Origin of the sequence: Neohoeflea coraliihabitans (genome assembly GCF_019334345.1) — a bacterium.
In the GTDB taxonomy this organism is placed as follows: domain Bacteria; phylum Pseudomonadota; class Alphaproteobacteria; order Rhizobiales; family Rhizobiaceae; genus Pseudohoeflea; species Pseudohoeflea coraliihabitans.
The window spans coordinates 742768-791377 of record NZ_JAHWQX010000003.1 but is presented as its reverse complement, the minus strand read 5'-3'; the positions used below and the strand labels follow the sequence as shown (position 1 = coordinate 791377).

Annotated in this window: 63 protein-coding genes and 1 tRNA gene (1 of these 64 cut by a window edge); 51 read left to right on the top strand and 13 right to left on the bottom strand. The window is 63.7% G+C overall.

Going from position 1 to position 48610, the window contains the following annotated elements:
• From KY465_RS14870 to KY465_RS14700, 35 genes are all read left to right on the top strand, one after another.
• On the top strand, window positions 1–426 hold a 426-nt coding region (locus KY465_RS14870), incomplete at its 5' end, for an EF-Tu C-terminal domain-related protein (RefSeq protein ID WP_219202673.1).
• A 75-nt stretch (window positions 427–501) separates the two neighbouring features.
• Window positions 502–810 carry a 30S ribosomal protein S10 gene (gene rpsJ / locus KY465_RS14865; RefSeq protein ID WP_026481640.1) on the top strand — a complete coding sequence of 103 codons (309 nt, stop codon included), beginning with the start codon at window positions 502–504 and terminating at the stop codon, window positions 808–810.
• A 78-nt stretch (window positions 811–888) separates the two neighbouring features.
• Complete coding sequence (gene rplC / locus KY465_RS14860; RefSeq protein WP_219202671.1) at window positions 889–1632, top strand: 50S ribosomal protein L3; 744 nt, start codon at window positions 889–891, stop codon at window positions 1630–1632.
• The gene (gene rplD, locus KY465_RS14855) at window positions 1632–2252 is read left to right on the top strand and encodes a 50S ribosomal protein L4 (protein WP_219202669.1); all 621 of its coding nucleotides are present in this window, start codon (window positions 1632–1634) and stop codon (window positions 2250–2252) included. The genes rplC and rplD overlap by 1 nt, the downstream gene beginning before the upstream one ends.
• Window positions 2249–2542 carry a 50S ribosomal protein L23 gene (locus KY465_RS14850; RefSeq protein WP_219202667.1) on the top strand — a complete coding sequence of 98 codons (294 nt, stop codon included), beginning with the start codon at window positions 2249–2251 and terminating at the stop codon, window positions 2540–2542. Before rplD ends, KY465_RS14850 begins: the two co-directional genes overlap by 4 nt.
• A 35-nt stretch (window positions 2543–2577) precedes the next feature.
• The gene (gene rplB, locus KY465_RS14845; RefSeq protein ID WP_219202664.1) at window positions 2578–3414 is read left to right on the top strand and encodes a 50S ribosomal protein L2; all 837 of its coding nucleotides are present in this window, start codon (window positions 2578–2580) and stop codon (window positions 3412–3414) included.
• A 15-nt stretch (window positions 3415–3429) separates the two neighbouring features.
• Window positions 3430–3708 (top strand): 30S ribosomal protein S19, encoded by a 279-nt coding sequence (rpsS, locus tag KY465_RS14840; RefSeq protein ID WP_219202662.1) that lies wholly within the window; start codon window positions 3430–3432, stop codon window positions 3706–3708.
• Between the two features lie 2 nt (window positions 3709–3710).
• Complete coding sequence (rplV, locus tag KY465_RS14835) at window positions 3711–4097, top strand: 50S ribosomal protein L22 (RefSeq protein ID WP_219202660.1); 387 nt, start codon at window positions 3711–3713, stop codon at window positions 4095–4097.
• Complete coding sequence (gene rpsC / locus KY465_RS14830) at window positions 4097–4801, top strand: 30S ribosomal protein S3 (protein ID WP_219202658.1); 705 nt, start codon at window positions 4097–4099, stop codon at window positions 4799–4801. The genes rplV and rpsC overlap by 1 nt, the downstream gene beginning before the upstream one ends.
• Before the next feature lie 32 nt (window positions 4802–4833).
• Entirely contained in the window at window positions 4834–5247 is a 414-nt protein-coding gene (gene rplP, locus KY465_RS14825) for a 50S ribosomal protein L16 (RefSeq protein ID WP_219202656.1), read from the top strand.
• A gap of 10 nt (window positions 5248–5257) precedes the next feature.
• Window positions 5258–5458, top strand: coding sequence for a 50S ribosomal protein L29 (gene rpmC / locus KY465_RS14820; RefSeq protein ID WP_219202655.1), 201 nt, complete (start codon window positions 5258–5260; stop codon window positions 5456–5458).
• A 13-nt stretch (window positions 5459–5471) separates the two neighbouring features.
• The gene (gene rpsQ, locus KY465_RS14815; RefSeq protein ID WP_219202653.1) at window positions 5472–5711 is read left to right on the top strand and encodes a 30S ribosomal protein S17; all 240 of its coding nucleotides are present in this window, start codon (window positions 5472–5474) and stop codon (window positions 5709–5711) included.
• Between the two features lie 58 nt (window positions 5712–5769).
• Window positions 5770–6138 (top strand): 50S ribosomal protein L14, encoded by a 369-nt coding sequence (gene rplN / locus KY465_RS14810; RefSeq protein ID WP_219202651.1) that lies wholly within the window; start codon window positions 5770–5772, stop codon window positions 6136–6138.
• 11 nt (window positions 6139–6149) lie between these two features.
• Window positions 6150–6461, top strand: coding sequence for a 50S ribosomal protein L24 (gene rplX / locus KY465_RS14805; RefSeq protein WP_219202649.1), 312 nt, complete (start codon window positions 6150–6152; stop codon window positions 6459–6461).
• Window positions 6454–7011 carry a 50S ribosomal protein L5 gene (rplE, locus tag KY465_RS14800; protein ID WP_219202647.1) on the top strand — a complete coding sequence of 186 codons (558 nt, stop codon included), beginning with the start codon at window positions 6454–6456 and terminating at the stop codon, window positions 7009–7011. The genes rplX and rplE overlap by 8 nt, the downstream gene beginning before the upstream one ends.
• Before the next feature lie 33 nt (window positions 7012–7044).
• Window positions 7045–7350 (top strand): 30S ribosomal protein S14, encoded by a 306-nt coding sequence (gene rpsN, locus KY465_RS14795; protein ID WP_219202645.1) that lies wholly within the window; start codon window positions 7045–7047, stop codon window positions 7348–7350.
• 12 nt (window positions 7351–7362) lie between these two features.
• On the top strand, window positions 7363–7761 hold the full coding sequence (gene rpsH, locus KY465_RS14790) for a 30S ribosomal protein S8 (RefSeq protein ID WP_219202643.1): 399 nt from the start codon (window positions 7363–7365) through the stop codon (window positions 7759–7761).
• 39 nt (window positions 7762–7800) lie between these two features.
• Window positions 7801–8334, top strand: coding sequence for a 50S ribosomal protein L6 (gene rplF, locus KY465_RS14785; protein WP_219202641.1), 534 nt, complete (start codon window positions 7801–7803; stop codon window positions 8332–8334).
• A 12-nt stretch (window positions 8335–8346) separates the two neighbouring features.
• Complete coding sequence (gene rplR / locus KY465_RS14780; protein WP_219202639.1) at window positions 8347–8709, top strand: 50S ribosomal protein L18; 363 nt, start codon at window positions 8347–8349, stop codon at window positions 8707–8709.
• A gap of 41 nt (window positions 8710–8750) precedes the next feature.
• The gene (gene rpsE / locus KY465_RS14775) at window positions 8751–9311 is read left to right on the top strand and encodes a 30S ribosomal protein S5 (RefSeq protein ID WP_219202637.1); all 561 of its coding nucleotides are present in this window, start codon (window positions 8751–8753) and stop codon (window positions 9309–9311) included.
• Between the two features lie 38 nt (window positions 9312–9349).
• Entirely contained in the window at window positions 9350–9550 is a 201-nt protein-coding gene (rpmD, locus tag KY465_RS14770) for a 50S ribosomal protein L30 (protein ID WP_219202635.1), read from the top strand.
• A 16-nt stretch (window positions 9551–9566) separates the two neighbouring features.
• Window positions 9567–10040, top strand: a complete 474-nt coding sequence (rplO, locus tag KY465_RS14765) for a 50S ribosomal protein L15 (RefSeq protein WP_219202634.1) — start codon at window positions 9567–9569, stop codon at window positions 10038–10040.
• Between the two features lie 190 nt (window positions 10041–10230).
• On the top strand, window positions 10231–11571 hold the full coding sequence (secY, locus tag KY465_RS14760; RefSeq protein ID WP_219202632.1) for a preprotein translocase subunit SecY: 1341 nt from the start codon (window positions 10231–10233) through the stop codon (window positions 11569–11571).
• Entirely contained in the window at window positions 11568–12158 is a 591-nt protein-coding gene (locus tag KY465_RS14755; RefSeq protein ID WP_219202631.1) for an adenylate kinase, read from the top strand. The genes secY and KY465_RS14755 overlap by 4 nt, the downstream gene beginning before the upstream one ends.
• Window positions 12159–12463: 305 nt before the next feature.
• Entirely contained in the window at window positions 12464–12832 is a 369-nt protein-coding gene (gene rpsM / locus KY465_RS14750) for a 30S ribosomal protein S13 (protein ID WP_219202629.1), read from the top strand.
• Between the two features lie 117 nt (window positions 12833–12949).
• The gene (gene rpsK, locus KY465_RS14745; RefSeq protein ID WP_219202628.1) at window positions 12950–13339 is read left to right on the top strand and encodes a 30S ribosomal protein S11; all 390 of its coding nucleotides are present in this window, start codon (window positions 12950–12952) and stop codon (window positions 13337–13339) included.
• Window positions 13340–13437: 98 nt separating this feature from the next.
• On the top strand, window positions 13438–14448 hold the full coding sequence (locus KY465_RS14740) for a DNA-directed RNA polymerase subunit alpha (RefSeq protein ID WP_219202626.1): 1011 nt from the start codon (window positions 13438–13440) through the stop codon (window positions 14446–14448).
• Window positions 14449–14498: 50 nt separating this feature from the next.
• Complete coding sequence (rplQ, locus tag KY465_RS14735; protein ID WP_219202624.1) at window positions 14499–14921, top strand: 50S ribosomal protein L17; 423 nt, start codon at window positions 14499–14501, stop codon at window positions 14919–14921.
• Window positions 14922–15189: 268 nt separating this feature from the next.
• Window positions 15190–16743 (top strand): DegQ family serine endoprotease, encoded by a 1554-nt coding sequence (locus tag KY465_RS14730; protein WP_219202623.1) that lies wholly within the window; start codon window positions 15190–15192, stop codon window positions 16741–16743.
• A 14-nt stretch (window positions 16744–16757) separates the two neighbouring features.
• Entirely contained in the window at window positions 16758–18071 is a 1314-nt protein-coding gene (locus KY465_RS14725) for a replication-associated recombination protein A (protein ID WP_219202621.1), read from the top strand.
• Window positions 18072–18171: 100 nt separating this feature from the next.
• Entirely contained in the window at window positions 18172–18567 is a 396-nt protein-coding gene (gene crcB, locus KY465_RS14720) for a fluoride efflux transporter CrcB (RefSeq protein WP_428983016.1), read from the top strand.
• Between the two features lie 12 nt (window positions 18568–18579).
• Window positions 18580–19572 carry an RluA family pseudouridine synthase gene (locus KY465_RS14715; protein WP_219202618.1) on the top strand — a complete coding sequence of 331 codons (993 nt, stop codon included), beginning with the start codon at window positions 18580–18582 and terminating at the stop codon, window positions 19570–19572.
• The gene (locus KY465_RS14710) at window positions 19569–20228 is read left to right on the top strand and encodes an HAD-IA family hydrolase (RefSeq protein ID WP_219202617.1); all 660 of its coding nucleotides are present in this window, start codon (window positions 19569–19571) and stop codon (window positions 20226–20228) included. The genes KY465_RS14715 and KY465_RS14710 overlap by 4 nt, the downstream gene beginning before the upstream one ends.
• A gap of 21 nt (window positions 20229–20249) precedes the next feature.
• Window positions 20250–21038 carry an ATP12 family chaperone protein gene (locus KY465_RS14705; RefSeq protein WP_219202614.1) on the top strand — a complete coding sequence of 263 codons (789 nt, stop codon included), beginning with the start codon at window positions 20250–20252 and terminating at the stop codon, window positions 21036–21038.
• 80 nt (window positions 21039–21118) lie between these two features.
• Window positions 21119–21928 (top strand): hypothetical protein, encoded by an 810-nt coding sequence (locus tag KY465_RS14700; protein WP_219202612.1) that lies wholly within the window; start codon window positions 21119–21121, stop codon window positions 21926–21928.
• Window positions 21929–21992: 64 nt separating this feature from the next.
• Here KY465_RS14700 and fghA read toward each other — a convergent pair whose 3' ends face one another.
• The 4 genes from fghA to lipB all read right to left on the bottom strand — a co-directional run bounded on the left by fghA (window position 21993) and on the right by lipB (window position 25326).
• On the bottom strand, window positions 21993–22844 hold the full coding sequence (gene fghA, locus KY465_RS14695) for an S-formylglutathione hydrolase (RefSeq protein WP_428983015.1): 852 nt from the start codon (window positions 22842–22844) through the stop codon (window positions 21993–21995).
• Window positions 22845–22846: 2 nt separating this feature from the next.
• Window positions 22847–23956: an S-(hydroxymethyl)glutathione dehydrogenase/class III alcohol dehydrogenase gene (locus tag KY465_RS14690; RefSeq protein WP_219202610.1), complete on the bottom strand. Its 1110-nt coding sequence runs from the start codon at window positions 23954–23956 to the stop codon at window positions 22847–22849.
• Window positions 23957–24049: 93 nt separating this feature from the next.
• Window positions 24050–24433: a helix-turn-helix domain-containing protein gene (locus KY465_RS14685; protein WP_219202608.1), complete on the bottom strand. Its 384-nt coding sequence runs from the start codon at window positions 24431–24433 to the stop codon at window positions 24050–24052.
• A 173-nt stretch (window positions 24434–24606) separates the two neighbouring features.
• Window positions 24607–25326, bottom strand: a complete 720-nt coding sequence (gene lipB, locus KY465_RS14680; protein ID WP_219202606.1) for a lipoyl(octanoyl) transferase LipB — start codon at window positions 25324–25326, stop codon at window positions 24607–24609.
• A gap of 270 nt (window positions 25327–25596) precedes the next feature.
• Here lipB and KY465_RS14675 point away from each other — a divergent pair.
• Window positions 25597–25681 (top strand) — tRNA-Leu (locus KY465_RS14675).
• Window positions 25682–25846: 165 nt separating this feature from the next.
• On the opposite strand, the gene KY465_RS14670 is transcribed toward KY465_RS14675, so the two are convergent.
• On the bottom strand, window positions 25847–26785 hold the full coding sequence (locus KY465_RS14670; protein ID WP_219202604.1) for a LysR family transcriptional regulator: 939 nt from the start codon (window positions 26783–26785) through the stop codon (window positions 25847–25849).
• 108 nt (window positions 26786–26893) lie between these two features.
• On the opposite strand from KY465_RS14670, the gene KY465_RS14665 reads away from it, so the two are divergent.
• From KY465_RS14665 to KY465_RS14650, 4 genes are all read left to right on the top strand, one after another.
• Window positions 26894–27370, top strand: a complete 477-nt coding sequence (locus KY465_RS14665) for a cupin domain-containing protein (RefSeq protein WP_219202602.1) — start codon at window positions 26894–26896, stop codon at window positions 27368–27370.
• Between the two features lie 2 nt (window positions 27371–27372).
• Window positions 27373–27783 carry a hypothetical protein gene (locus KY465_RS14660; protein WP_219202600.1) on the top strand — a complete coding sequence of 137 codons (411 nt, stop codon included), beginning with the start codon at window positions 27373–27375 and terminating at the stop codon, window positions 27781–27783.
• Between the two features lie 255 nt (window positions 27784–28038).
• Complete coding sequence (gene mgtE / locus KY465_RS14655) at window positions 28039–29553, top strand: magnesium transporter (RefSeq protein ID WP_219202598.1); 1515 nt, start codon at window positions 28039–28041, stop codon at window positions 29551–29553.
• 161 nt (window positions 29554–29714) lie between these two features.
• Window positions 29715–30101 carry a MerR family transcriptional regulator gene (locus tag KY465_RS14650; RefSeq protein ID WP_219202596.1) on the top strand — a complete coding sequence of 129 codons (387 nt, stop codon included), beginning with the start codon at window positions 29715–29717 and terminating at the stop codon, window positions 30099–30101.
• A 46-nt stretch (window positions 30102–30147) separates the two neighbouring features.
• Here KY465_RS14650 and KY465_RS14645 read toward each other — a convergent pair whose 3' ends face one another.
• The 3 genes from KY465_RS14645 to KY465_RS14635 all read right to left on the bottom strand — a co-directional run bounded on the left by KY465_RS14645 (window position 30148) and on the right by KY465_RS14635 (window position 32524).
• The gene (locus KY465_RS14645) at window positions 30148–30627 is read right to left on the bottom strand and encodes a methyltransferase family protein (RefSeq protein WP_255561686.1); all 480 of its coding nucleotides are present in this window, start codon (window positions 30625–30627) and stop codon (window positions 30148–30150) included.
• 73 nt (window positions 30628–30700) lie between these two features.
• The gene (locus KY465_RS14640) at window positions 30701–31687 is read right to left on the bottom strand and encodes an acetyltransferase domain-containing protein (RefSeq protein WP_219202594.1); all 987 of its coding nucleotides are present in this window, start codon (window positions 31685–31687) and stop codon (window positions 30701–30703) included.
• 129 nt (window positions 31688–31816) lie between these two features.
• Window positions 31817–32524: a DUF599 domain-containing protein gene (locus tag KY465_RS14635; RefSeq protein WP_219202593.1), complete on the bottom strand. Its 708-nt coding sequence runs from the start codon at window positions 32522–32524 to the stop codon at window positions 31817–31819.
• 667 nt (window positions 32525–33191) lie between these two features.
• Here KY465_RS14635 and KY465_RS14630 point away from each other — a divergent pair.
• From KY465_RS14630 to KY465_RS14615, 4 genes are all read left to right on the top strand, one after another.
• Entirely contained in the window at window positions 33192–34628 is a 1437-nt protein-coding gene (locus KY465_RS14630) for an L-serine ammonia-lyase (RefSeq protein WP_219202592.1), read from the top strand.
• Window positions 34629–34723: 95 nt separating this feature from the next.
• Entirely contained in the window at window positions 34724–35143 is a 420-nt protein-coding gene (locus KY465_RS14625) for a DUF1489 family protein (protein WP_219202591.1), read from the top strand.
• Window positions 35144–35329: 186 nt separating this feature from the next.
• Window positions 35330–36142: a VWA domain-containing protein gene (locus tag KY465_RS14620; RefSeq protein WP_255561685.1), complete on the top strand. Its 813-nt coding sequence runs from the start codon at window positions 35330–35332 to the stop codon at window positions 36140–36142.
• Window positions 36139–36834 (top strand): DnaJ domain-containing protein, encoded by a 696-nt coding sequence (locus KY465_RS14615; RefSeq protein ID WP_219202590.1) that lies wholly within the window; start codon window positions 36139–36141, stop codon window positions 36832–36834. The genes KY465_RS14620 and KY465_RS14615 overlap by 4 nt, the downstream gene beginning before the upstream one ends.
• Before the next feature lie 172 nt (window positions 36835–37006).
• On the opposite strand, the gene KY465_RS14610 is transcribed toward KY465_RS14615, so the two are convergent.
• Window positions 37007–38374, bottom strand: coding sequence for a serine hydrolase (locus KY465_RS14610; protein ID WP_219202817.1), 1368 nt, complete (start codon window positions 38372–38374; stop codon window positions 37007–37009).
• Window positions 38375–38764: 390 nt separating this feature from the next.
• On the opposite strand from KY465_RS14610, the gene KY465_RS14605 reads away from it, so the two are divergent.
• From KY465_RS14605 to KY465_RS14585, 5 genes are all read left to right on the top strand, one after another.
• Entirely contained in the window at window positions 38765–39091 is a 327-nt protein-coding gene (locus KY465_RS14605; protein ID WP_219202588.1) for a phasin family protein, read from the top strand.
• A 259-nt stretch (window positions 39092–39350) separates the two neighbouring features.
• Window positions 39351–39707, top strand: coding sequence for an ATP-dependent Clp protease adapter ClpS (clpS, locus tag KY465_RS14600; protein WP_428983025.1), 357 nt, complete (start codon window positions 39351–39353; stop codon window positions 39705–39707).
• 10 nt (window positions 39708–39717) lie between these two features.
• On the top strand, window positions 39718–42285 hold the full coding sequence (clpA, locus tag KY465_RS14595; protein ID WP_219202585.1) for an ATP-dependent Clp protease ATP-binding subunit ClpA: 2568 nt from the start codon (window positions 39718–39720) through the stop codon (window positions 42283–42285).
• Window positions 42286–42402: 117 nt separating this feature from the next.
• On the top strand, window positions 42403–43194 hold the full coding sequence (locus tag KY465_RS14590; protein ID WP_219202583.1) for an AzlC family ABC transporter permease: 792 nt from the start codon (window positions 42403–42405) through the stop codon (window positions 43192–43194).
• On the top strand, window positions 43191–43538 hold the full coding sequence (locus KY465_RS14585; RefSeq protein WP_219202581.1) for an AzlD domain-containing protein: 348 nt from the start codon (window positions 43191–43193) through the stop codon (window positions 43536–43538). The genes KY465_RS14590 and KY465_RS14585 overlap by 4 nt, the downstream gene beginning before the upstream one ends.
• Before the next feature lie 3 nt (window positions 43539–43541).
• Here the strand turns inward: KY465_RS14585 and KY465_RS14580 are convergent, their stop codons facing one another.
• The 4 genes from KY465_RS14580 to KY465_RS14565 all read right to left on the bottom strand — a co-directional run bounded on the left by KY465_RS14580 (window position 43542) and on the right by KY465_RS14565 (window position 46645).
• On the bottom strand, window positions 43542–43973 hold the full coding sequence (locus tag KY465_RS14580; protein WP_219202580.1) for an HIT family protein: 432 nt from the start codon (window positions 43971–43973) through the stop codon (window positions 43542–43544).
• Between the two features lie 54 nt (window positions 43974–44027).
• Window positions 44028–45239, bottom strand: a complete 1212-nt coding sequence (locus KY465_RS14575) for a GNAT family N-acetyltransferase (RefSeq protein ID WP_219202812.1) — start codon at window positions 45237–45239, stop codon at window positions 44028–44030.
• A 178-nt stretch (window positions 45240–45417) separates the two neighbouring features.
• The gene (locus KY465_RS14570; protein WP_219202577.1) at window positions 45418–46173 is read right to left on the bottom strand and encodes a glycerophosphodiester phosphodiesterase family protein; all 756 of its coding nucleotides are present in this window, start codon (window positions 46171–46173) and stop codon (window positions 45418–45420) included.
• A gap of 4 nt (window positions 46174–46177) precedes the next feature.
• Entirely contained in the window at window positions 46178–46645 is a 468-nt protein-coding gene (locus KY465_RS14565; protein WP_219202576.1) for a RidA family protein, read from the bottom strand.
• A 120-nt stretch (window positions 46646–46765) separates the two neighbouring features.
• Between KY465_RS14565 and KY465_RS14560 the strand changes: the two genes are divergently transcribed.
• Window positions 46766–47626, top strand: coding sequence for a cell envelope integrity EipB family protein (locus KY465_RS14560; RefSeq protein ID WP_255561683.1), 861 nt, complete (start codon window positions 46766–46768; stop codon window positions 47624–47626).
• A 183-nt stretch (window positions 47627–47809) separates the two neighbouring features.
• Window positions 47810–48610, top strand: the 5' portion of a protein-coding gene (gene rpsB / locus KY465_RS14555) for a 30S ribosomal protein S2 (RefSeq protein WP_219202574.1). It continues 45 nt past the right edge of the window; the window shows 801 of its 846 coding nt (coding positions 1–801); it begins with the start codon at window positions 47810–47812; its stop codon lies beyond the right edge, outside the window.

Below are 48610 nucleotides of genomic sequence, written 5' to 3'. Positions count from 1 at the left end.
ACGATCTGCACGGGCGTCGAGATGTTCCGCAAGCTGCTCGACCAGGGCCAGGCGGGCGACAATATCGGTGCGCTGCTGCGCGGTGTCGAGCGTGACGGTGTCGAGCGCGGCCAGGTTCTCTGCAAGCCCGGTTCGGTCAAGCCGCACACCAAGTTCAAGGCCGAGGCCTACATCCTGACCAAGGAAGAGGGTGGCCGTCATACGCCGTTCTTCACCAACTACCGTCCGCAGTTCTACTTCCGGACGACGGATGTGACGGGCATCGTGACGCTGCCGGAAGGCACCGAGATGGTGATGCCGGGCGACAATGTGACGGTCGATGTGGCGCTGATCGTGCCGATCGCCATGGAAGAGAAGCTGCGCTTCGCCATCCGTGAAGGCGGCCGTACCGTCGGTGCCGGCATCGTCGCTTCCATCATCGAGTAAGAAAAAAAGTGAAGGCCGTGCGGGGCCCGTCCATCGGGTCGCGCACGGCATCTCACACGAACAAGGACAAGTCGAATGAACGGCCAGAATATCCGCATCCGCCTCAAGGCGTTTGACCACCGGGTGCTCGATGCCTCGACGCGCGAAATCGTTTCGACCGCCAAGCGCACCGGTGCCGGTGTCCGCGGTCCGGTTCCGCTGCCGACCCGCATTGAAAAATTCACGGTCAACCGTTCGCCGCACATCGACAAGAAAAGCCGCGAACAGTTCGAGATGCGCACCCACAAGCGCTTGCTCGACATTGTGGACCCGACGCCGCAGACCGTCGACGCTTTGATGAAGCTCGACCTGGCTGCCGGCGTGGATGTGGAAATCAAGCTTTAAGGCCAGGGGCCGAGAGCTGAAAACCAAGAGGCTTGAGGGGCAGGGCGCCCCGACGGCCGCTTCGAGAGGAACGAACCGATGCGTTCAGGTGTGATTGCACAGAAGGTTGGGATGACCCGGGTCTACAACGACGCCGGCGAACACGTCCCCGTGACCGTCCTCAAGCTGGACAACTGCCAGGTTGTGGCCCAGCGGACCGACGAAAAGAACGGTTACACCGCCGTTCAGCTCGGTGCCGGCATGGCCAAGGTCAAGAACACGTCCAAGGCCCTGCGCGGCCATTTCTCGGTCGCCAAGGTCGAGCCGAAGAGCAAGGTCGTCGAGTTTCGCGTCTCCACCGACAATCTGATTGATGTCGGCGCGGAACTGACCGCCGAGCACTTCATTGCCGGCCAGCTTGTCGATGTCTCGGGGATCACCCAGGGCAAGGGCTTCGCCGGTGCCATGAAGCGGCACAATTTCGGCGGCCTGCGCGCCACCCACGGCGTCTCGGTCTCGCACCGTTCGCACGGCTCGACCGGTTCCAACCAGGATCCGGGAAAGGTCTGGAAGGGCAAGAAGATGGCCGGCCACATGGGTCAGACCAAGGTCACGACCCAGAACCTGCAGGTTGTCTCGACCGACGCTGATCGCGGTCTGATCCTTGTTCGCGGCGCCGTACCGGGTGCCAAGGGCTCCTGGATCGTCGTGCGTGACGCCATCAAGTCCGGCGTTCCGGCCGATGCACCCCGTCCTGCGGGTCTGCGCGCGGCTGCAGCAGCTGCCGAAGCATCAAATGACGCAGCGCCTGCTGCCGAGGCCTCGAATGAGGGAGCCGAATAATGGATCTCACCATCACCACCCTTGAAGGCAAGGACGCCGGGAAGATTTCGCTTTCCGACACCGTCTTCGGCCTCGATCCGCGCCAGGATCTTCTGCAGCGCGTCGTGCGCTGGCAGCTGGCCAAGCGCCAGCAGGGCACGCACAAGACCCTCGGCCGCTCGGAAGTCTCGCGCACCGGCGCCAAGATGTACAAGCAGAAGGGCACCGGCCGCGCCCGTCACCACTCGGCGCGTGCGCCGCAGTTCCGCGGCGGTGGCCGTGCCCACGGACCGGTCGTGCGCAGCCATGCCCATGATCTGCCCAAGAAGGTCCGCGCTCTCGGCCTGCGCCATGCGCTGTCGGTCAAGGCCAAGGGATCCGACCTGATCGTCATCGACGCTCTGACCGCGTCCGAAGCCAAGACCAAGGGTCTCGCGGCCTCGCTCGGCAAGCTCGGCATCACCAATGCCCTGGTCATCGGTGGCAACGAGCTCGACACCAATTTCCGCCTGGCGGCCAAGAACATCCCGAATGTCGATGTTCTGCCGGTTCAGGGGATCAATGTTTACGACATCCTGCGCCGCGGCAAGCTGGTCTTGTCGAAGGACGCCCTGGCGGCCCTGGAGGAACGCTTCAAATGACCGATCTTCGCCACTATGACGTGATCGTCTCGCCGTCGATCACCGAAAAGTCGACCCTGGCGTCGGAATCCAACCAGGTCGTCTTCAATGTCGCCCGCAGCGCCAGCAAGCCGGAAATCAAGGCCGCTGTCGAAGCGCTGTTCGGGGTCAAGGTCACCGCCGTCAACACGTTGCTGCGCAAGGGCAAGACCAAGCGCTTCCGCGGTCATGTCGGCAAGCAGAACGATGTGAAGAAAGCGTATGTGACGCTGGCTGACGGTCAGTCGATCGACGTCACCACCGGCCTGTAAGGTCGAGCGGAACAGCCCCCAAAGGGAACGGAAACATGGCACTCAAGACTTACAACCCGACGACACCGAGCCAGCGCCAGCTGGTCATCGTCGACCGTTCGGGTCTGCACAAGGGCAAGCCGGTCAAGAGCCTGACCGAAGGTCTGTCGCGCAAGGGCGGCCGCAACAACACCGGCCGCATCACGGCGCGCCGGATTGGTGGCGGACACAAGCGCACCTACCGGATCGTCGATTTCAAGCGTCGCAAGTTCAATGTCGAAGCGACGGTCGAGCGTCTGGAATATGACCCGAACCGCACCGCCTTCATCGCCCTGATCACCTATTCGGATGGCGAGCAGTCCTACATCCTGGCGCCGCAGCGTCTGGCGGTTGGTGACAAGGTCATCGCCTCCGACAAGGCAGTCGACGTCAAGCCGGGCAACACGATGCCGCTGCAGTTCATGCCGGTCGGCACGATCGTGCACAACATCGAGATGAAACCGCAAAAAGGCGGCCAGGTGGCCCGTTCGGCCGGCGCCTATGCGCAACTGGTCGGTCGTGACCAGGGCATGGCCATCCTGCGGCTCAATTCCGGTGAGCAGCGCCTCGTGCAGGGCCTGTGCCTGGCCACGGTCGGTGCCGTCTCCAACCCCGATCACCTCAACATCAATGACGGCAAGGCCGGTCGCACCCGCTGGCGCGGCAAGCGTCCTTCCGTTCGCGGTGTTGCCATGAACCCGGTCGATCACCCGCATGGCGGTGGTGAAGGCCGTACATCGGGTGGTCGCCACCCTGTCAGTCCCTGGGGCAAGCCGACCAAGGGCAAGCGCACCCGTTCGAACAAGTCGACGGATCGCTTCATCATGCGGTCGCGCCACCAGCGCAAGAAATAAGAGAGGACGTCGAGAATGGCTCGTTCGGTTTGGAAAGGTCCGTTTGTTGACGGTTATCTTCTCAAGAAAGCTGAGAAGGTCCGTGAAGGCGGCCGCAATGAAGTAATCAAGACGTGGAGCCGCCGCTCCACCATCCTGCCGCAGTTCGTCGGACTGACCTTCGGCGTCTACAACGGCAGCAAGCACATCCCGGTTTCGGTTTCCGAAGACATGGTGGGCCAGAAGCTTGGCGAATACGCTCCGACCCGGACCTATTACGGTCACGGCGCCGATAAGAAAGCGAAGAGGAAGTAACGATGGGCAAGGCAAAAACCCCGCGCCGGCTCAAGGACAATGAGGCTCAGGCCGTCGCCCGCACCATTCGCGTCAGCCCGCAGAAGCTCAATCTCGTTGCGGCAATGATCCGCGGCAAGAAGGTCGAGCAGGCTCTTGCCGATCTCGAATTTTCGCGCAAGCGGATTGCCGGGACGGTCCGCAAGACGCTGGAATCGGCGATTGCCAACGCGGAAAACAATCATGACCTCGACGTGGACGCTCTGGTCGTCGCCGAGGCCTTTGTCGGCAAGTCGATCGTCATGAAGCGTTTCCACGCCCGTGGCCGCGGCCGCGCATCGCGCATCGAGAAGCCGTTCTCGCACCTCACCATCGTCGTGCGTGCAGTCGAAGAGCAGGAGGCCGCATAATGGGTCAGAAAATCAATCCGATCGGTTTCCGCCTCGGCATCAACCGCACCTGGGACAGCCGTTGGTTCGCCGACAATGCCGAATATGGTCAGCTGTTGCATGAGGATCTCAAGATCCGCTCCTACCTGCAGAACGAACTCAAGCAGGCCGGCGTGTCCAAGATCGTCATCGAGCGTCCGCACAAGAAGTGCCGCGTCACGATCCATGCCGCCCGCCCGGGACTGATCATCGGCAAGAAGGGCGCCGACATCGAGAAGCTGCGCCGCAAGCTGCAGGAAATGACCCGCTCGGAAACGCATCTCAACATCGTCGAGGTGCGCAAGCCGGAAGTCGACGCCACGCTGGTGGCACAGTCGATCGCCCAGCAGCTTGAGCGCCGCATCGCCTTCCGGCGCGCCATGAAGCGCTCCGTCCAGTCGGCCATGCGTCTTGGTGCCGAAGGCATCCGCATCACCTGCGGCGGTCGTCTTGGCGGCGCCGAGATTGCCCGCACCGAGTGGTACCGCGAGGGCCGGGTGCCGCTGCACACGCTGCGCGCCGACATCGACTACGGCACCGCCGAAGCCCAGACCGCCTATGGCATCTGCGGCGTCAAGGTTTGGATCTTCAAGGGCGAGATCCTCGAGCACGACCCCATGGCCTCCGAGCGCCGCGCCACCGAAGGCGATGCATCGGGCGGCAACCGCCGGCGCGAAAACGCCTGAGCGCTGGTTACGTAATTCGGAGAATGTGAACAATGTTGCAGCCAAAGCGTACCAAGTACCGCAAGCAGTTCAAGGGCCGCATCAAGGGCGTTGCCAAGGGTGGCAGTGACCTGAATTTCGGTTCGTTCGGCTTGAAGGCGCAGGAGCCAGATCGCGTCAATGCACGTCAGATCGAAGCTGCCCGTCGCGCCATCACCCGTCACATGAAGCGTGCTGGTCGCGTCTGGATCCGCATCTTCCCGGACCTGCCTGTCACCTCCAAGCCGACGGAAGTCCGCATGGGTAAGGGCAAGGGCTCGGTCGATTATTGGGCCGCGCGTGTCAAGCCTGGCCGGATCATGTTCGAGATTGACGGCGTCAGCGAAGAGATTGCCCGCGAAGCACTGCGCCTCGGCGCCGCCAAGCTTTCGGTCAAGACCCGCTTCGTGCAACGCATCGCAGAGTAAGGAAACGACCATGAAAGCCGCAGATGTCCGCGCCATGAGCGTCGACGAGCTCAACGATGAGCTTGCCAAGCTGAAGAAAGAGCAGTTCAACCTGCGTTTCCAGACGGCCACCAGCCAGCTGGAAAAGACGTCGCGCGTGCGCCAGGTGCGCCGCGATATTGCCCGCATCAAGACGATCAGCCGCCAGAAGGCGGCGGACACCAAGGCCTGAGGACCAGAACAAAATGCCAAAACGCATCCTGCAGGGCGTCGTTGTAAGCGACAAGAACGACAAGACCGTCGTTGTCCGCGTCGAGCGCCGTTTCGCGCACCCGATGTTTCAGAAAACGGTCCGTCGCTCCAAGAAGTACAAGGCGCATGACGAGAGCAACGCGCACAAGGTGGGTGACAATGTGTTCATCCAGGAATGTGCGCCGATCTCCAAGGACAAGTGCTGGTCGGTCATTTCCGCCGACCAGGTATAACGACAGCAGTCAACGCCGCTGGTTCTGACCATCGGCCAATAGAAGAAGGCATCCCGTCATGATTCAGATGCAAACAAACCTCGAGGTCGCCGACAATTCCGGCGCCCGTCGTGTTCAGTGCATCAAGGTGCTGGGCGGTTCAAAGCGCAAATACGCTTCGGTCGGCGACATCATCGTGGTGTCGGTGAAGGAAGCGATCCCGCGCGGCCGCGTCAAGAAGGGCGACGTCATGAAGGCGGTCGTGGTTCGCACCGCCAAGGATATCCGCCGCGCCGATGGCACCGTCATCCGCTTCGACGGCAATGCCGCCGTCCTGGTCAACAACAACAAAGAGCCGGTTGGCACCCGCATCTTCGGCCCGGTGCCGCGTGAACTTCGTGGCAAGCGCCACATGAAGATCATCTCGCTGGCCCCCGAAGTGCTCTGAGGAGAAAAGCTGTGCAGAAGATCCGCAAAGGCGACAAGGTCGTCGTTCTCGCCGGCAAGGACAAGGGCCGCACCGGCGATGTCGTGGCCGTCATGCCGAAGGAAGACCGCGCCGTCGTTCAGGGCATCAATGTCGTCAAGCGCCACCAGCGCCAGACGCAGAGCCAGGAAGCCGGCATCATCAACAAGGAAGCGCCGATCCACCTGTCGAACCTCGCCATTGCCGATCCCAAGGACGGCAAGCCGACCCGCGTCGGTTTCAAGGTCGATGGTGACAAGAAGGTGCGCGTTGCCAAGCGTTCGGGAGAAGTCATCGATGGCTGACACCAAGTATGAGCCGCGGTTGAAGACGGAATACGTCAACACCATCCGCACCAAGCTGCGCGAAGAGTTCGGCTATGCCAACGAGATGCAGATCCCGCGCGTTGACAAGATTGTCATCAACATGGGCATCGGTGAATCGACGGCAGACTCCAAGAAGCCGGCTGTTGCCGCCGAGGACCTGGCGGCGATCGCCGGTCAGCGTCCGGTGATCACCCGCGCCCGCAATTCCATTGCCGGCTTCAAGCTGCGCGAAGACATGCCGATCGGCGCCAAGGTCACCTTGCGCAATGTCCGCATGTACGAATTCATGGATCGCCTGATCAACATCGCGCTGCCGCGCGTTCGCGATTTCCGCGGCCTGAACCCGAAGAGCTTCGATGGCCGCGGCAATTTTGCCATGGGCATCAAGGAACACATCGTGTTTCCGGAGATCAACTACGACAAGGTTGATCAGATCTGGGGCATGGACATCATCGTTTGTACGACGGCAAGCACCGACGACGAAGCCCGGGCGCTGTTGAAGGCGTTCAACTTCCCGTTCCGTCAGTAACCGTTACGGCATTCGTAAAAAAGGAAAACCGATATGGCGAAAGTCAGCGCTATCGAAAAGAACAAGCGCCGCCGCAAGCTGGTCGCCCGCGACGCTGAAAAGCGCGCCGCTCTGAAGGAGGTCGTCAGCAATCGTGAGCTGCCGATCGAAGAGCGGTTCCGCGCCACGCTGAAGCTGGCTGAAATGCCGCGCAACAGCTCCAAGACCCGCATTCGCAACCGCTGCGAAGTCACCGGCCGCCCGCGCGCCTACTACCGCAAGCTGCGGATGTCGCGTATCGCGCTGCGTGAACTCGGGTCGCTCGGCAAGGTGCCGGGTCTTGTCAAGTCGAGCTGGTAAGGAGCCGCAACCATGGCAATGTCTGATCCGCTGGGCGATATGCTCACCCGTATCCGTAACGGAATTTCCCGTCGGAAATCCTCCGTTTCCACCCCGGCTTCCAAGCTCCGGGCCCGCGTTCTCGATGTTCTCCAGGCCGAAGGATATATCCGCGGCTATTCGGAAACCTCGTTCGACAACGGCAAGTCGGAAATCAGCATCGAGCTGAAGTACCACGAAGGCGCTCCGGTCATTCGCGAAATCGCGCGCGTGTCCAAGCCCGGCCGTCGGGTCTACGTCTCGGTCAAGTCCATTCCGCAGGTCGCCAACGGTCTCGGCATCACCATCCTTTCGACCCCGAAGGGCGTGTTGGCCGATCACCAGGCGCGTGAGCAGAATGTTGGTGGCGAGGTTCTCTGCTCGATCTTCTGATCGCGCTGAACCCGAAACTCGAACAGACAGGTTTGAAAAATGTCTCGTATCGGCAAGAAACCCATTTCGGTTCCCGACGGCGTGACGGCCACCATTGACGGCCAGAAAGTCGTAGCCAAGGGCCCGAAGGGCGAGTTGACCTACGTCGCCAATGACGAAGTGTCGCTGAAGCTCGAAAACAACGAAGTCGTCGTCGCTCCTGTCGACGATTCCAAGGATGCCCGCTCCAAGTGGGGCATGTCGCGCACGATGATCGCCAATATCTTCACCGGCGTGAAGGATGGCTTCGAGCGCAAGCTCGAGATCAACGGCGTTGGCTACCGCGCCACCATGCAGGGAAAGAACCTGCAACTGGCGCTTGGCTTTAGCCACGATGTGGTCTATCAGCCGCCGGAAGGCATCTCGATTGCCTGCCCGAAGCCGACTGAGATCGTTCTCAACGGCGTCGACAAGCAGGTCCTTGGCCAGGCTGCCGCGGAAATCCGCAGCTACCGTCCGCCGGAGCCCTACAAGGGCAAGGGCGTCAAATATGCCGAGGAGCGGATTGTCCGCAAGGAAGGCAAGAAGAAGTAAGGAAGACGCGAAATGGCTACCAACAAACAAGCGCTTACGCGTCGCTCCGCCCGCGTGCGCCGTCAACTCAAGAAGGTTGCGAACGGTCGTCCGCGCCTGTCCGTGCATCGCTCGTCCAAGAACATCTATGTTCAGGTCATCGACGATGCCGCCGGGCGCACGCTTGCCGCAGCTTCAACGCTCGATGCGGGTCTGCGCGACAAGCTCAAGACCGGTGCCGATGTTGCCGCTGCCGAGGCGGTCGGCAAACTGATCGCCGAGCGGGCGACGGCTGCCGGCGTCAAGGAAGTGGTGTTCGACCGCGGCGCCTTCATCTTTCATGGCCGCGTCAAGGCCCTCGCCGATGCTGCCCGCGAGGGCGGTCTCTCATTCTAACAACAGCCGATTGATTCCGGAAAAGAAAAAGGAAAAGGACAATGGCAAGAGAAGGACGCCGCGACAATCGCGGTCGTGACGACGAGCGCGACAGCGAATTCGTCGACAAGCTGGTTCACATCAACCGCGTTGCCAAGGTCGTCAAGGGCGGCCGCCGTTTCGGTTTTGCCGCCCTCGTCGTGGTCGGTGACCAGAAGGGTCGCGTCGGTTTCGGTCATGGCAAGGCGCGCGAAGTGCCGGAAGCCATCCGCAAGGCGACCGAAGCTGCCAAGCGCGAACTGATCTTCGTGCCGCTGCGTTCGGGCCGCACCCTGCATCATGATGTGCATGGCCGCCACGGCGCCGGCAAGGTGCTCCTTCGTTCGGCCAAGGCCGGTACTGGCATCATCGCCGGTGGTCCGATGCGCGCCGTCTTCGAGACGCTCGGCGTCCATGACGTTGTTGCCAAGTCGACCGGTTCGTCCAACCCCTACAACATGGTGCGTGCCACCTTCGATGCTCTGAAGAACCAGATGCATCCGAAGGACATCGCGGCCCAGCGCGGCATGAAATACGCCACGCTGCAGTCGCGCCGCGCCTCGATTGTCGGCAACGAAGAATAATCCGGGCGTTCTGCCTGACTTTTTGAGGGAGCCGGAAAATGGCTGAATCCAAAAAAGGAAAGACGATCACTGTCGAACAGACCGGCAGTCCGATCCGTCGCCCGGGTTCGCAGCGTCAGACGCTGATCGGACTGGGATTGAACAAGATGCATCGCCGCCGCACGCTCGAGGATACGCCTTCCGTGCGCGGCATGATTCGCACCGTCAGCCACCTCGTCCGCGTTGTGGACGAGAAGTGATTTGGGAGCAGCGAACATGAAACTCAACGAAATTCGCGACAACGAAGGCGCCACCCACTCGCGCAAGCGCGTCGGTCGCGGCATCGGCTCGGGCACCGGCAAGACCGGTGGTCGCGGCGTCAAGGGTCAGAAGTCGCGCAGCGGCGTTGCCATCAAGGGCTACGAGGGCGGCCAGATGCCGATCTACCGGCGTCTGCCCAAGCGCGGCTTCACCAACATCTTTGCCAAGGACTTCACGGTCGTCTCGCTCGGTCGTATCCAGACGGCGATCGATGCCGGCAAGCTCGATGCCAAGAAGGACATCGATGCCGACGCCCTGAAGGCTGCCGGTGTCATTCGCCGCGTCAAGGATGGCGTGCGCGTTCTGGCCGATGGCGATCTCAAGGCCAAGCTGACCCTCAAGGTCGCCGGTGCCTCGAAATCCGCGGTCGAAAAGATCGAAAAGGCCGGCGGTTCGATCGAACTGCCTGCCGCCAAGTCGGCCGACTAGGCATTTCAGGCCGCCCGGTGCTTCACATCGGGCGGCTTTTCACCCATATGGGTCTGGTCGGTGCGACGCACCGGCATATCGGGGCAGGCGAGGGGGTGCGGCAGGATCGTCACCGGACCGCCGCCTTTTTGGAATTCGCATCGCCGGCAGGGCCACTCGTCCCGGGGCCGGACGAAGCTTGGAGATCTCCATGGCATCAGCCGCCGAACAGCTCGCAGCAAATCTGAATTTTTCCGCCTTCGCCAAGGCCGAGGATCTCAAGAAGCGCATCTGGTTCACGCTGGGTGCGCTTTTGGTCTATCGGCTCGGCACCTACATTCCATTGCCCGGCATCAATCCCGAGGCGTTCGCCCAGGCCTTTCAGGGCCAGGCGGGCGGCATTCTCGGTCTCTTCAACATGTTTTCCGGCGGTGCCGTCGAGCGCATGGCGATCTTTGCCCTCGGCATCATGCCCTACATCTCCGCTTCGATCATCATTCAGCTGATGACCTCGGTCGTCCCGACCCTCGAGCAGCTGAAGAAGGAAGGCGAGCAGGGCCGCAAGGTCATCAACCAGTACACCCGCTACGGCACCGTTCTGCTCGGCACCCTGCAGGCCTACGGCATCGCCGTCGGCCTGGAATCGGCCAACAACATCGCCACCGATCCGGGCTGGTTCTTCCGCATCTCGACGGTCATCACCCTGGTTGGCGGCACGATGTTCCTGATGTGGCTCGGCGAGCAGATCACCTCGCGCGGCATCGGCAACGGCATTTCGCTGATCATCTTTGCCGGCATCGTTGCCGCCCTGCCGGGCGCGCTGGCCGGAACGCTCGAGCTGGGCCGGACCGGCGCCCTGTCGACCGGCATCATCATCGGCGTTCTCGTCGTCGCCGTCCTCGTCATCGCCTTCATCGTCTTCATCGAGCGCGCCCAGCGGCGCCTGTTGATCCAGTATCCCAAGCGCCAGGTCGGCTCGCGCATGGCCCAGGGCAACACCTCGCACCTGCCGCTGAAGCTCAACACCGCCGGTGTCATCCCGCCGATCTTCGCCTCGTCGCTGCTTTTGCTGCCGGCGACGCTGGCTGGGTTCTCCAACACCACCGAGCTGCCCGGCTGGGCGACGGCGGCACTGGCCTCGCTCGGCCATGGTCAGCCGCTCTACATGCTGCTCTATGCGGCGATGATTGCCTTCTTCGCGTTTTTCTACACGGCGATCGTCTTCAATCCGAAGGACACCGCCGACAATCTCAAGCAGCATGGCGGCTTCATTCCGGGCATCCGTCCCGGCGAGCGTACCGCCAACTACATCGATTATGTGCTCACCCGCATCACGGTCGTCGGCGCTATCTACCTGGTCATCGTCTGCCTGTTGCCGGAGTTTCTGATCGCCCAGACCGGCGTGCCGTTCTATCTCGGCGGCACCTCGCTGCTGATCGTCGTCAGCGTGACGCTCGACACGGTGGCGCAGATTCAGGGTCATCTGATTGCGCAGCAATATGAGGGGCTGATCAAGAAGTCGAAGTTGCAGGGAGGAAAGAGGGGACGATGAGGCTGATTCTTTTGGGACCACCCGGCGCCGGCAAGGGGACGCAGGCGCAGCGGCTGGTCGACAAGCTGGGCATCCCGCAACTGTCCACCGGTGACATGCTGCGGGCTGCCGTCAAGGCGCAGACCGAGGTCGGGCGCAAGGCCAAGGCGGTGATGGAAGCTGGCGAACTGGTGTCCGACGACATCGTCAATGCCATCGTCTCCGAGCGCATCGACGCCGCCGATTGCCAGCGGGGGTTCATCCTCGATGGCTATCCGCGCACGCTGCAGCAGGCCGATTCGGTCAATGCCATGCTCGCCGCCAAGGGCCTGTCGCTCGATGTGGTGGTCGAACTGGTGGTGGACGACAAGGCGATGGTCGGCCGCATCCTCAAACGCGCCGAGGAGGCGCGGGCCGCCGGTGAGCCGGTGCGCAAGGATGATAATGCCGAGGTCTACGATGAGCGTTTGCGGGAATATTACAAGAAGACCGCACCGCTGATCGGCTACTATTACGCCAAGGACAAGTTGGTCACCGTCGATGGCATGCAGTCGATCGATGCGGTGACAAAGTCGATCGAAGCCGTGCTGGCAACAGCCACGGCCTAATTTACCGGAGCCGGGGAGGTTGACGAAACCCGCCCGAGTCCGCTAAAGACCGCGCAACTCGCGACTCTTGAGCGATCAGCGCGTCGTCCCGGCAATGGGGATACGCTACTGGTCGTTTTCATCGTGTCGGGAATTCTCGGGCATTTCAGGAAAAGTCGAAACCGGTTTTCCGCCCGATATTGCGCAAAGACGAGACCTCGGATCATCACGCCGCCCAGTGCGGTCGATCCTGCGGAGAACCCACGGCCCTGTGCCGTGATATGGAAGGAAGCCGGGCTCCGGTCCGGAATTCAAGGAGAACAGGCGTGGCCCGTATTGCTGGCGTCAACATCCCGACGAACAAGCGCGTTGTCATCGCGCTGACCTACATCCACGGTATCGGCACCAAGTTTGCCCAGGAAATCGTGGAGAAGGTGGGAATTCCGATGGAACGTCGGGTCAACGAACTTTCCGATGCGGAAGTTCTGCAGATCCGCGAAACCATCGACCGCGACTACCAGGTCGAAGGCGACCTGCGTCGTGAAAAATCGATGAATGTGAAGCGTTTGATGGATCTGGGCTGCTATCGCGGTCTGCGCCATCGTCGTGGCCTTCCGGTCCGCGGTCAGCGCACGCACACCAATGCCCGCACCCGCAAGGGTCCGGCAAAGGCCATCGCAGGCAAGAAGAAATAAGGATCAGGCAATCGAAGTCGCAACCACGACCCGGCTCCCGGGCGTGGTGCAACGGATTGCCTTTCCGGTGGAGCCGCTGGCACTACGGCGGTGCAGATATCGTTGAAAGGGTAAGACATGGCCAAGGAAGCCGCCCGCGTTCGCCGTCGCGAACGCAAGAACATCTCGTCTGGCGTCGCGCACGTGAAGTCGACGTTCAACAACACCATGATCACCATCACCGACGCCCAGGGCAATGCTATTTCCTGGTCCTCGGCTGGTCTGAAGAATTTCAAGGGCTCGCGCAAATCGACGCCCTTTGCCGCCCAGATGGCGGCGGAAGACGCTGCCAAGAAGGCGCAGGATCACGGCATGAAGTCGCTGGAAGTCGAAGTCTCCGGTCCCGGTTCGGGCCGCGAGTCGGCGCTTCGCGCCCTGCAGGCCGCCGGCTTCACGATCACCTCGATCCGTGACGTCACGCCGATCCCGCACAATGGCTGCCGCCCGCGCAAGAAGCGCCGCGTCTGATTTGACACATTTACCGTCCGCGGTGCCGCCACAAGCGCCGCGGGCTCTTCTCTTTGGACCGCCACGATTGGATGGTGGCGGCAACGGAAGGCACTATCATGATTCAGAAAAACTGGCAGGAACTGATCAAGCCGAACAAGGTCGAGTTCTCCTCCTCGGGCCGCACCAAGGCGACCGTGGTCGCCGAGCCGCTCGAGCGTGGCTTCGGCCTGACGCTCGGCAACGCCCTGCGCCGCGTTCTGCTCTCCTCGCTGCGCGGCGCCGCCGTCACCGCGGTTCAGATCGACGGCGTGCTGCATGAATTCTCGTCGATCCCGGGCGTTCGCGAAGATGTCACCGACATCGTCCTGAATATCAAGGAAATCGCCGTCAGCATGGAAGGCGACGAGCCCAAGCGCATGGTCGTGCGCAAGCAGGGCCCGGGTGTCGTCCGCGCCGGTGATATCCAGACGGTTGGCGACATCGAGATCCTCAATCCCGACCATCAGCTCTGCACCCTCGACGAGGGCGCCGAGATCCGCATGGAATTCACCGTCAACAACGGCAAGGGCTATGTTCCGGCCGAGCGCAACCGCGCCGAAGACGCGCCGATCGGTCTCATCCCGGTCGATAGCCTGTATTCGCCGGTCAAGAAGGTCTCCTACCGGGTCGAAAACACCCGTGAGGGCCAGGTGCTCGACTATGACAAGCTGACCCTGACGCTGGAAACCGATGGCTCGGTCAGCGGTGAAGATGCCGTCGCCTATGCGGCGCGCATCCTGCAGGATCAGCTCGGTGTCTTCGTCAATTTCGAAGAGCCGCAGAAGGAAGTCCAGGAAGAAGCCGTCGCGGAACTGGCCTTCAACCCGGCGCTGCTCAAGAAGGTCGACGAACTGGAACTATCGGTGCGTTCGGCCAACTGCCTGAAGAACGACAATATCGTCTATATCGGCGATCTCATCCAGAAGACCGAAGCCGAAATGCTGCGCACGCCGAATTTCGGACGCAAGTCGCTGAACGAGATCAAGGAGGTTCTGGCCTCCATGGGCCTGCATCTCGGCATGGAAGTGCCGTCCTGGCCGCCGGAAAACATCGAAGATCTGGCCAAGCGCTACGAAGATCAATACTGAACAACGCATTCAAACGGCAGGTCTCTGCCTGCATGTGAAGGAGAAGGGCCATGCGCCACGGAAAAGCCGGCCGCAAACTGAACCGCACCGCCAGCCATCGCAAGGCGATGTTCGCCAATATGGCGGCGTCGCTGATCGAGCACGAACAGATCGTCACCACCTTGCCGAAAGCCAAGGAGATCCGTCCGATCGTCGAGAAGCTGGTGACGCTGGGCAAGCGCGGCGATCTGCACGCCCGCCGTCAGGCAGTGTCGCGCATCAAGGATCAGGATGCGGTGCGCAAGCTGTTCGACACCATTGCCACGCGTTACGCGACGCGCAATGGCGGTTACATCCGCATCATGAAAGCCGGCTTCCGGGCCGGTGACAATGCGCCGATGGCCGTGGTCGAATTCATCGATCGCGACGTCGATGCCAAGGGCGCCAAGGATCGTGCGCGTCTGGAAGCGGAAGCCGAGAACGAAGCGGCCTGAGTTCAGCCGCATCGGGAAATTCGAAGAGGCCGGGCCCAGCGCCCGGCCTTTTTCGTGCCGCCATGCTCTTGTCGCATCCCCATCCTAAGCGGTGGAAGGGCGGGTCGTCGCAAGGCCGCGCGGACGGCAGCTCCGCCCGGCCAGCTTCGCTCGGCCCGGTCCCGGTCCGGCCTTTGGCTTTTGCCGTGAATCTGCCATGAAGGGGCGCGATTCCCTTTGGCGCCGACCTGCCGCCATGGTGGCCGCGAAGAATGAGGACAACATGCCGATGCCGCGTTTCGTGAAAGCTGTACTGACCGCTGTTCTGCTGACCCCGCTCCTGGTTTACGCCGTCTCTGATGGTGATGGTGGCGTCAGGGCCGCGCAGGCTCAGGAGCAGGAGAAAAGCGTCACTGAAGCACTCGGCGATCTCTTTCGCGACACCCTGCGCGGCAGTTCCGATGCCACAGCGCCGGCGCAGCAGGGTGCCGGCCAGCGCCAGGACGGCGACGGCGATCTGCGCCGCGTGCCGCAAAGCCGGGCCGAGATCACCCAGAGCTTTTCGCCCCTGGTCAAGCAGACAGCGCCAGCTGTCGTCAATGTCTATGCCGACCGCACCGTCGTACGGCGCAGCCCGTTCCAGGGCGATCCGTTCTTCGAGCAGTTCTTCGGCCGCTCGCTTCCCAACCGCACCCAGAAGCAGTCTTCCCTCGGCTCCGGTGTGATCATCGAGAAATCCGGCATCGTGGTCACCAACAACCATGTCATCTCCGGCGCCGATGACATCCGCGTCGCGCTCTCCGATGGCCGCGAATTCGAAAGCACGGTGATGCTCAAGGATGAGCGCTTCGACCTTGCGGTTTTGAAGATCGATGCCGGCGGCACCTTTCCCTCGATCGCCTTTGGCGATTCCGACGCCCTCGAGGTCGGCGATCTGGTGCTTGCCATCGGCAATCCCTTCGGTGTCGGCCAGACAGTGACCAGCGGCATCGTCTCGGCGCTGGCCCGCAACCGCATCGGCGTGTCTGATTTCGGCTTCTTCATCCAGACCGACGCGGCGATCAACCCGGGCAATTCGGGGGGTGCGCTGGTCGACATGCACGGCAACCTGATCGGCATCAACACCGCCATCTTCTCACGCTCCGGCGGCTCCAACGGCATCGGCTTTGCCATTCCGGCCAATCTCGTGCGCGCCTTCGCCCTTTCGGCGGAATCCGGCAGCGAGCGCTTCGACCCGCCCTATATCGGCGCCACCTTTCAAAGCGTCACCGCCGACATCGCCGAGGCGCTTGATCTTTCCCGCGCCTCCGGCGCCCTGATCGTGCGCGTCGACCCGGACAGCCCGGCCGACAAGGCCGGCCTCGAGCCCGGCGATATCATCACCCATTTCAACGGACAGCGCGTCGAACATCCCGATGCGCTCGGCTACCGGCTGGCCACCGTTGCCGTCGGCACCACGGTCGAACTGTCGGTTACCGGCCGCTCCGGCACCGTCACCCGGTCGGTGACGCTGGCCAAGACCCCTGAGAAAATGCGCATGCAGCCGGTGGCGATCACCGGCGACAACCCGTTTTCCGGCATCACCGTGTCGCCGCTGACACCGGAACTGCTGCGCCAGTTGCGCCTGCCGCCCAAGCTCACCGGCCTTGTCATCACCGACGTCGACAGTCGCTCGCCGGCTGCCGAGCGCGGCTTCCGGCGCCGCGATATCCTCACCGAGGTCAATGGCGAGGTGGTGGCGAGTGCCGAGGATCTGCAACGCGCCGTCGATGCCGGCGGCTATTTCCTGCGCTTCGAGATGATCCGCAACGGCCGCCGCATCCGCCAGATGTTCAACCGCTAGGATCAGGATCCGACATGGCTGACCTGTTCGACGATCCCAACCAGGCGGACAAGGTTGCCCGGCCGCTTGCCGACCGGCTGCGCCCGCGTGCGCTCGATGAGGTTGCCGGACAGTCGCACCTGACCGGGCCGGACGGCGCTCTGACGCGCATGATCGCCAGCAGGAATCTCGGCTCGATGATCTTCTGGGGTCCGCCCGGCACCGGCAAGACCACGGTGGCGCGGCTGCTTGCCGGCGACACCGATCTCGCCTTCGAGCAGATCTCCGCGATCTTTTCCGGGGTTGCCGATCTCAAGAAGGTGTTCGAGGCGGCGCGTGCCCGCCGCATGGGCGGCCGCCAGACCCTGCTTTTCGTCGACGAGATCCATCGTTTCAACCGCGCCCAGCAGGACAGTTTTCTGCCGGTGATGGAGGACGGCACCATCGTCCTGGTTGGCGCCACCACCGAGAACCCGTCCTTCGAACTCAATGCCGCCTTGCTGTCGCGGGCCCGCGTTCTGACCTTCAGGGCGCTCGATCGCGACAGCCTGGCGCAGCTGCTGACGCGCGCCGAGGCCGAGATGCAGCGGCCGCTGCCGCTTGATGAGGCGGCGCGCGACAGCCTGATTCGAATGGCCGATGGTGATGGGCGGGCGGTGCTGACCCTTGCCGAGGAACTCTGGCGCGCCGCCCGGCCCGACGAGACCTTTAACACCGAGGGCCTCGTGGAGGTCGTTCAGCGCCGTGCGCCGGTCTATGACAAGGGCCAAGACGGCCACTACAATCTGATCTCCGCCCTGCACAAGGCGGTGCGCGGCTCCGATCCCGATGCGGCGCTCTATTATCTGTGCCGCATGTTCGACGCCGGCGAGGATCCGCTGTTTCTCGGCCGACGCCTGGTGCGCATGGCCGTCGAGGATATCGGCCTCGCCGATCCGCAGGCCCTCGTCATCACCAACGCCGCCAAGGATGCCTATGATTTTCTTGGTTCGCCTGAGGGGGAGCTGGCTCTCGCGCAGGCCTGCGTCTATCTCGCCACCGCGCCGAAATCGAATGGCGTCTACAAGGCCTACAAGGCGGCGATGCGGGTGGCCAGGGAGAACGGCTCGCTGCTGCCGCCCAAGCACATTCTCAACGCCCCCACCAAGCTGATGAAGGGCGAGGGCTACGGCCAGGGCTATCGTTACGATCATGATCAGCCCGACGCCTTTTCCGGCCAGGACTATTTTCCCGAGGCGCTCGGCCGCCAGACCTTTTATGATCCCCCCGATCGCGGCTTTGAGCGCGACATCCGCAAGCGTCTTGAATTCTGGTCGCGCCTGAGAAGCGAACGCGGCGGTACGGCTTAGGCGAGGCGCATGGCGGTGCCTGTGCCGCAGGGTCCGACAGGCCGGAGCAAAGCGGCCGATTGCGCTTTATCCGCCCGCGCTTTTCCGCTACAGCACCGCCATGAGTGCCTATCCAACCGCCATGAGCGCCTATCTGCTGGTCTTTGCCGGGGGCGGGCTCGGGGCTGTCAGCCGCTACGCCGCCACCGTGCTAATCGGCCGGCAGTATGGCACGACGTTTCCCTGGGGCACGCTGTTCGTCAATGTCGCGGGATCGCTGGCCATGGGCCTGCTGATCGCCTGGCTGGCACGCCGTTCGGTCTCAGGGGTCGATTTGCGCCTGTTGCTGGCCACCGGGTTCCTCGGCGGCTTCACGACCTTTTCGGCCTTCTCGCTTGATGCCGCGACGCTATATCTGCGCGGCGCCATGGTCCCGGCGGCCCTGTATGTCTCTGTCAGCGTCGCCGCGGCGATCCTGGCACTTTTCGCCGGTCTCTGGGCCGGGCGGCAATTCTAAGGATGATCTGACGTGGCCGGTGTGGAATTGAAGAGCGTGGATGGCGATGAGGCGGGCATGCGGCTCGACCGCTGGTTCAAGAGCCATTTTCCGGGCCTGGGCTTTGGCGCGTTGCAGAAACTGCTGCGCACCGGTCAGGTGCGTGTCGATGGCGGCCGCGTCAAGGCCGACACCCGTCTGCAGCCCGGCCAGCAGGTGCGCATCCCGCCCTTGGCGGTCGATGAAAAGGGCAGGGGTCCGCTGACCGGCAAGACCATTCGCAACCGCGATGATGCTGACGTGCTGGCCGCCATGGTGCTGCACGAGGACGCCAAGGTGATTGTACTCAACAAGCCCGCCGGCCTGGCCGTCCAGGGCGGTTCCGGCATCACCCGCTCGGTCGACAGCATGCTCGAAGCTTGGCGCAGCAAGAAGGGGGAGAAGCCGCGTCTGGTGCATCGTCTCGATCGCGATACCTCCGGTGTTCTGGTCGTGGCGCGCACCCGCGGCGCCGCGCAGCACCTGACGGCTGCCTTTCGCGAGCGCGAGACCAAGAAGACCTACTGGGCGCTGGTCAAGGGTGTTCCGCGCCGCCACGAGGGCCGTCTTTCCACCTGGATGATCAAGGAACAGACACCGGACGGCGACCGCATGCGCATCGCCCAGCACGGCGAGCGCGGTGCCGACCACGCCATTTCGCACTACCGCGTCATCGAGACCGCCGCGCAGCGGCTCAGCTGGCTGGAAATGGAACCCTTCACCGGCCGCACCCATCAATTGCGCGTGCATGCCCTGCATATGGGCACGCCGATCCTCGGCGATCCGAAATATTTCGATGATGATCACAATTGGGAATTCCCGGGCGGCATGCAGAAACGCCTGCACCTGCTGGCCCGCCGCATCACCGTGCCGCACCCGGCCGGCGGAACACTGGATGTCGCAGCGCCGCTGCCGCCGCACATGGTCCAGAGCTGGAACCTGCTCGGGCTCGACGAGGCGGATGGCGAGACGGGGAGCGACGCATGAAGCTCGTCCTGTTCGACTGTGACGGCACGCTGGTCGACAGCGCCGATGTCATCCATCACTGCATGGCCGCCACCTTCCGCGATTTCGACATCGCCGAGCCGGACATGGCGCTGACCCGGTCGATCATCGGTCTGTCGCTCGATCATGCCATAGCGCGCATGCTCTTGCGCGACATCGACGATGAAATTGCTGCAATGACAGCGCGCTATAAAGAGAACTTCATCGCCTACCGCAATGCCGGCAATCCGTTGGAGCCGCTGTTCAAGGGCATCGCGCCGCTCCTGGCAGCCTGCCGTCAGGAGCCCGATCTGCTTCTCGGTGTGGTCACCGGAAAATCGCGCCGCGGCCTGAAGGCGATCCTCGGTCACCATGGGCTCGAGACCACCTTCACCCATATCCGCACCGCTGATGACTGTCCGTCCAAGCCGCATCCGGCAATGGTGCTTGAATGCTGCGCCGACGCCGGTATCGAGCCGGACAGCACCCTTGTCATCGGCGATGCCGTGTACGATATGCAAATGGCCAGCAGCGCCGGCGCCACCGCCATTGGGGTCAGCTGGGGCTATGCCCCGGTTGATCATCTGCGCCGCGCCGGCGCTGACCACATTGCCGGCAGCGCCGATGATATTGCCGGCCTCATCGGATTGGCCGCCTGAACAGGAAGGCAGGGACACAGCATGCGCGACCTTCTCAGCGACCTGGAAAACGGTGCGCCGCCGGACCATGATCCGGTCGGTCAGACCCGCGCGGCCATGCAGAAAGCCCTGCCGCGCCGCTTTTACGAGACAGTGACCATCGAGGCGCTTGCCGAAGGCTTCTTCATCAAGCTGGATGGCAATATCCTGCGCACGCCGGCGCGCGGCGCTTTTCAGTTGCCCTCGCGGGCGGTGGCGGAGGCTGTTGCGGCGGAATGGGAAGCGCAGACCGAGCGCATCGATCCCGCCTCTATGCCGCTGACCCGCTTGCTCAACACCGCGCTCGATGGCGTCGAACACAGCAAGGATGCTGTGCGGCAGGAGATTCTCGCCTTTGCCGGCACTGATCTTCTGTGCTACCGCGCCGCCTCGCCGCAAGGTCTCGTGGACCGGCAGGCCGAGGCCTGGGATCCCTTTCTCGACTGGATGCGCGACACCCATCACGCCCGTTTCGTTCTCGCCGAGGGTGTCATGCATGTCGATCAGCCCGACGAAAGCCTGTCGATCGTCGCCGGCCTGCTGGCGGCCTACAACTCGGCGCTCATGCTGGCTGCCCTGCATGTCGTCACCGGCATCACCGGCTCGGCCATCCTGGCGCTTGCCCTGACCCAGCGGGTTGCCGATGCCGACAGCGTCTGGGCCGCCGCCCATGTCGATGAGGACTGGAACATCGGCCTTTGGGGCGAAGACGGCGAGGCCGCCGAAAGGCGCGCGGCGCGGCGTCAGGATTTCGATGCGGCAGCGCTCCTTATTCGCGCTGTAACCACTTAGAAATCAGGGTAACTTTCTTAACCGGGCGCTAACCATAAACAGCGATCATTCGGCACCCTTCCTTGCTGCCGGAGCCTGCCGTGACGCCACGCTTTTGCCAGATTGCAACTGCCGTGCGCGGTGTTCTGATCGTCATTCTCGCCCTCACGCTTGCGGCTTGTGCGGCGCGCCCCAAACCGCCCGCCACCTATCCGGCCTTTCCGGTTGCCGTCAGATCGGTGCAGGTGACCGCGGGCGATCCGGCACGCGAGCCGTTCGCGCGCGACCTGGCGCAAAAAGCGCGTCGCACACTCGGCCGCACCAATGCCGAGACCGGCACCGATGCGGATCTGCACCTGTTCATTCGTGAATGGATGGCACAAGCCGGCGGCACCGCCATTCGCATTGACCTGTATCTCATCGAGCCGGGGACGGGCCGGGTGCTGCACGCCGCACCCATGCATCACAGGCAGCCGGATGAGGCGGGGCTTGTGGCTTCGCTGATCGCCGATCTGCGCCACCGTCTGGGACTTGCAGGGACGCCACCGGTTGCGCTCGACGCTGCGAAGCGCTCGGTGGCAAGGCCGGTCAAACGCCCGGTGGTCGCCGGGTCGGGCCGAACAACCGATGCCGAGGCTGTGGCGGTCTTTGCCGGCAGCGCGCAAGCCGCAGATCCGCTGCTCGATGGCACCGTGACGCCGACCACAACCGTGGTGCCGGTGGTGACGACCAGTCAGTTGCCCGCCAGGACGATCGATACCTCGAAGCCGCTTCTGGCGCCGCCCACGCCCCAATCCACGCCGCAGCCGGCGGGCGCCACCAGTGGCAGCGACATGACCGGGGGTGATGACGGCGACATCGAACCGTGCATCGTCACGCTCGAAAATGACTGCGCCGCGCTGACCGACTAGCGCCAACCCAAGGCGCCCCCAAGGCGTCCCCCCAAGGCGCCCGCAAGCCGCCCCTAAGGCGCCGCTACAGCCGTTCGGCGTGCCAGTCGAGATGGTCATCCATGAAGGTCGAGATGAAATTGTAGGAGTGGTCATAGCCCTCCTGCATGCGCAGCGTCAGATCGATGTCGGCCGCCGCGCAGGCCGCCTCGAGAAGCCAGGGGCGCAGACCATCATCGAGAAACGAATCCGCTGTTCCCTGATCGACGAGGAACGCGTCGAACCGCGCCCCGTCCTCGATCAGCCGCGTGGCATCATGCCGGCGCCAGCTCTCTTCGTCCTTGCCGAGATAGCGTTCGAACGCGCCGACCGACCAGTCCGCCGTCGATGGCTGCACGATCGGTGCGAAAGCCGAGCAGCTCTTGAAGCGGTCCGGATGTTTCAGCGCGAAGGTGAGGGCGCCATGCCCGCCCATCGAGTGTCCGAAAATGCCCTGCCGGCTCAAATCGGCGGCGAAATGCTGTTCGATGACCGCCGGCAGCTCCGCGAGAATATGCGTTTGCATGCGGTAGTTCTCGTTCCACGGCGCCTCGGTGGCATCGAGATAGAATCCGGCGCCCTTGCCGAATTTCCAGTTGGTGACGTCATCGGGCACCATGTCGCCGCGCGGGCTGGTATCCGGGCAGACGATGATCAGCCCGAGTTCGGCGGCGCGCTTGCGGTATTCGCCCTTGTCCATGACATTCTGATGCGTGCAGGTCAGCCCGGACAGATACCACAGCACAGGGCAGGGACCGTTGGCGGCCTGTGGCGGCATGTAGACGGCGAAGGTCATCTCCGTGCCGCAGGCGGCTGAGTGCATCGAGTAGACGCCCTGCGTGCCACCATGCGCCTTGGCTTCGGAGACCAGATTCAGCTTCTCAGCCCCGGACGCCATCGTCAGTACACCACCACCGAGCGGATGCTTTCGCCCGAATGCATCAGCTCGAACCCCTTGTTGATATCCTCAAGCCCCAGCGTGTGGGTGATCATCGGATCGATCTCGATCTTGCCCTGCATGTACCAGTCGACAATCTTCGGCACATCGGTGCGTCCGCGCGCCCCGCCGAAGGCAGTGCCGCGCCACGAGCGGCCGGTGACCAGCTGGAACGGCCGTGTCGAGATTTCCTGCCCGGCTCCGGCGACGCCGATGATGATCGATTCGCCCCAGCCCTTGTGCGCGCATTCGAGCGCCTGGCGCATCACCTTGGTGTTGCCGATGCATTCGAAGGAATAGTCGGCCCCGCCCTTGGTCAGGTCGACGAGATACGGCACCAGGTCGCCTTCCACTTCCGACGGGTTGACGAAATGCGTCATGCCGAAGCGCTCGCCCCATTCTTTCTTGTCGTTGTTCAGATCAACCCCGACGATCATCTCGGCGCCGATCAGCCGCAGGCCCTGAATGACATTCAGACCGATGCCGCCGAGCCCGAAGACCACGGCGCGGCAGCCCGGCTCCGCCTTGGCGGTGTTGATCACCGCGCCGATGCCGGTGGTCACGCCGCAGCCGATATAGCAGACCTTGTCGAACGGCGCGTCGGGATTGATCTTCGCCAGCGCGATCTCCGGCACCACGGTGAAATTCGCAAAGGTCGAGGTGCCCATATAGTGGTGCAGCGGCTTGCCGTTCAGCGAAAAGCGCGACGAACCGTCGGGCATCAGACCCTGGCCCTGGGTGGTGCGGATCGCCTGGCAAAGATTGGTTTTCGGGTTCAGACAATATTCGCACTGCCGGCATTCCGGCGTGTAAAGCGGAATGACGTGGTCGCCCTTTTGCAGCGAGGTCACGCCCGGGCCGACATCGACCACCACGCCGGCGCCCTCATGCCCGAGAATGGCCGGAAACAGGCCTTCCGGATCAGCGCCAGACAGGGTGAATTCGTCGGTATGGCAGATCCCGGTCGCCTTGATCTCGACAAGCACTTCGCCGGCGCGCGGCCCTTCGAGCTGCACTCTGTGAATTTCCAGAGGCTTTCCGGCCTCTACGGCAACAGCGGCGCGCACATCCATCGGGTTCTCTCCTGCTAGGTCCGCAATAAGGGGGCAATTTCAGCGGCCGCTGCCGTGGCGCCGTGCCGGCGCCGCTTGGCGGCTTTCAGCGCCTCAGGCGCCGGTGGTCACGATCAGAGCGGCCAGTCGCTCTTCCAGTCCCTGCATGGCCGTGCTGATCTCGTCGTTCAGCGCCTTCAACCGCGCCAGTTCCTCGGCGCAGCTTTGCAGGCCGGCGGCCAGCGCCATCTGGTCCGGACCGGCGCCATTGCCGGCCATCAGCCAGGCCGGCGACACGCCCAGCACGCCGGCCAGCATGATCAGCTTGTTGGCGCGCGGTTCGGAGCGGTCATTCTCCCACTCCGCATAGGTTTCCGCCGTCACGCCGACCCGGTCGGCGACTTCGGTCAGTTCCATGCGAGCAATGTCGCGGGCCCGAACGATGCGTCCGCCCAGCGTGTCCTCGTCGAGGCCGCGGATTTCGATCGCCTGGTTCATTCCTTCATTCCTTTTTGCTTCTGCACATTCTCGTCGACCGCGGCGCCAGCGCCCGGCTGCATGCGCCGGAACATATCGCCCGGCGGCGCGCGATGTAACCCCGCACGTTGCGCGGCAGTCTTGTCGTCGGGTTCTGCTCTGCCGGCGCGCATCAAACGCCCAACCGCCACCGCTCAATCGACGCTGCGGGTCGGGCCGAAAATCGCCTCGAAGGCGGCGCGCAGCCTGGTATCGACCTCCGGCAGCGATACCGGCAGTCCGAGATCGACCAGGCTGGTCACTCCGTAGCCGGAAATACCGCAGGGAACAATGCCGGAGAAATGCTCGAGATCCGGATCGACATTAAGAGACAGGCCGTGAAAGCTGACCCATTTGCGCAGCCGCACGCCGATCGCCGCGATCTTGTCTTCGGCGACTGAGCCATCTGGCAGCGCCGGCCGCTCCGGCCGCCGCACCCAGACACCGACGCGATCCTCGCGCCTTTCGCCCTGCACGTTCATCTCGGCCAGCGTGGCGATCACCAGCTCTTCGAGCGCCGCAACGAAGGCGCGCACATCGCGCCGCCGCCGCGACAGGTCGAGCATCACATAGACGACGCGCTGGCCGGGACCATGATAGGTGTATTCGCCGCCGCGCCCGGTGGCGTGAACCGGAAACCGGTCCGGCATCAAAAGGTCGCCGGCTTGCGCGCTGCTGCCGGCGGTATAGAGCGGCGGATGCTCGACGAGCCAGACCAGTTCATCCTCGCTGCCCTCGCGGATGCGCTGCACCGTCTGCTCCATCACGGCAACGGCCTCCTCATAGGCCACCGGCGCATCGGAAACCCGCCAGCGCACCGGCGGATGACCGGCGCCGGCGGCAAATGAGGTGAACATTTCGGCGCGCTCGAGCATGACGATGTCCTACGCCGCCGGTGCCGACTTGGCAACGCCGGCAGGCCGCGCATAACCGCCCGCATGCATGAAATAAGGACGGTCCGGCATCGCCGCACGCCGGCCTCGGGCAGGGCGCCGTGGTCCTGGTGCCAGCAACGGCACGGGCCAATTTTGCGGCCGTCCTGAGGAATGTTTCACGCCGGCGCGTTTTTATGATCGCGGCGCTTGTCTCGCTGGCAACCATTTGCTACATCGCTCCCCGCCGAACCCGCTTCGGCTCTACCACGTGCGGTCGTGGCGGAATTGGTAGACGCGCAGCGTTGAGGTCGCTGTGGGGCAACCCGTGGAAGTTCGAGTCTTCTCGACCGCACCATTCTTCTTCTAAATATTTGGCTTCTTAGTGGGTGCGGGGCGATTCCTGCAGGGTGCGGGACGTCCCTCCGGTTCCCCCGGTCTCCGGTTCCCCCGGCCTCCGGCTCCCCCGGCCTCCGGCTCCTCAGGTCTACGGATCCCCCGGCCTCCGGCTCCCCAGCTCTCCTCACGTCGCTTCATCGAGATCGGCCAGCAACGCGGCGATCTGGCCGCGCAGCCACAAATGCGCCGGCGAGGCGGAATAGCGCCGATGCCAGATCATGCACACCGCCACCGGCTGCATCGGCATTGGCGGAATGAACACGTCAAGCCCGGCAGCGTCCGCCACATGCCGCGCCAGCTGGCTCGGCAGCAGCGCGATCAGGTCGGACCCCGCCACCGCCCGGTAGACGCCGGAAAACACCGGCATCGTCATCACCACCCGGCGTTCGCGCCCCACCGCTTTCAGCGCCGCATCGCCCATCGCCTTCGGCTTGCCTTCCGGCGAGAACAGCACGTGACCGAGATCACAGAACAGATCGAGCGGCACCTCGTCGCCGGGCGCGAGTCCGGCGGCCTTGAGGCCCGGATGGCCCTTGCGGGCGATCACCGAGAACGAGGAGGTGAACGCCTTCTGCCCTTCCGCCCAGTCAGGCAGGGCGACTTCGGGCACCAGCGCCAGATCGACTTCGTAGCGTTCCAGCGTGTCGACATAGCTGTCGGGCACCAGATCGACCAGATGCACCTTCATGCCAGGCGCTGCTGCCGCCAGGCGCTCGGCCAGGCGCGGCATCAGCATTTCCGCGAAGAAATCGCTGCCGGAAATGCGGAATCGCGCCTGCGAACGCGCCGGGTCGAACGGCTCGGGACCGGCGAGCAGCACCTGCAATTGCGCCAGCGCGTCACGCAACGGCATTTCAAGGGACCGCGCATATTCGGTCGGTTCGAGCCCCTGGCCGCGCCGCAGGAACAGCTCATCGCCCAGCGCCGCACGCAGGCGCGCCAGGGCCGCCGACACCGCCGGCTGCGACAGGCCGAGTCGCTCGCCGGCACGCACCGTTGACCCTTCCATCAACAGCGCGTCGAGGACACGCAGCAGGTTGAGATCGAAGCCTCTGAAATTCATCGCATGGATAGACCCTATATGATCTATCAATTTATCATATGTTCGAATCTGGCGTAAGAAGGGGATTACGAGAGCGCTTTCGTTTCCGGTACCAGCTTGGAGGAAACGATGAACCAGTACAGTCTAGGTGCCGACGCCTTTGAATGGCTCGGCGTGCAATATCGGCCGCTGCTGCGCACAAAGGATAGTGGCGGCGCGATTTCGATCACCGAGTCCCTGGCGCCCGCGGGTTCGGGCCCGCCCCGGCACGTGCATCACGATGCCGATGAGACCCTGTCGATCCTCACCGGATCCATCGAGGTCTGGCATGAGGGCGAGCGCTCCGTGGTCCATGCCGGCGAGGCCGTGTTCATCCCGCGCGGCCGCGAACACACCTTCCGGGTGACCAGCGAGGGCCCCGCGCGCCATCTTATTATCTTGACACCCGGTGGATTTGAGGGGTTTTTTGCAGAAATGGCCGCTGGCCAGTTTGCCATTCCGGACGACATGCCGGCGATTATCGAGAGTGGCGAACGTCATCAACTGTCGTTCACGGGTCCGCCGCTTGCGGATGATCCGCCGCTCGCCATTGCATCGGAGGGATAAATATGAATGCCTTGCCAACCCGCTTTTTTGCCACCGCTGCACTGTTTGCCCTGGCCGGCATGATCTGGGGGGTTCAGATGTCTGCCACCCATGACCACACGCTGGCCCCGGCGCATGGTCACCTCAATCTTCTCGGCTTCGTCGTCATGGCGGTGTTCGGGGCCTATTATGCGCTGGCGCCACGCGCCGCAGCCAGCCGCATCGCGCGCGTGCATTTCTGGCTGCATACCGCCATGGTGATAATCCTGCCATTCGGCATCGCCCGGGCGATCACCGGCCAGGGCGAAGCGCTGGCGCAGATCGGTTCGCTGGCCGCCATCGCCTCGATGCTGATGTTCATCTATGTCGTCTGGCGCTATCGCGCCGGCGCCGGCGAGCAGATCGACAAGGCCGCGCCGCTCCCGGCCGAGTGAATGCGGCCATCCGGCCCATTCCAGGTCTCATCTGGCGCATTCCAGGTCTCATAAAGCCGCTCTCGAGACCTGAGCGCATCGCCTGGCAGTTCAAACTGCCGGGCGATGTTTCGTCTCGTGTCACCTTTGAGTTGGCCTGACCCTCCGCAATTGCCGCTGCACAATTGCAATCCGCCCGCCTTTGTGTGCAATTGCGCCGAACGGAGCGGGACAGCCGTCACCGTTTGAACATTCCGCAATCCGGTGAGTGGACTGATGAGCGACAATTTCGAGCGCCGAGATGAGCGTGAGCCGGGACATGAGCCGCCTGGTGGGCCCGGGCGGGGCCCCGCGGGTGGTCCCGATGGCGGTCGCGAGGGAGCGCGCGACGCGGAGACGTCAGCTGCCGAAGCCGCCGGCCGCAACGACATCTACAGCGATGACGGGTCGATCCGTCAGGATTTTCTCACCGCGGTCGGGGCGGCGATCGCCGATCGCGATGTGCTGTTCCTGCGCTCGGAAGTCGGCGCCCTGCACGTCTCCGAGCTCGGCGATCTGCTCGAAGCCATAAACACCGCGCAGCGCCAGGAGCTGGTGCGCCTGCTCGGCGACGATTTCGATTTCGCCGCACTGACCGAGGTCGACGAGGCCATTCGTCTGGAAATCGCTGATGCGATGCCGAACGCCAAGATCGCCGAGGCGCTCGGCGAACTGGAATCCGACGACGCCGTCTACATTCTCGAGGATCTCGAAGAAGAAGATCAGCTCGAGATTCTCGCCCAGCTGCCATTCACCGAACGCATCCGTCTGCGTCGCGCCCTCGACTATCCCGAGGACACCGCCGGCCGCCGCATGCAGACCGAGTTCGTCGCCGTGCCGCCGTTCTGGACGGTCGGCCAGACGATCGACTACATGCGCGACGAAGAGGAGCTGCCCGGCAGCTTTGCGCAGATCTTCGTGGTCGATCCGACCTTCAAGCTCGTCGGCTCGGTCAATCTCGACCGTATCCTGCGCACCAAGCGCATGGTGCGCATCGAAGAGATCATGGACGATCCGCGCAGTCCGATCACCGCCGAGATGGACCAGGAGGAGGCGGCGCAGATCTTCGAGCAGTACGATCTGCTCTCGGCAGCGGTGGTCGACGACAACAAGCGCCTCGTCGGCGTTTTGACCATCGACGATGTCGTCGACGTCATCAACGAAGAGGCGGAAGAGGACATCAAGCGCCTTGGCGGTGTCGGCGACGAGGAACTCTCGGACCGGGTCATCACCACCGTGCGCTCGCGCTTCACCTGGCTGCTGATCAATCTCGCCACCGCCATCCTCGCATCGGCGGTGATCGCCCTGTTCGATGCCACCATTTCGGAAATGGTGGCGCTGGCGGTCTTGATGCCGATCGTCGCCTCGATGGGCGGCAATGCCGGCACGCAGACCATGACGGTGACGGTGCGCGCCTTGGCAACCCGCGACATCGACATCTACAATGCCGGCCGTGTCATCCGCCGCGAAGCCGCCGTCGGGCTGATCAACGGCGTGCTGTTTGCCGTCATCATCGGCGTCGTGGCGGCGCTCTGGTTCTCAAATCCCGGCCTCGGCGGCATCATCGCCGCGGCGATGGTCATCAACATGCTGGCCGCGGCGCTGGCGGGGATCCTGTTGCCGCTGCTGCTGGACAAGATCGGCGCCGATCCGGCGATCGCCTCGGCGGTGTTCGTCACCACCGTCACCGATGTCGTCGGCTTCTTCGCCTTTCTCGGCCTTGCCGGCTGGTGGTTGTCGTCACTCGCCTGAAGCGGTCATCTCGCGCCTGAAGCTGTCATCTTTTGCCTGAAGATGTGGGCGATCACCGGCGGCGGCCTCGCCATCGCAGCTGTTTTGACTTATACGTCAAAGTAAGAATCTGACGGCTATGCCATTGTGCCGCCGCAAAGGTCCATCCGCGAGGAAAAGAGTTGAACCGCTACTATACCATCACCGAGCTGACCCGCGAATTCGGCATCTCGACACGCACCCTGCGCTATTACGAGGACGAGGGGCTGATCCATCCCGACAGGCGCGGTCGCACGCGGCTGTACCGGCTCGCTGATCGTCACCTTATTGCGGAAATCCTGCGCGGTCGCCGCGTCGGCCTGTCGATTGCCGAGATCCGCGAGATCATCCAGGTCTACAAGGACCCGCCGGGTGAAGCGGGACAGTTGCGCCTTTTGATGCGCAAGGTCGAGGAAAAGCGCGAGGAATTGCGCCAGAAGCGCAAGGACATCGACGACACCTTGACCGAGCTCGACAATATCGAGGAATCCTGCCTGGCGCGGCTCGCCGAGATCGGCGTGCGCAGCTGAGCATTTTGCCCCGCCGTCCGCAGCGCACCGGCCGCGCCGCCAGCCCTCATATCCAGCGGCGCACGCTCCGGCAGTAGCGTTCATACTCATAGCCGAACTGCGCCAGCAGATGGCTTTCCTCGCGCCGGATGGCGAGCAGCTGTGTCGCCGCCGCATCGACGATCGCCAGCACCAGGAACCAGCCGATGCCACTGGCCAGCCCGAGGCCGACAAGGATCGTGACATTGGCGAGATAGATCGGATTGCGCGACAGGCGGAACGGTCCGCTGGTGACCAGGTGGCGCGAGCCGCGATGCGGCATGATCGTCGTATGCGCGCGGCGCAGCGTCGCCATCGCCCAGATATCGATCGCGAAGGCCGCGGCTATCAGCAGCCAGCCGAGCGGGCGGGCGCCGGCAAATGCGAGTGGCCAGGCAAGACCGGCATGCAGCGCCAGGCTGGCGAGCACCGCGCCGATCACAAGAATCGGCGGCCAGGGAACCACATTCGGGCGGCTGCGATAGGCATTCATCGTCGTCGTACTCATCTTCCCAAAGGGGCGGATTGACACTGCCGCGCGCCTTTGCGGCGCGGCGCGGTCAATGTCTCCTGCCGCCGAATCACTCATCTTCCAGCGCCTTCGCGCTGCATTGCCGCACCAGCTCCGCGATGCCGGGGTCTGCCGCGTCGATCCTGCCAGACTGCAACGCCGACAAACGGTCGCCAGCCACCAGCCCCTCGGCGGTACAGGCGCAAAAGCGTCTGCACATTCCAGCCGATTGTTGGGCTTCGCAGCCCCTCTGGCAACTGTCGAGATAGCTCCGGACGGGATCCGGCGGTGCCGCCTGGCTGATCAGCCAGACCAGCGCGATCAGGATCGGTTGATGCACGAGGTAAAAGGCCAGACTGTGGCGGCTGATGAAGCTGAGCGTTTTTCGCAGGACACCCGGTTCAGCCGGCGACGGCGGCCGGTCGGCAAGCCGCGCCAGCATCCCGCTCGCCTCGGCCCAGCGCGCCGCCGCGACACCGAACAGAACCGGCGCGATCCACGGAAAGAACGGCACGAAATCCAGCGCCCGCGGCAGGCGTTCCGACAGCCCGATCCACGCCAGCCATGCCGGATCGAGCACCGGGAATGCGACAAAATGTGGCAGCGCCAGTGCAGCCAGTCCGGCGAGCAGGGTCAAGGCCGGCGGCAAGAAGACAAAGGGCAGGGCGGCGACGCTGGCGACGGCGATGGCGTGCAGGATTCCGTAAAAAATGAAAACGTCCGGATAGGCGAAATAGGTGCCGAGGCTGACGAGGGCCGCGGCGGCGGTGATCACCAGAAGCCGCAGCAGGAACTTGCGCCGCCTGAGCCGCGGCCAGTGCGACAACACCAGGCTGAAGCCGACCAGAAACAGGAAACTTCCGGCGATTCCGCGGGCGTAGATCTTCGGCCAGCCGCTGCCGGCAGTGCCGGGCGCCAGGTATCCGAACATCTCGAAATCCCAGATCAGGTGGTAGGAGGCCATCGCCAGCAGCGCCAGGCCGCGCGCCAGATCGATGACTTCGAGACGGCGTTTTGCCGGCCGAACTTCGCCGCCGCTGGCTTCAGACACGCTCATGCAAGTCCCCTTCAACCCGTGGATGGGCTTCTAGAATGACGATATCAGGCCCGCGCCAGGATCGCCCGCCCGGCGCAGGCATGGCCATGGTTTATGCCGCAATCGCCCGGCGAAAGCCACGGGTTGCGACTAGGGTTGCGGAGACGGCGTGGGCGGCAGATCGACGGCAGCGGCGAGACGGGCCGGCGAGAAATATTGCCGCCGCACCAGCACGACGAGCACCAGGAGCGCCGACGCCATGAAGATCCAGGCGCTGGCGAACCAGCCGAGAAAGCCGATCGACATGAAGATCGCCCGCAGCCCGGCATTGAAACTCTGCCCGGCGAGAATGTTCATCCGCGCGGCGCGATCGGCGCCCGCCTCAAGGGTTGCGATGTCGATGTCCTTCGCATCCGCCGAGGGCAAAGCTCCGAACAGGATCGACGAATAATTGAACAGCCGGTACGACCAGCCAAACTTGAAGAAGGAATAGGCGAAGATCGACATCAGGCCGATCACCTTGATCTCGAAACCGGTCTTGTCGGTCGGCAGCGCGACGGGCAGATCGCGCACCACCAGCAGCACTTCGTCGGTGGCGCCAAGCAGCGCGAAACACCCGCCGATGGCGAACACGCTCGTCGAGGCAAAAAACGCCGTGCCGTTCTGCAGGCCGCCGAGAATGGCGGTGTCGATCATTCTCAACTCACGCCCGGCGGCGATGCGGAACCACTCGCGACGACGCGCATTCATGATCTGCGTCAGGCTGCTTCTGCCGAATCGCTTCGAGCGTGTCGCAAACGAGAACGCGATCCACAAGACGAGAAACCACACCACTGCAACGAGATCGAGACTGGTCATGTCATTGTTTTGCCACGAAGCTTGCCGCCTCGCTAGGGGCGGGCAGGGCGGCCGCGTGCCGAAGTTAAGGATTTGTTAACCATATCGGTCTGATTGTGGATAACCGTCAGGAGGACGTTAAGGGCGGAAAAAGCGAACAGTTTGGAAACGTTGCGAGACTTGCATTTGGCGAGAAGCAGCTATGCACAACCGGGCATCGGTTGGCGCCTTTTGCGCTTGCGAAACCTTTAACGGATAGTTAAGACCCTCGCTGTCGTCGCCGGCACACGTGCTTCAGAGCACCGGCGTCACAGGGGACAAATCGGAGTTATCATGGATGATACAACCAAGTCCTGCTGGGGCATCACAGCCCGTGCAGTGATCGGCTTTGCCGGAATTCTTGTTGTAGCCTACCTCGTCGCTGGTTTCTGAGCGATCAGGTTGCCCAAGTGAACAAAGGCAGCGCGTGAGATATCCTCCGCGCTGCCTTTTGCATTTCCGCTCTGCCGCCCGGCCTCGCTGAAGCCTGACGAAATCCGACGCCACCGTGTCGCTGCCAGGCGGACAGGCGTCGGTCTTCATCGCCAAGCATTTCATCTCCCTGTATAGTCTGGGCGTGGCATGGCGCCGACGCGGAGACACTGAGTCTCTCTGCGGCGACGAGGCGTGCGATGGGAGTAGGTGCAGCGTGTTTCTTTCCGTTTTCGATATTTTCAAGATCGGTGTCGGGCCGTCGAGCTCGCATACGATGGGTCCGATGTCGGCGGCGGCCCGGTTTCTTGACGAGATTGCCGGGCCCGATTGGCCGCGCCCGCACGGCGCCGTGGTGCGCGCCTTGAAGGTCAGCCTGCACGGCTCGCTCGCCTTCACCGGCGTCGGGCATGCAACCGACCGGGCCGTCATTCTCGGCCTGTGCGGCGCCCGGCCGGACACGGTGGATCCCGACAGCATGGAGACGCTGGTCGAAAGCGTGCGGCGTGATCGCGCGGTCAGCCCCGAGGGACATCCGACCTATCAGTTCAATCCGGCAACCGACCTCGTCTTCGATCGCAAACAGCCGCTGCCCGGCCATGCCAACGGCATGGTGTTCACGGCCTATGATCGCGATGAAACGCTGCTCTTGCGCCGCGTCTATTATTCGGTCGGCGGCGGCTTCATCCTCTCCGACATCGAACTCGAGGCCGAAAAGAAACGCCGCGCCGCCAAACAGGACGCTGCAGGAGCCGGTGCTGCCGGTCCCGGCGCAGGCCCCCGCGTACCCTATCCCTTCGCCAATGGCCGCGAGATGCTGGAGATGGCCGGGTCCTCCGGCCTGTCGATCGCCGAGATGAAGCGCGCCAATGAGGAAGTTCACATGTCCGGCGCCGATCTCGATGCCGGCCTTGATCGCCTCTGGCAGGCGATGGACGGCTGCGTCGAGCGCGGTCTGCGCGGCGAGGGCCATCTGCCCGGCGGTCTGAAGGTGCGGCGGCGCGCCCAGGCGCTGCACGAGAAACTGCAGGACGACTGGAAATCCAACCGCGTCAATCCGCTGCAGGCCAATGACTGGCTCAGCCTGTTTGCCATGGCCGTCAACGAGGAGAATGCCGCCGGCGGACGCGTCGTCACCGCGCCCACCAATGGCGCGTCGGGGGTGGTGCCGGCCGTGCTGCGCTACCTCGTGCGCTTCCACGAGGATCTCGACGACCAGGCGATCCGCAACTTTCTTCTCACCGCCGCCGCCATTGGCGGCATCCTGAAGACCAACGCCTCGATTTCCGGCGCCGAAGTCGGCTGCCAGGGCGAGGTCGGGTCCGCCTCCGCGATGGCCGCCGCCGGCATGGCGGCCGTACTCGGCGGTACGCCGCATCAGATCGAAAATGCCGCCGAGATCGCGCTGGAACATCATCTCGGCATGACCTGCGATCCGGTGGCCGGGCTGGTGCAGGTGCCCTGTATCGAACGCAACGCCCTCGGCGCGGTCAAGGCGGTGACCGCCGCGTCGCTGGCGATCCGCGGCGATGGCACGCATTTCGTCTCGCTCGACGCCTGCATCGAGACCATGCGCCAGACCGGCCGCGACATGAGTGACAGCTACAAGGAGACCTCGAAGGGCGGTCTGGCTGTCAATGTCGTCGAATGCTGACCGGGCTGTGGACCGGCCTGTGGACGACGTGGTCTGCAGGCGGCCGATTGCGTCATGGCTCTTGACGCCACCGCACCCGCGTTAAATGACAGGTTATGCCACTCCATCTGATCAAGCTCTGCGTCGGCGTCGAGACGCTGGAAGACCTGCAGGCCGCGATTGCCCGGCGCCAGGCCGGCGGCGGCGACCGCTATGTGCACACCACCCGCATGCAGCCCAAGCGCAGCGCCGATCTGATCGACGGCGGATCGCTGTATTGGGTGATCAAGGGCAATGTGCAGGCGCGCCAGCGCCTTCTCGCGGTTGAACCCTTTACCGACATGCAGGGAACAGGGCGCTGCCGGCTGGTGCTCGAACCGGTGCTGCATGCCACGCGCTGGCAGCCGCGGCGGCCGTTTCAGGGCTGGCGCTACCTCAAGCCGGAGGATGCGCCGGGTGATCTTGGCACCAGCGACGGCAGCGATGAACTGCCCGCCGCCTTGCGGGGTGAACTGGCCAGTCTCGGTCTTCTTTAAGCGTGTCTGGGCACCGCGATTAAGGCACGCGTGCTCGGCGCCAGGCATCTGCGCCCTTGCAGATATGATGCAGATCGCCACATTGAGGGAGCAGGATCAGTCGCACAGGCCGCTGGCCGCTGCCTGCGCCGCGGTAGCCCTGCGAGAAAAGGCGACGCGCCACAAGGCCCGGGAAGGATCGAGGCGATGAAAGACAAGACCCGAGATCAGACCCCGGACAAGGCTCGAGAACAGGCTCAGGACAAGCCGGAAGATCGGCCGCTGGCTCCGCGCAAGGGCGATTCCGATTCCGTTGTCCCGCGCTCCAGCGCCGCCGAGCTGGCGGCCTTCAAGCAAGCCGCCCAGGCCCTGGCGCAGCGCCAGGGCGCCACCGGTGCCGGCCGGCTGGTCTTTGCGCTCGATGCGACGATGAGCCGTCAGCCGACCTGGGATCTGGCCTGCGAACTGCAGGCCGAGATGTTCGAGGTGGCCGACGAGATGGACGGGCTCGAGATCCAGCTTCTCTATTTTCGCGGACTTGGCGAATGCCGCGCCTCGAAATGGACCGGGCGTTCGGGCGAGTTGGCCCGCCTGATGCAGAAGATCGATTGCCGCGGCGGCCGCACCCAGATCGAAAAGGTGCTCAAACACGCGCGCGCCGAGGCTGGTCGCGGACGCGTCAACGCCCTCATCTATATCGGCGACGCAATGGAGGAGAATGTCGATCAGCTCTGCGTTCTCGCCGGCGAACTCGGCCTGCGCAAGCTGCCCTGCTTCATGTTCCATGAGGGCGGCGATCCGGCCGCCGAAGCCGCATTCCGCGAAATCGCGCGTTTGTCGGGCGGCGCCTATGCGCGCTTCAACGCCGCCGCAGCGGCCGAACTCAAGGCGCTGCTCGGCGCCGTGGCGCGTTATGCCAGCGGTGGCCGCGTCGCGCTCGAACACCAGGGCGGCGAGGCGGCGCGGCTGCTTTTGCGCCAGCTGCCGCCGGATCGCGGCGATAAACGGGGCAACGCATGATCCGCGTCCTGCTGATCGTTGTTGCGCTGGCGGTTCTCGCCGCCGCCGTCCGCTGGATCATCGGTGCGCGGCCTGAACGCGTCGCCCAGGCGCTGCGCTATTTCGGCGTCGGCCTGCTGACCCTGGTCGGCGGCGTGCTGCTGTTCACCGGCAAGGCCTTTCTCGGCATGCCGATCCTCAGCGGCGCGGTCCTGCTGCTGCGCCATTCCGTCAAGAAAGCCCGGGCGACACGCCGCCCGGGCCAGAAATCCCGCGTTTACGCGGATGCTCTGATGATGGAACTTGACCTCGACAGTGGCGAGATCAACGGCATGGTGCTCAAGGGCAGCCGCAACGGTTCCGAGCTCAACGAACTGACCGACCAAGAGCTCCTGGCGTTGCACGCCGAGATGGCAGCCTGGCCGGAAAGCCGCGAATTACTGGAAACGTATCTTGACCGCCGCATAGCCGACTGGCGTGACGGCCCGGACGCGCAGGCCGGCGCGGGGCTGGGAACTCCGCCAGGCTCTGGCCCCATGACAGAGCAGGAGGCCTACGAGATCCTTGGGCTTGCTCCGGGAGCGGCCGAGACCGAGATCCGCCAGGCGCATCGCCGCCTCATGAAGCGGGTGCATCCCGACACGGGTGGATCGGCGGCGCTTGCCTCCAGGCTCAACGCTGCCAAGGATTTTCTCTTGCGTCGACATGTGTAGTTCCCCAATACGCAAATAACATTTTCGGGTTCCGGGCGGCGATACGAACCGTCCCGGTGGTGGGCTTGAACTTGCCCTCGATTGGCCGGATCCCCCCTCCGGCGCGGGTCTTTCGGTTATGCCCGGCCTGTCGCTGTCATCTCACACATGACGATACGACCGGCCTGGCGGATCAGTTCGGCGTGGCCCAGCAGCCAAAGCCCTTTTTCTTCAGGGTGCGGCAGGCGGCAACGGCACTCGATTGTCCGGAGAAGCCGGCGAACCGCGCCCGATAAAGCTGCGTCGCACCCTTGGTGTAGGTCATCGTGAAGGGCGCGGTGCCGCTCAGGCGGTTGCCGCCGGCGGACTGCGCCTTGTCGAGCAGCGCAAGCGCCGCGCCGCGATCGGGCATCGCGCCGATCTGGATCTGCCAGCCCTCGGGCCGCGTGCCTGTCTCGGAGCCGGCCGCAGCGCGAGGCTGCGTGCTGGCCGTGGTGACCGGATCGATGGCCGCGGCTGAGGCAGAACCGATCGGCTCAGGCGGCAGCGGCGCGGCAATGCTTGCTCTTGCCGGCTCGGTCACCTGCTGTTGCCGGATCAGCGTTTCCACCAGCGCCGCCCGCCCGAGCACCGGCTTCGGTGCCGGAGCGGCATAGGCGAGGGCGATGCGGTTGTTGGCGCCGTAACGCAGGGCAGGCACCGGACCGACGTCGGGCAATTGCAAGGCCGCCACGGCGATCACGCCGCCCGGTTTCGGAATGTTGATACCCGGCCCATGCTTGGAAGCCTTGGGCAGATAAAGCCGGATCATCTTTTCCATCTGCGCATTGCGCGAGGCGCCGGTGCGTCCGCCCATCACCACGGCGACGATCGAGCGGTTGTCGGCAACCACGGAACTGACCAGGTTGAACCCGGAAGCCCGCGTATAGCCGGTCTTGATGCCATCGACGCCGCGGACCTTGCCGAGCAGCCGGTTGTGATTGCCCATCCGCGTCTTTCCGAAGGTGAAGGAGCGCACGGAGAAATACTTGTAATATTGCGGGTAGTGCTCGCGCAGCGCGATGCCGAGGCGGGCCATGTCGCGCGCCGTGGTCACCTGGCGGCCATCGGGCAGGCCGCTGGCGTTGCGGAAGGTCGTCCGGTTCATGCCCAACTGCCGCGCCTTGGCGGTCATCATGCGCGCGAACTGGGCTTCCGAGCCACCGAGAAATTCGCCGGTGGCGGTCGCGGCATCATTCGCCGATTTGGTAACCAGCGACAGGATCGCGGTCTCGACGCTGATCGACTGGCCGGCTTTCAGACCGAGCTTGGTCGGCGGTTCGGCGGCCGCATGCGCTGAAAACGGAATGCGCGTCGACAGATTGACGCGCCCGCTCTCCAGCGCCTCGAACAGCATGTAAAGCGTCATCATCTTGGTCAATGATGCCGGATACCGCTGCGCGTCACCGCTCGAATTGTAGAGCGTCTCGCCGGTCTTGGCATCGATGACGATGCCCGCATATTTGGAATTGGCGCTCGCCGGGGCCGTCGGGGCGGCGAGGGTGAGCATGGCCGCAGCCATCGCAAGGCGCGCCAGTCGGATCCTGCCGATCCTGAACTGTCCGCCATTGAGCTTGATACGCTGATACACTTTGATCTCTTTTGTCGGAACACACTGACGACGCCCTGTCCGTCGCCACTGGAAGAGCAGAGTAGCCAAGCAGCGTTACCAAAATGTTTATGATGAACGCTTCCTTTCCGCTGCGGCATGGGCGTGCCGATCTGCACCGCGATGAAACAAAACAGGCCACTCAGGCAAGGGGGAAGGCGACGAGGTGCGCACCCCGGAAGGGTCGCGTATTGTGCAATGCACAAAAAATACTTGACACCATGCTGCGTTGCATATATTTGCTGCCCACCGCCGCCATCCGGACCCCCATCCGGCGGCTCTCAAATTGCACTGGACCCCGAAATGATGAACTTTGACGCCTCCAAGATCACCAAGGAAGCCATGGACAACATGCTCACAACCGTTTCGTCGGTGACCAAGGGCATGCAGCAGATCGCTGCTGAATCCGCCGAGTACTCCAAGAAGTCCTACGAGGATGGCGCCGCTGCCTTTGAACAGCTGGCCACGGCCAAGAGCCTCGACAAGGCTTTCGAAATTCAGACCGATTACGCCAAGTCGGCCTATGAGGGCTTTGTCGCCCAGGCCACGAAGATCGGCGAGCTCTACACCGATCTTGCCAAGCAGAGCTACAAGCCCTTCGAAGACGCTTTCGCCAAGGCCAACGCCTGATCCGAAGGCGCAAGGCCTGCCGGTCTGCCGGCAATTCTGATCCCGATTGCACCCGGTCGCGACCTGTCGCGGCCGGGTTTTTGTTCGTCCCCATCCTTGCATTCGCGCCGCACGCGGCCGCAATGCGTCGAAAAAGTGGGACATCGGCTGGCCGGGGGGCTTAAAATCGCCTCGTGAAGGATTAAGTTACTCCCTCAGACAGTGAGACGAATCCGGTGCGCCGGAAATGAAGAGGGTACTGACGGGAATGCGGATTTTGATGGAGCGAGCCAAACACTTCGTCATGCAGGCCGACAAGAAGCCCGGCGATACGCCGCCCGATCGCGGAACACAGGTCATCACCAAGACCCGCCCGCAGATCAAGCGGCCGAGTCTGTACCGCGTCCTGCTGCTCAACGATGACTACACGCCGATGGAGTTCGTCATCCACGTGCTCGAGCAGTTTTTTCAAAAGGATCGCGAGCAGGCGACGCGAATCATGTTGCATGTGCATAATCATGGTGTGGGTGAATGCGGCGTCTTCACCTTTGAAGTGGCGGAAACCAAGGTCACGCAAGTCATGGACTTTGCCCGGGAGCACGACCATCCGCTCCAGTGCGTGATGGAAAAGAAATGAGGACCTGAACTTGCCAAGTTTTTCAACAAGTCTCGAGCGTGCCATCCATCAGGCGCTCACCTTTGCCAATGAGCGGCATCACGAATACGCAACGCTTGAGCATTTGCTGCTGGCGCTGATCGAGGATCCCGATGCGGCGGCCGTCATGGGCGCCTGCAATGTCGACCTGGACGTGTTGCGGGGGACCGTGGCCGATTACGTCGACAAGGAACTCAACAATCTGATCACCGGCTACAACGAGGACTCCAAGCCCACCTCCGGCTTTCAGCGCGTCATTCAGCGCGCCGTCATCCATGTCCAGTCCTCCGGCCGCGAGGAGGTCACCGGGGCCAACGTGCTCGTCGCCATCTTCGCCGAGCGCGAGAGCCACGCGGCCTATTTCCTGCAGGAGCAGGAAATGACCCGTTACGATGCCGTCAACTTCATCTCGCATGGCATCGCCAAGCGGCCCGGTTCCGGCGAGGAACGCACCGTGCGCGGAGCGCAGGGACCCGAGGCCGAGGAAGACAAGCCGGCCGGTGCCGAGGCGGAAGAGGGTGCCAAGAAGAAGAACCAGGACGCCCTGACGGCCTATTGCGTCAATCTCAACGAGAAGGCGCAGGACGGGCGCATCGATCCGCTCATCGGCCGCAGCACGGAAGTCAACCGGACGATCCAGATCCTGTGCCGCCGTTCGAAGAACAACCCGCTGTATGTCGGCGATCCCGGCGTTGGCAAGACGGCGATTGCCGAGGGTCTGGCCAAGCGCATCGTCGAGGGCGACGTGCCGGAAGTGCTGGCCGATGCCACCATCTTCTCGCTCGACATGGGCTCGCTGCTGGCGGGCACCCGCTATCGCGGTGACTTCGAGGAACGCTTGAAGCAGGTCGTCAAGGAACTCGAGGATCTTCCCGGCGCTGTCCTGTTCATCGACGAGATCCACACGGTGATCGGCGCCGGCGCCACGTCCGGCGGCGCCATGGATGCTTCCAATCTGCTCAAGCCGGCGCTGTCCTCCGGGGCCATCCGCTGCATCGGCTCGACCACCTACAAGGAATATCGCCAGTTCTTCGAAAAGGACCGGGCGCTTGTCCGCCGCTTCCAGAAGATCGACGTCAACGAACCGACGACCGACGACGCGGTCGAGATCCTCAAGGGCCTGCGGCCTTATTTCGAGGAGTATCATTCGGTCAAATACACCGACGACGCCATCAAGGCGGCGGTGGAATTGTCGGCGCGCTACATCACCGACCGCAAGCTGCCCGACAAGGCCATCGACGTCATTGACGAGACCGGCGCCTCGCAGATGCTTCTCGAGGCGAGCAAGCGGCGCAAGAGCATCACCGATGCCGACATCGAGACGACGATCGCCACCATGGCCCGCATTCCGGCCAAGACCGTGTCCAAGGATGACGAGACGGTGCTGGCCAATCTCGACAAGGAACTGCGCTCGGTCGTTTACGGTCAGGATCCGGCGATCGATGCGCTGACGGCCGCCATCCGCCTGGCGCGTGCCGGCCTGCGCGAGCCCGACAAGCCGATCGGCAGCTACCTGTTCTCCGGCCCGACCGGTGTCGGCAAGACCGAAGTGGCGCGCCAGCTGGCGAGTTCGCTCGGTGTCGAACTGCTGCGTTTCGACATGTCCGAATACATGGAGCGCCATACGGTCTCGCGGCTGATCGGCGCGCCTCCCGGCTATGTCGGCTTCGATCAGGGTGGCCTTCTCACCGATGGCGTCGATCAGCACCCCTATTGCGTCCTGCTGCTCGACGAGATCGAGAAGGCGCATCCGGACCTGTTCAACATCCTGCTGCAGGTGATGGACCACGGCTCGCTGACCGACCACAACGGCAAGAAGATCGACTTCCGCAACGTCATCCTGATCATGACCACCAATGCCGGTGCCCAGGATCTCGCCAAGGCGGCGATCGGCTTTGGCTCGTCCAAGCGCGACAGCGACGACATGGAAGCGATCAACCGGCTGTTCACGCCGGAATTCCGCAACCGTCTCGACGCCATCATTCCGTTCGGTCCGCTGCCGCCGCAGGTCGTCAACATGGTGGTGCAGAAATTCGTCATGCAGCTTGAAGCGCAGCTTGCCGAGCGCAATGTCACCTTCGATCTCGGCGAGGACTCCGTGCGCTGGCTGGCCGAGAAGGGCTATGACGAACGCATGGGCGCACGGCCGCTCGGCCGCGTCATTCAGGAGCACATCAAGAAGCCGCTGGCCAATGAATTGCTGTTCGGCAAGCTCAAGGATGGCGGCACCGTCAAGGTCACGGTCGGCACCCGCGAGGACGGCACACGCGGTCTGCTGCTGGAAAGCATCCCGGCCGAGCGCAAGGTCAAGCCGAAGGCCGACAAGACGCCGAAGCCGAAGACGGCAAGGGCGCCGCGCAAATCCAAGGATGCGGGCGGCAGCTCCGGCACGCCGCGCAAATCGGCAAAACCGAAGAAGCCGGATGCGGAAGCCGCAGCCGAAGCCTCTTCGGCGGCGGATGAGAAGTCCGGTAAGCCGGACAAGCCGGCAAGCGGTGCAACGACGCCTTCGCGCAGCAAGCGTGACGGCGCCGTCCCGAAAGTGCCGCGCAAGCGCTAGCCGCCTTGCGTCCTGAGTGAGTTAGCTGAAATGCCCCGAATTTTCGGGGCATTTTTTTACCAGTGACGGTGCGCTGTTTTTGCTTTTCCGGATGCGCAAAAAGCTCTACCAGAAGCCATGACAACAGCCAGCGAGCGGGCCGGAGCCTATTGGTTCCTGCAGGGAATGCGAGGCATTTTCTCTCTTCCGGCCCTGATCCTCATCACCTCCTTTGTCGGCTTTACCGGCTTCGCGTCAGAGGCGGGCCTGTTGCTCGAGCATGCGGTTTTCATGACCGGTATCGTCTGGGCCCTGCCGGCGATGGTGCTGCTGATCAGTTCGATCCTGGCGAATGCGTCGCTGCCGGCTGCATTTCTGACCGTCACGCTCTCGTCGATCCGCCTGTTGCCGATGGTCGCGGCGCTGATCCCGGAAATACGCGGCCGCAAGACCTCGATCTGGGTGCTGTTGTTCGCCTCGCACTTCATCGCCGTCACCGCCTGGGTGTTCACCATGGAGCGCATCCGGAGCGTGCCGGTCGACCAGCGGCTTCGCTTTTTTCTCGGTTTCGCGCTGACCCTGACGACGACGGTGACGGCGGTCGTGGCCGCTGTCTTCGTGTTTGTGGAAAAACTGCCGCCGATTGTCGCCGGCACGCTGTTCTTTCTCACGCCGATCTATTTTCTGACCTCGATCTGGGCCTCGGCGCGCGACCGCATCGCGCATTACGCGATGATTGCCGGCCTTCTCGGCGCGCCGCTGTTTCATCTGATCGCGCCCGACTTCGATATTCTCTACACGGGCATCGTCGCCGGCACGCTGGCCTTCGCATTTGACCGTCTGGTCGGACGCCGCAGGAAACCGGCAGCGGACGCGGAAGAGACGGGGCAGGGCACCGGCGCGGCAGCGGATGAGGGACGTGACCGATGACCTGGGAGAGCCTGGACACCTGGTGGTGGCCCTATCTGTTCATCATCATTGCCGGCTGGCTCGCCACCGACATCTGGCGCTGGCTGGGCGTGCTGATCGGCAACCGGCTTGCCGATGATGCGCCGCTGCTGATCTGGGTGCGCGCCGTCGCCACCGCTCTCGTGGCCGCCGTGATTGCGAAACTGATCCTGTACCCGAGCGGCGCCCTGCAGGATTTTCCGCTCGCTTTGCGCATCGGCGCAGCGATTTTCGGCTTCGGACTTTTTCTCGCGACCGGCCGCAAGCCGTGGATCGGCATACTCTCAGCCGTCGCCACCCTTTTTCTCGGACGTCTGCTGCTCTGACCCTCAGCCGTTGAGTGCGGCGCGGATCTTCTCGGCATTGGCCTTCAGCACCGCGCTATCTTCCATGGTTCCCGTATGCGGTTTGAGGGCGACACCGTCAAAACGCGGGATGACGTGCACATGCAGGTGGAAGACGATCTGGCCGCCGGCACTCTCGTTGAATTGCTGCACCGTCACGCCGTCAGCGCCGAACGCCTCCCTGACCGCGCGCGCCATCCTCTGTGTCGTCAGGGCGACGGCGGCCAGGCTGTCGGGCTCAACGTCGAGGATGTTGCGCGACGGCGCCTTCGGCAGCACCAGGCAATGCCCGTCGCCGCGCGGCATGATGTCCATGATCACCAGCGTCGCATCGTCCTCGAACACCTTTTCGCACGGCAACTCGCCGCGCAGGATCTTGGCAAAGATGTTGTTGTCGTCATAGGCCGGTGCGGTCATCACTATCTCCCGATATCATGCTGTCGTTGTAGCCCGCTTGCGGTGCCGGTCAAGTCACTGCGCCGCTGGATCATCCTTGCGCGCCTGTGCCGGTGCATCGCTCTTGCGGAACGGCCCGTGCGCCGCCAAGACGTCGCCCATCTCCGCGACATCGGCGCGCTCGTGCTCCAGGTAATCGGCCACCGCCTGGCGCAGTCCCGGATGCGCGATGTAATGGCAGGAATGCGTGGTCACTGGCAGATAGCCGCGCGCCAGCTTGTGCTGGCCCTGAGCACCGGCCTCCACCCGTGCCAGCTTGTGCGCGATCGCGAAATCGATCGCCTGATGGTAGCAGAGCTCGAAATGCAGAAAGGGATGGTCCTCGACGCAGCCCCAATGCCGGCCATACAGGCAATCGCCGCCGATGAAATTGAGCGCTCCGGCAATGAAGCGGCCCTGCCGCCGCGCCATCACCAGCAGCACCTGGTCGGCCATGCGCTCGCCGATCAGCGAAAAGAAGCGGCGATTGAGATAGGGCCGGCCCCATTTGCGGCTGCCGGTGTCGAGATAAAAGGCGTGAAAGGCATCCCAGGCCGCCTCGGTCAGCGCCGCGCCGGTCAGCCAGACGATCTCGATGTCGTTGTCGCGCGCCGCCTGTCGTTCCTTCCTGAGATTCTTGCGCTTGCGCGAAGCGAGCGTTTCGAGAAAATCCTCGTAGCCGCCATAGCCGGGATTGAGAAAATGGAACTGCTGGTCGGTGCGGTGCAGGTAACCGGCGCTGGCAAATGCCGCCACTTCGCTTTCCGGCACGAAGGTGGCATGCGCCGACGACAGGCCGTGCTGGTCGACCAGCGTGCGCGCTCCGGCCGCCAGCGCCTCGCCTGTCACGGCGCGATCCCTGCCCGCCGGGACCAAGAGCCGCGGCCCGGTCGCCGGGGTGAACGGCACGGAACATTGCAGCTTGGGATAATAGCGCCCGCCGGCCCGCTCAAAGGCGTCGGCCCAGGCATGGTCGAACACATATTCGCCCATCGAATGACTTTTGATATAGGCGGGCAGGGCACCGGCAAGCTTGCCCGCTCCGTCGCGCAGGATCAGGTGCTGCGGCAGCCAGCCGGTCTTCGCCGCGACGCTGCCTGATTCTTCCAGCGCCGACAGGAAAGCATGCGACACGAACGGGTTGAAGGCGACATCGCCCGCGCCGCGCGCGCCGCCCGCGCTGCTGCCGATCGCGGTTCCCGCCAGCGTTGCCCACTCCTCGGCAGGGATCGTGGCCAGTTCGCTGATCGTCTCGAGCGTATGTTCGCTTGCAGAATTCGGCAGGGGAAGGTCTCCGCGTGCGGCGTCGCGGGAGAAGCCCGCATGCGCGCCTTTCAGTTCATCTATGCACCCGCCGCCGCGAGGCAAGGCCGGTGCACGGGGCGGGCAGTTAAGGCCACAACGTCCCGATGCCGGGGGCGGCGCCTCACTCGGCGGGGTCCTGGTCCGGGTCAAACCCCTCAAAGGTCATCTGATGCGCATAGGCATCGCTGCATGCGCGCATCTCTTCGGTGCGCACCGTCCATGACAACACCGGCAGGCCGAGCCGCTGCACGCCCTCGACGAACGGGTTGGGCAGATGCTCGACCCGGTAGGCGAGGAAGTCCAGCCCCATGTCCATCGCATCCTCGTGCTCGTAAAACTGCTCCGGCGTGGTGCCTTCCGCCGTCAGTCCGACCGGGTGAGGGCAGTCGGCTGCGATGAAATCGCGAAGAATATTCGCATTGAACGACATGACGGCGACCTTGCCGGCATAGCCTTCGAGAACCTCGAGAACCGCTTCGGCGAACCCGTCATCGTCGCTGATTTCCTCGCCGCGCGCCCCCCGACCCTTCAATTCAAGGATCATCGGCACCCTGCCGGCAACGCGCTCGAGCGCCGTCTTCAGCGACGGGATCGAATCGCGGCCGCCGCCGATCCGCCGCATGCCGAGTTCCGCCGAGGTCTGGAGCCGGACATCGCCGCGCAGGCCGCACAGCCGTTCCAGATCCTCGTCATGGAAGACGACGGGCACGCCATCACAGGCAAATTGCAGATCGCACTCGATGGCGAAATCCTGCGCCACGGCGCGCTCGAAGGCGGTCAGCGTGTTTTCCCAGACATCGCGGTTCATGTCGTGATAGCCGCGATGCGCGATCGGCCGCTGCGTCAGCCATCCGATATCGCCCGCATAGCGCGCCATGATCTTAGCGCACTTCTATGATGGCGTCGACTTCGACGGCGGCATTCAGCGGCAGGCTCGCCGTGCCGACAGCGGCGCGCGCGTGGTTGCCGGCCTCGCCGAGGATGTCCGCGACGAGGTCGGACGCGCCGTTGATCACCAGATGCTGCTCGGTGAAATCGCCCGTCGAGGCGACGAAACCGGTCAATTTGACCACCCGGACAATGCGTTCGAGATCGCCATCGAGCGCCGCACTGGCCTGTGCCAGAATATTGATGGCGCACACTTCGGCGGCCTGCCGTGCAGTTTCCACGTCAACATCGCGGCCAAGCAGTCCCGTTGCCACGAGACTGCCGTCTTTCAAAGGCAATTGCCCGGAAATGTACAACAGGGCGCCGGACTGGACATAATTGACGTAGTTTGCGGCCGGCGCTGCGGCCTGCGGCAGGACAATGTTGCGGGCGGCGAGGCGGGAGGCGATGGTGCTGGTCATGGGGTCTCTGCTTTCAGTTTGCATAGGGGCCGCGCGATGGAAACGGACGCGCCGCAACCTCTCGCTTTTCGGTCAGCGCTTCATATAACATCGCTCAGGGATTCGACAGGAGCAATCTGAATGCCGAAGATGGTTTTCGCCGCCAAGATCAACGCCCAGGCTGCCTTGCGCGCCCGGCTGACGCTGTCCGCAGCGCTGCTTGCGTTCACGCTGCCCGCGCTGCCGGCGCATGCAGCCGCCAACCTCACGCCGCACCGGGCGGTCTATGATCTGTCCTTGAAGGAAGCCTCCGAACGGTCCGGTATCGAAAGCATGCTTGGCCGCATGGTCTACGAGTTCGGCGGCACGGCCTGCGATGGCTATACGGTCAGTTTCCGCTTCGTCACCGAGATCGATACGGGCGAGAGCGTGCGCATCACCGACCAGCAGACCAGCAGCTACGAGGATATCCGTCGCCATACCTTTGACTTCGTGACCAAGTCCTACGTCAATCGCGGCCTCGACTACGAGGTCAAGGGCACGGCCCGCCTCGGTGATGATGCCATCAGTGTCGAGATCGAAAAGCCGGAAGAGCAAAGCCTTGCTCTTCCGCAGGCCCTGTTTCCGACCGAGCATCTGATCGAGCTGATCAACAAGGCGCGGGCCGGCGAGACCTTTTATGAATCGCGCATTTTCGACGGCTCCGACAAGGCCGACGAGGCGCTGATCACCAACACGGTGCTCGGCGAGAAGCGAAAGGCGGACGCGGCGGACCCGGAAATCGCCGGCATCGAGACCCTGGCGCTCCGTGACTACTGGCCGGTCGCCATCTCCTATTTCAGCGATACGCCGACCGGCGACGGCGTGCCGGTCTATTCCATCCAGTTCAAGCTCTACGCCGATGGCATCACGCGCGATCTGATGATGGACTACGGCGAATTTGCGCTGGTCGGCAAGCTGAGCGCGCTGGAAGTGCTGGCCAGCGAGCCCTGCGACGACTGATCGCCGGCACCAAGCGGGCCTTCACCGCGGCCGGCGGGCTTGCACATTTCTCTCACCTCCTGTATGGGCAGCCTCATTCCACACGCGGAGCATGGGACGGCCCGGGAGAAATCCGGTTCGTTCCGCCGGTGGCGCTCGACGCTGACGCCCCGCGGAGGTTCAACCGGAAACAGGAGTAAAGGCATGGCATTGCCTGATTTTACCATGCGCCAGTTGCTTGAGGCAGGCGTTCACTTCGGCCACCAGACTCACCGCTGGAACCCGAAAATGAAGCCGTACATCTTCGGCGACCGCAACAATCTGCACATCATCGATCTCGGCCAGACGGTGCCCCTGATGCACCAGGCGCTGAAGCTTGTCTCCGACACCGTCGCCTCGGGCGGCCGTGTTCTGTTCGTCGGCACCAAGCGCCAGGCATCGGAAATCGTCGCCGACGCGGCTCAGAGATCGGCGCAGTACTTCGTCAACGCCCGCTGGCTCGGCGGCATGCTGACCAACTGGAAGACGATCTCCAATTCGATCGCCCGCCTGCGCAAGCTCGACGAAATTCTGTCCGCCGATGCCCAGGGCTTTACCAAGAAGGAGCGGCTCAATCTTGAGCGCGAGCGCGAAAAGCTGAACCGCGCGCTGGGCGGTATCCGCGACATGGGCGGCACGCCGGACCTGATGTTCGTCATCGACACCAACAAGGAGTCGATCGCCATTCAGGAAGCCAAGCGTCTTGGCATCCCGGTCGTGGCGGTGATCGATTCCAACTGTGACCCGGATGTCGTCGATTTCCCGATCCCGGGCAATGATGATGCGGCCCGGGCGATCTCGCTGTATTGCGATCTGATCTCGCGCGCCTGCATCGACGGCATTGCCCGTCAGCAGGGTGCGTCCGGCGTTGATCTCGGCGCCGCCTCCGAAGCACCGGCCGAGCCGGCTCTGGAAGAAGCCCCGGCCGCTGAAGCCGCTCCGACTGCCGAGCCCGCTGCGAGCGAA

Bases quoted from the DNA above. Each gene is read 5' to 3' on its own strand.
- rpsE (WP_219202637.1), top strand. From the start codon at position 8,751: ATGGCAAGAGAAGGACGCCGCGACAATCGCGGTCGTGACGACGAGCGC.
- lipB (WP_219202606.1), bottom strand. From the start codon at position 25,326: ATGCTCGAGCGCGCCGAAATGTTCACCTCATTTGCCGCCGGCGCCGGT.
- KY465_RS14645 (WP_255561686.1), bottom strand. From the start codon at position 30,627: ATGAGTACGACGACGATGAATGCCTATCGCAGCCGCCCGAATGTGGTT.
- KY465_RS14665 (WP_219202602.1), top strand. From the start codon at position 26,894: ATGAACCAGTACAGTCTAGGTGCCGACGCCTTTGAATGGCTCGGCGTG.
- KY465_RS14610 (WP_219202817.1), bottom strand. From the start codon at position 38,374: ATGGCTGCGGCCATGCTCACCCTCGCCGCCCCGACGGCCCCGGCGAGC.
- rpsK (WP_219202628.1), top strand. From the start codon at position 12,950: ATGGCCAAGGAAGCCGCCCGCGTTCGCCGTCGCGAACGCAAGAACATC.
- rplQ (WP_219202624.1), top strand. From the start codon at position 14,499: ATGCGCCACGGAAAAGCCGGCCGCAAACTGAACCGCACCGCCAGCCAT.
- rpsN (WP_219202645.1), top strand. From the start codon at position 7,045: ATGGCGAAAGTCAGCGCTATCGAAAAGAACAAGCGCCGCCGCAAGCTG.
- rplO (WP_219202634.1), top strand. From the start codon at position 9,567: ATGAAACTCAACGAAATTCGCGACAACGAAGGCGCCACCCACTCGCGC.
- crcB (WP_428983016.1), top strand. From the start codon at position 18,172: ATGAGTGCCTATCCAACCGCCATGAGCGCCTATCTGCTGGTCTTTGCC.
- rplD (WP_219202669.1), top strand. From the start codon at position 1,632: ATGGATCTCACCATCACCACCCTTGAAGGCAAGGACGCCGGGAAGATT.
- KY465_RS14605 (WP_219202588.1), top strand. From the start codon at position 38,765: ATGATGAACTTTGACGCCTCCAAGATCACCAAGGAAGCCATGGACAAC.
- rplB (WP_219202664.1), top strand. From the start codon at position 2,578: ATGGCACTCAAGACTTACAACCCGACGACACCGAGCCAGCGCCAGCTG.
- rplP (WP_219202656.1), top strand. From the start codon at position 4,834: ATGTTGCAGCCAAAGCGTACCAAGTACCGCAAGCAGTTCAAGGGCCGC.
- KY465_RS14690 (WP_219202610.1), bottom strand. From the start codon at position 23,956: ATGGATGTGCGCGCCGCTGTTGCCGTAGAGGCCGGAAAGCCTCTGGAA.
- rpmD (WP_219202635.1), top strand. From the start codon at position 9,350: ATGGCTGAATCCAAAAAAGGAAAGACGATCACTGTCGAACAGACCGGC.
- KY465_RS14710 (WP_219202617.1), top strand. From the start codon at position 19,569: ATGAAGCTCGTCCTGTTCGACTGTGACGGCACGCTGGTCGACAGCGCC.
- KY465_RS14585 (WP_219202581.1), top strand. From the start codon at position 43,191: ATGACCTGGGAGAGCCTGGACACCTGGTGGTGGCCCTATCTGTTCATC.
- KY465_RS14640 (WP_219202594.1), bottom strand. From the start codon at position 31,687: ATGAGCGTGTCTGAAGCCAGCGGCGGCGAAGTTCGGCCGGCAAAACGC.
- rpsS (WP_219202662.1), top strand. From the start codon at position 3,430: ATGGCTCGTTCGGTTTGGAAAGGTCCGTTTGTTGACGGTTATCTTCTC.
- KY465_RS14660 (WP_219202600.1), top strand. From the start codon at position 27,373: ATGAATGCCTTGCCAACCCGCTTTTTTGCCACCGCTGCACTGTTTGCC.
- KY465_RS14670 (WP_219202604.1), bottom strand. From the start codon at position 26,785: ATGAATTTCAGAGGCTTCGATCTCAACCTGCTGCGTGTCCTCGACGCG.
- clpS (WP_428983025.1), top strand. From the start codon at position 39,351: ATGGAGCGAGCCAAACACTTCGTCATGCAGGCCGACAAGAAGCCCGGC.
- rpsQ (WP_219202653.1), top strand. From the start codon at position 5,472: ATGCCAAAACGCATCCTGCAGGGCGTCGTTGTAAGCGACAAGAACGAC.
- mgtE (WP_219202598.1), top strand. From the start codon at position 28,039: ATGAGCGACAATTTCGAGCGCCGAGATGAGCGTGAGCCGGGACATGAG.
- KY465_RS14580 (WP_219202580.1), bottom strand. From the start codon at position 43,973: ATGACCGCACCGGCCTATGACGACAACAACATCTTTGCCAAGATCCTG.
- rpsH (WP_219202643.1), top strand. From the start codon at position 7,363: ATGGCAATGTCTGATCCGCTGGGCGATATGCTCACCCGTATCCGTAAC.
- rplR (WP_219202639.1), top strand. From the start codon at position 8,347: ATGGCTACCAACAAACAAGCGCTTACGCGTCGCTCCGCCCGCGTGCGC.
- rpsJ (WP_026481640.1), top strand. From the start codon at position 502: ATGAACGGCCAGAATATCCGCATCCGCCTCAAGGCGTTTGACCACCGG.
- fghA (WP_428983015.1), bottom strand. From the start codon at position 22,844: ATGGCGTCCGGGGCTGAGAAGCTGAATCTGGTCTCCGAAGCCAAGGCG.
- KY465_RS14615 (WP_219202590.1), top strand. From the start codon at position 36,139: ATGATCCGCGTCCTGCTGATCGTTGTTGCGCTGGCGGTTCTCGCCGCC.
- KY465_RS14730 (WP_219202623.1), top strand. From the start codon at position 15,190: ATGCCGCGTTTCGTGAAAGCTGTACTGACCGCTGTTCTGCTGACCCCG.
- rplC (WP_219202671.1), top strand. From the start codon at position 889: ATGCGTTCAGGTGTGATTGCACAGAAGGTTGGGATGACCCGGGTCTAC.
- KY465_RS14590 (WP_219202583.1), top strand. From the start codon at position 42,403: ATGACAACAGCCAGCGAGCGGGCCGGAGCCTATTGGTTCCTGCAGGGA.
- KY465_RS14625 (WP_219202591.1), top strand. From the start codon at position 34,724: ATGCCACTCCATCTGATCAAGCTCTGCGTCGGCGTCGAGACGCTGGAA.
- rplF (WP_219202641.1), top strand. From the start codon at position 7,801: ATGTCTCGTATCGGCAAGAAACCCATTTCGGTTCCCGACGGCGTGACG.
- KY465_RS14620 (WP_255561685.1), top strand. From the start codon at position 35,330: ATGAAAGACAAGACCCGAGATCAGACCCCGGACAAGGCTCGAGAACAG.
- rpmC (WP_219202655.1), top strand. From the start codon at position 5,258: ATGAAAGCCGCAGATGTCCGCGCCATGAGCGTCGACGAGCTCAACGAT.
- rplN (WP_219202651.1), top strand. From the start codon at position 5,770: ATGATTCAGATGCAAACAAACCTCGAGGTCGCCGACAATTCCGGCGCC.
- KY465_RS14725 (WP_219202621.1), top strand. From the start codon at position 16,758: ATGGCTGACCTGTTCGACGATCCCAACCAGGCGGACAAGGTTGCCCGG.
- secY (WP_219202632.1), top strand. From the start codon at position 10,231: ATGGCATCAGCCGCCGAACAGCTCGCAGCAAATCTGAATTTTTCCGCC.
- KY465_RS14740 (WP_219202626.1), top strand. From the start codon at position 13,438: ATGATTCAGAAAAACTGGCAGGAACTGATCAAGCCGAACAAGGTCGAG.
- KY465_RS14850 (WP_219202667.1), top strand. From the start codon at position 2,249: ATGACCGATCTTCGCCACTATGACGTGATCGTCTCGCCGTCGATCACC.
- rplV (WP_219202660.1), top strand. From the start codon at position 3,711: ATGGGCAAGGCAAAAACCCCGCGCCGGCTCAAGGACAATGAGGCTCAG.
- rplE (WP_219202647.1), top strand. From the start codon at position 6,454: ATGGCTGACACCAAGTATGAGCCGCGGTTGAAGACGGAATACGTCAAC.
- KY465_RS14560 (WP_255561683.1), top strand. From the start codon at position 46,766: ATGCCGAAGATGGTTTTCGCCGCCAAGATCAACGCCCAGGCTGCCTTG.
- KY465_RS14685 (WP_219202608.1), bottom strand. From the start codon at position 24,433: ATGAACCAGGCGATCGAAATCCGCGGCCTCGACGAGGACACGCTGGGC.
- KY465_RS14755 (WP_219202631.1), top strand. From the start codon at position 11,568: ATGAGGCTGATTCTTTTGGGACCACCCGGCGCCGGCAAGGGGACGCAG.
- KY465_RS14570 (WP_219202577.1), bottom strand. From the start codon at position 46,173: ATGGCGCGCTATGCGGGCGATATCGGATGGCTGACGCAGCGGCCGATC.
- rpsC (WP_219202658.1), top strand. From the start codon at position 4,097: ATGGGTCAGAAAATCAATCCGATCGGTTTCCGCCTCGGCATCAACCGC.
- KY465_RS14635 (WP_219202593.1), bottom strand. From the start codon at position 32,524: ATGACCAGTCTCGATCTCGTTGCAGTGGTGTGGTTTCTCGTCTTGTGG.
- KY465_RS14705 (WP_219202614.1), top strand. From the start codon at position 20,250: ATGCGCGACCTTCTCAGCGACCTGGAAAACGGTGCGCCGCCGGACCAT.
- KY465_RS14565 (WP_219202576.1), bottom strand. From the start codon at position 46,645: ATGACCAGCACCATCGCCTCCCGCCTCGCCGCCCGCAACATTGTCCTG.